This window comes from Xanthomonas vasicola (genome assembly GCF_000772705.2).
Lineage (GTDB): Bacteria > Pseudomonadota > Gammaproteobacteria > Xanthomonadales > Xanthomonadaceae > Xanthomonas > Xanthomonas vasicola.
The window spans coordinates 57260-114930 of sequence record NZ_JSBW02000002.1; the positions used below are offsets into that span (position 1 = coordinate 57260).

The following is a 57671-nucleotide window of genomic DNA, read 5'->3' on the forward strand; positions in this document are numbered from 1 at the left end:
TGGCCGGCAATATCGGCCTGGGTCTGGCGATTCCGTCCAACCTGGCGCGCAACGTGGTCGAGCAACTGGTGACCAAGGGCGTGGTCGTGCGCGGCACGCTTGGCCTGGAAACGCAGAACCTTACCCAACAGATGCTGCAGGGGCTGGGCGTGGATTCGTTGCGCGGCGCCTTGGTGACGCGCGTGTTGCCAGGTTCCGCAGCGGCCGCCGCAGGCGTGCAACCCGGTGATGTGGTGGTAGCGGCCAACGACCAGCGCGTGGACAGTGCCGAGGCGCTGCACAACTATGAAGGCCTGCAAGCCGTAGGCAGCGCGGTGACCTTGGACATCCGTCGCGACGGCAAGCCGCTCAAGCTCAAGGCCACGCTAAAAGAGCAGGACCGCGCGGTGACCGGCGACATGCTCGATCCACGTCTGACCGGCGCCACCTTCGTAGACCTGCCCGAATCGCTGCGTCAGTCCGGCATCACCGGGGTGATGGTGAGCGAGGTCAAACGTGGTGGTCGCGCCGCAGCCAATGGGTTGGTGACCGGCGATGTGATCGTGGCCAGCAGCGTGGGCGAGTTTGCCGACCTTGCCAGCTGGCGCGCCAATTTCCAGCGCAAACCGCAGCAGCTGGTGGTGCGCATCTTGCGTGGCAACGCGCAGTACGACGCGCTGATGCGTTGACACCCTGTGTACCCGCAATTGCTTCCACTAACGCCTCCTACACCCCCCCGATGCTATTGCTACTGCTCGACCGCACGTGAGTGGCGGCTGCCATCAATGACCGAAGGAGATATCGCATGAGCCCCACCAATACCGATCAGCTGAAGGAAAACCTGAGCGAAGCCGGCACCCACCTGAAGTCGGCAGCCAGCGCCGCCGGCGAAGCCGTCAAGGGCGCCACCAGCGCTGCTGGCGATGAGCTCAAGCTCGGTCGCGCCAACGTCAAGGCCGAACTGTCGGACACCGCGCTGGCCGGCATGGCCGCAGCTGAGTTCGGCGGTGCCGCTGCCAAGGAACAGATGGACGTGCTGGTCGCCAAGGGCAACGATCTGCTGGAAAGCGCCACCGACCTGATCCGCGAGCGTCCACTGGCTGCCTTCGGCGTGGCCTTCGCCGCCGGCTGGGTCATTGCCAAGCTGGCACGTAGCAACGACAACTAAGTCGTGAGCGATCAGGCCTCTACAGCTGCCGGAACCGACGCGCCCAACGCGCGTGCGGAAACGCCAGGACTGGACGAAAGCGTACGTGCGGTCGGCGCTGCCGGGCGTGCAACGCTGGGCTCGGCCAAGGACACCAGTCGCGCATTGCGCCGGCTGGTGTCGGCCGATCTGCAACTGGCACGCAGCGCGTTCGGGCGCGGTTTGGCGTGGGCCTGCGTGGCCGTGGTGTTTGGTGCCTCGTCGTGGTTGTTGCTGGCCGGTGCGATCATCGCCCTGCTGCAACGTGCCGGGCTGTCGTGGTTCCAGGCGATGTTCTTTACTGCGCTGGCAAGTTTGTTGGTGACCGGCATCGCCGCGTGGCGGGTGTTCTTCTACTTCGACCACACCGGCCTCAACGCAACGCGCCGTCAGCTCATCAAGTTGGGCATTTTCGATGACCCCAGCGAAGATGAAGATGCCGCGACGCCTGCCAGTGGAGCACGCACATGAAGTTTGGAACCTTGCGTCAGCGCGTCGAGCGCGCCGAGTTTCTGGTGGAAGGACGTGCGCAAGAGACGCGTCTGCATTGGAGTGAATTACGCCAGACCTGGCGTGCCGGCTGGTCCCCGCTGCGGATCGTGACAGTGGGCTTCGGGCTGGGGTTTGTCACCGGTCGCAACGAGCCGCAGGCCGCACTGGGCAGCATCGCCGGCAAGCTGGGCGGTATTCCGAAGATTCTGCAGATGATCAGCACGATCTCTGCATTGTTCACTGCGCACCGCGCGCAGGAAGCGTCCGACCAGGCCGAACGTGCGGCGGACAATGCCGAAGAAGTTGCATCTGATCCACCGGTTGCAGTGGTGCAGGTTCCGGTCGATCGCGCGGCCTGACTCAGGCCAGCTGATCGCGGCGGCCGACGATCTGGTGGGCTGCCGCATTGAGTGGCAGCAGGTTTGAAGTCGCATCAACCAGCCGCTGAACCAGCGCAGCCGAAAAAGCACGCAATGGAAAGATGGGCGTGTTTAATTCTTGAGATGCCCGCAGCACTCGTGCAGTTGGTTCTGTGCTAGTTGGAGAGAATCAGTGCTAGACCACACCGGCTGATGATGTTTGCGCCATCGATATCCGTCAGACGACTGCTGGCTGTGTGTTGCTAACCCCTCTGAGGCTCAAAATGGATCGAGCGCCATCACCGGCCGCTCGATTTCGCAACGCTCGTCCGCCTGACCGCCACTCGCACGCAGTAGGCATGCTGGCACAGTCGAAGCTGTGCTTGCGCTGCGATCCCAGAGTTGCTGACAACGCCACCTTGACCACCGACCCGGCCTCTGGAAACGGCATCAGTGCGCACGCGGCCGAGTTCGCCAGGCGACCACCCGCTCACTGACACCGCGCCCACAGATTCTGTGCGCACCGTTGACGCATTGGCCCGATAATGGCGCACCGCTGGCAGCACGCCAGTCTGCTGCCAGGGCGCGCATGTCTCTTTCCGTCGACTCATCGGATGCCGCCGTAGCGGCAGATTCTCTTCCGCCCGCACCGGCGCCCCGCCCACGCGCACCTGCTTCGATGGTGGTGCTGGCCACGCTTGCCGTTGGCTACACGCTGTGGGCGGCGCAGACCATCATCCTGCCGGTCATGCTGGCCGCGTTTTTTGCATTGATCGGCAACCCAATCCTGCGTGGCCTGCGCAAGCTGTATATCCCGCGGTTTCTCGGCGCCTTACTCATCCTGTGCCTCGGCCTGGCCGGCACCGTAACCCTGGCCGTGCAATTGGCCGGCCCTGCCGCCGAGTGGGCGCAGCAGGCACCGCAGCAGATGCGCCAGATTGCGCGCGATGTACGCGATCTCACCAAGCCGGTGATGCAGGCCAATCAGGCGGCGGAAAATTTTGCACGCGCAGCCGGTGGCGAAGGCCAGCGCGGCGTGCAGATCGTGCGCACGCAGATGGACGACCCCTACAAGGCACTGGTGCGCACGCCCAAGCTGGCCGCCTCGGTGCTGGCGGTGGTGCTGCTGACGTTCTTTTTCATGGTGTACGGCGAAAGCCTGCAGCGGCATGCGATCGCCTTGCTGCCGAATCGACAGCAGCAACGCTTCACCACTGAAATCATGCTGGACATCGAACGCGAGGTTTCGCGCTACGTGCTCACCATCAGCGTGATCAATACGCTGGTCGGGCTGGTGTTTGCCGGCATTTTGTATGCGCTGAAGATTCCGCTGCCCGAAGCGATCTTGTGGGGCACCGTGGTAGCGCTGCTGAATTTTGCGCCGTATGTAGGTCCGTTGATCGGCGTGATGCTGATGCTACTGATGGGGTTTGTGGAATTCCGCGGCACCTTGTCTTCGCTGTTGCCGGCAATCCTGTACCTGGCGCTGCACACCATCGAAGGCCAGGTGGTCACCCCCATCGTGCTGGGCCGGCGCATGGCGATCTCACCGCTGATGCTGATCCTGGCGCTCATGCTGTTTGGCTGGGCGTGGGGCATGGTGGGCCTGCTGCTGGCGGTGCCGCTGCTGGTCTGCATCAAGATGGTGCTGAGCCGAGTGGAAGGCATGCAGCGCTGGGCGCGGTTGCTTGAGTAACCGGGAATCGGGATTGGGGATTGGGGATTGGGGATTGGGGATTGGGGATTCGCAAAGGCTCCTACGCAGCAGCCCTGCAGCCGCGCTGCTTTACCCATTCTCCATTCCCGACTCCCTATTCCCGGCATTACAATCGAGCGATGAGCTTCCACATCCGCGCCATCACTCTCGACCTCGACGATACGTTGTGGCCCTTTGCGCCGATCGGGGCGCGGATCGATCAGGTGCTGTACGACTGGATGCGCGAGCACAGTCCGGTCACCGCCGAGCGCTTTCCGGTAGAGGCAATGCGCGAGCTGCGTGAGCGTAGCTTTGCCGACAACCCGCACCTGCATCACGACCTCAGCGCGCTGCGTCGGTTGACGCTGGAAATGGCGTTGCGCGACAGCGGTGGCGATCTGGCGTTGCTGGAGCCGGCCTATGAAGTCTTCTATGCCGCGCGCAACCAGGTGGAATGCTATCCGGACGCGCTCGATGCACTGGCGCGCATCGCCGCGCATGTGTCGGTGGCCGCACTCAGTAACGGCAATGCCGATCTGCAGCGCATCGGGCTGATGCACCACTTCGCGTTTCAGCTGGGCTCGCGCGAACACGGCAGCGCAAAACCCGACCCGAGCATCTTCCTGGCCGCCTGCGCCAAGCTTGAGGTGCCGCCTTCGGAAGTGCTGCATGTAGGCGACCATGTGCGTATGGACGTGCTAGGTGCGCTGGATGCCGGCCTGCGCGCTTGCTGGATCAACCGCGAAGGGGCGGTGTGGTCGCACCCCACCCAGCAACCGGATCTGGAATTCGACAGCATGACCGGGCTGGCCGATTGGCTGGACGCGCAGCAGCCGCACCCCGGCCCCGCGCACGCCGGCATCACCCTTCCCGCCTGAGCCCATTGCTCGGCGCACGGCGCCGCATTCGAGGATTCCTATGTCGCACCTCACCGGTTTCATCGATTCCAACGCCGCGGCCTTGCCGCTGTATGTGCTCGACCGCGAGAGCTTTACGCGCTGGTGCGCGGAGCAGCCCACCCGTGTGCTTTCGTGGGCGCAGGCGCAGCGTTTCGATGCCGCGCCGGGCAGCGCGCTGTTGTTGCCAGGCGACAACGGGCTGGCCGGGGCGATCCTCGGTATCGGCGACCGTGCAGATGCCTACGCTTACGCGCACGCGCCGATGGCATTGCCGCCGGCCAGCCGCTGGACGCTGGCCAACTCGCTGAGCGATGCCGAGCGGGCGTTGCTGCATCTGGGCTGGGGATTGGGCGCTTATCGCTTCGCGCGTTATCGCAAGGTGCCGCGTGCGCCGGCCGAACTGGCAGCCACGCCGTCGGCACAGACGCGCGCCTTGATCGAGGCCTACCTGCAGGTGCGCGACTGGGTTAATACGCCTACCGAAGACATGGGCCCGCAGCATCTGGAAGACGCCACGCGCGCAGTGGGCCAAGCGCATGGCGCGCAGGTCAATGCGATCGTCGGCGAGGCATTGCTGGCGCAGAACTTCCCTACCATCCATGCCGTGGGGCGTGCGTCGCATCGCGCGCCGCGCTTGATTGAGTTGCAGTGGGGCGACACGGCACATCCGCATCTGGTGCTGGTCGGCAAGGGCGTGTGCTTCGATACCGGCGGGCTGGATCTGAAGCCGGCCGATGGCATGCGCAACATGAAAAAGGACATGGGCGGCGCAGCGCATGCGTTGGCGCTGGCCGGGTTGGTGATGGCACAGCAGCTGCCGGTGCGGCTGACGCTGTTGATTGCGGCAGTGGAAAATGCGGTGGGCCCGGATGCGTTCCGCCCCGGCGAGGTGATCACCACCCGCGCCGGCGTGACGGTGGAAGTGGACAACACCGATGCCGAAGGCCGCTTGGTCTTATGCGATGCGCTGAGCTATGCCACCGAGCAGCGCCCGGACCTGATCCTGGATTTCGCCACGCTCACCGGTGCGGCACGCATCGCACTGGGCCCGGACTTGCCCGCGCTGTTCGCCAACGACGATGCGCTGGCCCAGGCCTGGATCAGCGCCGGCGAACAGACCCGCGACCCGGTGTGGCGCATGCCGCTATGGCGCCCATACCTGCGCTATCTCAACAGCCATGTTGCCGATATGGCCAACGCCGGCTCGCGCATGGCAGGCGCCGTCACCGCCGCGCTGTATCTGGAACGCTTCGTGGCCCCGGGCCAACACTGGGCGCATCTGGACGTCTATGCCTGGAACGACAGTGACCGCCCCGGCCGCCCAGCCGGCGGCGAAGCGCTGGCCCTGCGCTCGGCGTTCGCGATGCTGCAGCAGCGTTACGGCGGCTGAGCGCGGCAGCGGAAAGCAATCACTCCACGCCTTCCGCTGTGCTGATCATCCCTGGCTACGCAATAACGGCGCAATCATGCGCATGCGTGTTTGCGTCGCCGGGCCGACCAGTGCGAACGCGGTATCGCCTTCGGCCCAGTACTGCGCCAACAGACGGCCATCGCGACGTTCGCCACTCGGCATCGGACCGCTGCGTGGGCGCAGATACAGGCCAATGCGCGCGCCGTCGGCATCGCTGTAGACCAGCATCGCGGCTGCGCCCTCCGGTGTCGACAGTAACTGCCCGCCGCGCAGCGTATAGCCTTGCGCACGCAGATCCGGCACGACGCCTTCGTTGCCGAAATGCGTGCGCAACCACGGTTCCAACTCCGCGCGGTGCTGCACGTCCAACGCAACGCCCTGATGCGTGGCGGCGTCGGCGAACAGGCGGTACGCGGCCACTGCATCGGCCATCGGCACGCGTTGGCTGGCGACCCGGCTCGCATGCAGCTGCCAGCCCAGCCCGGTACCCAGGCCTAGTGCCAGCACGCAACTGGCGGACACAGCAAATACGGCACGCCGGCGTTGTTGCAGGCCACGGCGAATGGCCGCAGGTGTGAATGCAACCGCGCTCAGCTCCGGCGCCAGGCCTGCATGCGTGGCACGTAGCGCTTCGGCATCGCGCTTCCAGCCAGCCACGCGCGCGGCCTGCGCGGGATGCGCCTGCAACCAGGCTGCCACTGCTACGTGTTGCTCCGCCCCCAGGCGGCCGTCGACGTAGGCGTGCAGCGCGTATTCGTCGGGCGGTATGGTGGTCATTTCAGGATCCTCAATGCAGGTGCGTGGTTCACGTGACCTTCGTTCACTGCGCGCAAGCGTTCGCGCGCACGCGACAGGCGCGACATCACCGTGCCGATCGGGATACCGAGGGTGTCGGCCACCTCGCGATAACTGAAACCCTCCACGCTGACCAAGAGCAGCAAGGCGCGCTGCTCTGGTGGCAACAACGCCAGACTGGCCAGCATGGCGCGCCCGTCATGCACCTGTTCGGCAGACGCCGACTGACTGGGCTGTTGTGGCGCGAACAGGCCCACCACCCGCTGCCAGCGCGCGGCACGGCGCTGCCCATCCAGGAACTGCCGGTACAGAATGGCGAACAGCCATGGCTGCAGGGCCTCGGCGGTATGCCGGGTACGCCAACGCCGCAGCGCGCGCTCCAGCGTGGCTTGCACCAGGTCGTCGGCGCTGGCGGGCTCAGCGAGCGCGCAAAGCGGCGCAGTGCCGGCAGCACGGCGCGCAGTTGGTCATCGTCCAGAGCATCCATTGGCAGGTTTGGTAATGAGATCACACAGTAGACGCACTGGAGCGTGGACTATTCCCACCATTCGTGCGCGTGCGGCAATTTTGCTGGTGATCGAGGGAATAACTCGGCGCGCACGTCGTCTCACAGCATTGACCACTCACCGCATCGACCACCGGAGCCAGCCATGACGTTGCCACCTCCCTCGCCCCCGCGCCCGCGCAGCCCCGTGCTGCTGTTGCTGGGGATTGCTGCCATTGCCGGCGGCGTTGCGCTTGCGTTTGCCTGGACTGCCGGCTGGATCGGCAGCGACCGGCTCACTGCCGCGCGCATGACCGACACCATCGAATCCAGCGGGCCGCCGCATCCAGGCTTCCGCCGCGCACATACCAAGGGCGTGTGCGTGAGCGGGCAATTTCAGTCCAGCGGCAAGGCCACCTGGCTGTCGTCGGCGCGCATCTTCAGCCAGCCCAGCACGCCGGTGCTGGGGCGCATGTCGATCGGCGGCGGTGACCCGCATGGGCCCGACGGGCAGGCGCGCGTGCGCAGCATGGCGCTGCTGTTGCGCAGTGACGATGGGCAGGAATGGCGTACGGCGATGAACAGCTTTCCGTTCTTCGTGGTTGCCACGCCGGCCGGCTTTCAGGCGCTCAACGTGGCCTCCAAACCGGACCCGGCCACTGGCAAACCGGACCCGGAAAAACTGGCAACGTTCGGCAAGCAGTATCCGGAAGCAGCGAAATTCCAGCAGTGGGCCAAGACTGCGCCGTGGTCGGATAGCTGGGCCAATACGCAGTACAACGGTGTCAACGCGTTCCGCGCAATTGCCGCCGACGGGCGCGAGCGCTACATCCGCTGGTCGATGCGCCCGCATACGCCGTTCAAGGAATTGAGCGCCGAGCAACGCAAGCAGGCCGATGGCGATTTTCTCGCCACCGATCTGGATGCGCGGCTCGCACAGGGGCCGTTGCGTTGGGACATGGTGCTGACCGTCGCCGAGCCCGGCGATGCGGTAGACGACCCATCGCAGCCGTGGCCGGACAGCCGCAAGCAGATCGTGGCCGGCACGCTCTCGATCGAGCGCGCGCAGCCACAAGCCACCGGCCCGTGTCGCGATCTCAATTACGACCCGTTGATTTTACCCAAGGGCATTGCCGCATCGAATGATCCGATTCTGGCGGCACGCTCGTCGGTGTACTCGCAATCGTTCAATCGCCGAGAGCGCGAGATCGCCAACGGCACGGGCAGCGCCGCCACCGGCCAGGGAGCACGCCAATGAGTCGCCGTACCCATTTCAATCTGCCAGCGCGCGTGCTGCATTGGCTGATGGCCGCGATGATCCTGACCATGCTGTTTGTCGGTGTGGGCATGGTGGCGTCGGTGACGCAACGGCCGTGGTTGATCGATCTGCATCGCCCGCTGGGCATCGCGATTTTGATCCTGGCGGTGCTGCGCTTGATCAACCGCTTGCGCCATCGTCCGCCGCCGCTGCCGGCCGATCTGCCGGTGTGGCAAAAGGCCGCAGCGATCGCCTCGCACTGGCTGCTGTATGCGTTGATGCTGGGCATGCCGCTGATCGGCTGGGCGATGTTGTCGGCCGGCGGCTACCCGATCGTGTTGTGGCCGGGCGCAAACCTGCCGGCGATCGCACCACACGATCCGGCGCTGTATGCGTGGCTGCGTAGCGCGCACGGCTGGCTGGCGTATCTGTTGTTCGCCACCGTGCTGGGGCATCTCAGTGCAGCGTTGTTTCATGCCTGGGTGCGCCGCGATGGCGTGTTTTCCAGCATGGCGCGTGGGGAGCGGTCTACGCGTTGATCGGGGTTGAGGTTGATGGTGAGTTGCTAGAGCTCGGCAGATGACGCCTGCACTCGGCAGTACCGCCAAGCTCACTTCTCCCTCCGGCGCGTTCTCCCCCCTTTCATGAGGGAGAACGTTCCCCTTAGGGCGGATGAGGGTGCGCCTCAGGCATCTGAAGTGCCTGGAGTGACAAACGTGTCGCCACGCGCTTGGGAAGTGACGCGACAACTGGCTTCGCCCCGTACCACACCCCAACCCCCGCTCTGCGCCCCCGCCCACGCTTGCGGCGCGGGCGCTCCAAGACACGCGCGCCAGTGGCGCGCAAGCCGTGCCTTTTTTGCCCCGCCGGGCGAGGGGCTCTCACGTTGGGCACGTCGGCTGGCAGAGAGCTACACAGCCCTGCTTTGCGCTTTGAATCAACGCAGCCTAATTCGGCTGCGTCGCTAGACGTGTGCGCTCTGGCAGCGGCTCAGCGGGCGTGTTTACCTTTGTCGCAGATTCCAGCGCTTCGATGCCCTTGCCAGTCGCTGCCCAATAAATCCCACCGTACACGTGCTCAAGGTAGCGCGGGTCGTTGTAGGCCTCGGCCAGATGACCAAGAGCCGTGGCAAATACGCGGCCGCCTTCGAAGTGGTGATACCACGCCACCGGGTGCTGTTTACCCATGCCCTTGGCGACCTGGCCTGGCCAGATCAGGGTGGCGTCGTAACTGCTTTCGTCGACGGTGAGCAGCGTCACCAGGTCATCGCTGTACGGCGGATCGTATTCGTACCATTCGTCGCTCCATACCCAGCGCTTGGGCAGGCCTGCAGTTGCCGGGAAATTGGCGTCCACCACATCCACCATCGCGGTCTGCATGTAGGGATGCGTGCGGAACGAGCGGCCGATCAGGTGGTCGTACCATTCCCAGTCGCCGCGCTTGATCGCAAAGGCCTTGTGCACGAGGACCACGCCGCCGCCGTTACGCACATATTTTTGGAAGTTGGCCCGCTGCGCCGGGTCCAGATCGGTGGCCGGCGTATTGAGCAACACGATAGCCGCGTATTGCGATAGATCGCCGTCGAACACCTTGGCATTCCATGCCCACACCATCTCGACATAATGCTTGCGTGCCATCGCTTCGAATTGCGGCTTGGCCACGGGGATATAGTCGTGGTGATACTGATTGGGAATGGCTGCCACCAAGATCTTGAATTGTTCGGCAGATGCGTTGAAAGCACACATCAATAGCAGGCCCGACAGCCACAGAGATTTCATGCATTACTCGCCGTGTTTTCCAATGCTGCGCAGTGTACCTGCGTGCAAATCGCATGCCTTCGCACGCGTTTGGAATAGCTACGAATGGGGGATGATGATGTGTCGCAGCAACCGAGCGCCGCTCACCGGCATGCAATCCCGCACACCGAAAACTTCAACTGCCCGCGCATGCAATCACTCGACTGACTGCGCTACAACCAGCCCTTCTGCCGCGCCAGCCGATACGCTTCGATGCGATTGGCCACACCCAATTTGCCGATGCATTCGGACAAGTAATTGCGCACCGTGCCGTGCGAGAGCTGCAACTGCTGGGCAATCTCGCTGGCGGAGCGGCCTTCGCCGGCCAGCCGCAAAATGGTCCGTTCGCGTTCGCTCAAGGGGTCCGCTTCCACCCATGCGTCGATGGCCAGTTGCGGGTCGATCACCCGCCCGCCGCGTTGCACCTGACGTAAGGCATCGACCAGTTGTTCGGCCGGCGCATCCTTGAGCAGATACCCGGCCACGCCGGCATCCAGTGCACGGCGCAAAAATCCCGGGCGCGCGAACGTGGTGACGATCATGACGCGCACCGGTAGCGCCTGGCGCTGGATGCGCTGCGCCAGTTCCAGCCCGGTCAGGCCGGGCATCTCGATATCGGTGACCAGCACGTCCGGCTGCAGGCGCTGCAGTTCGCGCCATGCGCTTTCGCCATCGCCGGCGCTGCCGACCACTTCGATGTCGTCCTCCAGCCCAAGCAAGGCGACCAGTGCGCCGCGCAACAAGGCTTGGTCTTCCGCCAACAACACCCGGATCATCGGTCGCGCTCGCATGCATGCAACGGTTGCGCACCATAACAGCGCCGGTGCACCTCGTGCACAAGCAGCAACGCGTCTTAGTGCGACTGCGGCATCACTGGCGACAGTGGAGGGGCCGGAACAGCTGCCGGACGCGGCAACGGCAAGCTGGCGCGCAACCGCATGCCACGCGGCAACGCTTCGACATCCAGTGCACCGCCTAGACCCTGCAAGCGTGCGCGCATGCCATCCAGACCGTTCCCGGGCACGATCACGCCGCCGCGTCCGTCGTCGGTGATCTCCAGCACCGCCTGCTCGCCGTGCGCACGCAGCTGCACGCGCACCCGCTTTGCCTGAGCATGGTGCTGCACATTGGTGGCCGCCTCACGCACCACCAGCGCAAGCGCGGTTTCGTGTTCGGGCGGCAAGGCCAGCGTTTCCAATTGCTGTTCCAGCGCAATGCCATCCAGGTCCAGCAGCACACGTGCCGATGCCAATTCGGCTGCCAAGCCGGCCGCGCGAATGCCGGTCACTGCGCGTCGCACCTGCGCCAATGCATCGCGCGAGATCTGTGCCACCGCATCGATCTCGTTGCGTGCCGCCCGCGGGTCGCGCTCGATCAGGCGCGCGGCAAGATCGGATTTGAGCGCTACCAGCGACAAGGTGTGGCCAAGCAGGTCGTGCAGATCGCGACCGATGCGCTCGCGTTCGGCGGTGGCTGCCAGCCGACGGACTTCGTCCTGCGACAAGCGCAGCAACGTGTCCTTGCGTTCGTTGATGCTGTACACCGCACCCACGGCTGCCATGCCCAGCACCGTCACCGGCATCCACACCAGCGCCTGCAAGCTCAACCCAAGCCAGCGCGCCCAGCTCAGGTACAACGCGTTCATCAGCAACAACATCGCGAAGTGCCGCCACAACGCGTGCCGCGTGGAGGGGCGCAAGGTCAGGCAAGCGAATACGAAGTAGCTGAGCCCCGCCGAATACACCGGCAGCAAGGCAGCACTCAGCACGCCCATCGCCCAGGCGTAGCGATACAAGGTGCCGCGCGGCGCCAGCAACATGCGTGCGTACAACAGCAGAAACACCGGATAAGACGCCAGCGTGCACAACAGCCAGGTCTTATCGTAGCCACGCGTCGTAAACGCCGGCACCACGAACACCCAGGCCGACCAGAACAGGTGGACGCTATCCATCCACGGCGATTGGCCCTGCGCCATCCGCGCGGCAGCCTGCGAACTGGCAGCGGGGCGAAGCCATGCGGGAAACCGAAGGCGCATCAGCAAAGGTCCGTGTGGGTGAGCGGATTCTGCCACTGCCGGGCCCGCCTGCGCGCGGGCGCGTGCAAGACGGTGTGGGCAAGCGGCCTCATGCATCTATGCCGCCGGTAATTACCGGGCTGCGATTGCGTGCCGACGCGGCTACTCGCCCGCGCAGGCATAAGCGATACAGGTGCAGGTGCAAAGAACGCATGCCGGTATCGCCTTGCCGAGGAGCCGCCAGCATTGCCGCCCGCGCCGATGACGCACAGTCGCCAGTGTCATGGTCTGCAGGTGACAGCTGTCACTGGTGGACGTGGTGTGCTGGCCGCATGCTCCGCAGCATCTGGCCATGGCGTCCGCGCAGTAACCGTTCGTCGCCACACCGCGGTTGGTGACTTCCGGCAGCTTGCCGCGCTGCCCGCAGACCGTCACATTTCGCACAGCCTTCCGTCCCGGTCATCAATGAACACTTTCGCCGATCTGCTCAAGCAACTCCGTATCGACCGGCAGCGCCCTGCCACGCCACCGCCCGCACGCCGTGGCGGCTGGATCGCCGCCGCGGTGATCATCGTCATCGTGCTGGCTGCCGCCGCGTGGTGGTTTACGCGCCGCCCGGTGCTAAAGGTGCAGACAGCGCCGGTGGTGGCGATCAGCGCCGGCAGCAGCAGCGCATCGGTGCTGGACGCCTCCGGCTATGTGGTGGCGCGACGGATGGCCACGGTGTCGGCACAAGTCACCGGCAAGGTGCGTGAGGTGATGATCGAAGAAGGCATGCGCGTCGAACAAGGCCAGGTGATGGCCACGCTCGACCCGCTGGATGCCGATGCACAGCGCACGCTATCGGCCTCGCAGTTGTCGGCCGCGCGTAGCCAGGTCGACAACATGCAGGCGCAACTGGCCGTGGCCAATGCCGACGCTACGCGCCTGCAATCGTTGATCGGTGCGCAGCTGGTCTCACGCTCGCAGTACGAACAAGCCACTGCGCAGCGCGATGCCTTGCGCGCGCAGCTGCAGAATGCGCAGCGCAACGTGCAGGTCGCGTCGGACCAATTGGCCATCGCCGGCATCCGCTCGGACTTCAATGTGGTGCGCGCGCCGTTTGCCGGCGTGGTTACGGCCAAGGCCGCGCAGCCGGGCGAAATCGTCTCGCCACTGTCGGCCGGCGGCGGTTTCACCCGCACCGGTATCGGCACCATCGTGGACATGGAATCGCTGGAAATCGAAGTGGAAGTGGGCGAGTCCTACATCGGCCGCGTGCAACCCAATATGCCGGTGGAAGCAGTGCTCAATGCGTATCCGGAATGGAAGATTCCGTGCGAAGTGATCGCCATCATTCCGACCGCCGACCGTGGCAAGGCAACTGTAAAAGTGCGCGTGGCGCTCAAGGTGAAGGACGCGCGCATCGTGCCGGAAATGGGCGTGCGAGTGAGTTTCCTTGAGCAGGCCAAACCGCAGGAAACGGCCAAGCCGCAAGGGGTGCGTGTACCGACGGCTGCACTGGTGGAACGCGACACGCGCACAGTCGCGTTCGTGGTCGGCGAGCACAACACCGTCAGCGCGCATGCCGTCACCACCGGCATGGTGATGGGCGAGGACAAGCAGGTGCTGTCGGGCCTGACCGCGGGCGACAGCGTGGTGCTGAATCCGCCGCAAGCGTTGAAGGAAGGCGACAAGGTGACCGAAGCCGAATAACGAAGAACCACAGACAGCGCAGGCAGCCCTGCTGCTCGGGGGCACGGCAAGCGCGGCGATGGGAAAACGCTGATGCGCTGGCGCCTGCGCCGCGCTGCGGCAAACGCTTTGAAATTTCCGTAAAGCGGTACCGACTGTGTCAACCCATGCGCGGTCGCGCTGCGCTTCAACATCCTCAAGCGTTCTGGCAGTCACACATTTTTAGACATCGGCAGCGTGTGCGGTAACGCGCGTTGCTGCTGTAGCAGTCGATGAGGTGTCGCCACACGCAGGCTTCTCCACTGCACATCAGCTCGTCGTGTCACCGCAGCGCCGCATCAGACAGTCGCAGTCGCTTTGCTCTCACCTCTTCCATTGCACCGCAAGGAGTCGCCATGTCCGCTCTCGTCAGTTTGCGCAACATCACCAAGACCTACCAACGCGGCCCCGAGCAGGTGCAGGTGCTGCACGGCATCGATCTGGAGATCGCCAGCGGCGACTTCGTGGCGTTGATGGGGCCCTCCGGGTCGGGCAAGACCACCTTGCTCAACCTGATCGGCGGGCTGGACAGCCCCAGTGGTGGCGAGATCGAGATTGAAGGCGAGCGCATCGACCGCATGAGCGGCGGCCAGCTGGCGACCTGGCGCAGCCACCACGTCGGCTTCGTGTTTCAGTTCTATAACCTGATGCCGATGCTCACCGCCCAAAAGAACGTGGAGTTGCCGCTGTTGCTGACCTCGCTCAACGCCGCGCAACGCAAGCGCAATGCAGAGATCGCATTGACTCTGGTCGGCCTGCAGGAGCGTCGCAACCACAAGCCCAGCGAATTGTCCGGCGGCCAGCAACAACGCGTGGCGATTGCGCGCGCGATTGTCTCCGACCCCACCTTCCTGATCTGCGACGAGCCCACCGGCGATCTGGACCGCCACAACGCCGAAGAAATCCTGCGCCTGCTGCAGGAGCTCAATCGCGAACACGGCAAGACCATCGTGATGGTCACCCACGACCCCAAGGCCGCCGAATACGCCACCCACACCATCCATCTGGACAAGGGCGAGCTGGCCGATGCGCCGCTTGCACTGTAAGGGAGCGCTGCCATGAAGTATCTCTCGTTGGTGTGGGCCCAGCTGTTCCGCAGCAAGACCCGCACCTTGCTGACCTTGCTTTCGGTGGTGGCGGCGTTCTTATTGTTCGGCATGCTCGATTCGGTGCGCGTAGCCTTCACCTCCGGCGGCAGCGTCAGCGGCGTGGACCGGCTGGTGGTGGCCTCGCGTTTGTCGATCACACAATCGTTGCCGATCAATCTGGAAAACCAGATCCGCAGCGTGCCGGGCGTGCGCGATGTGACCTCGGCGATGTGGTTCGGCGGCATCTACCGCGACCCGAAGAACTTCTTCCCCAACTTCTCGGTGGCGCCGAATTTCTTCGACGTCTACAGCGAATACGAATTGCCCAAGGATCAGCTCAAGGCATTTCAGACCACCCGCACCGGCGCGATCGTTGGCGAAAGCCTGGCCAAGCAAAATGGCTGGAAGATCGGCGACACCATCCCGCTGCAGGCCACCATCTTTCCGCGCGGCGGCAGCAACGACTGGCCGCTGAAACTGGTCGGCATCTTCCGCATGAAGGACCGCACGGTGGCCGCGAATCAGGAACGCCAGTTGATGATGAACTGGAAATACTTCGACGAGTCCAACGACTACATCAAGAGCCGGGTCAGCTGGTACACGGTGACGCTGCGCAATGCCGACCAGGCATCGCGCGTGGCGCAGGCGATCGATGCGTTGTCGGCCAACTCCGACCATGAAACCAAATCGCAGACCGAATCGGCGTTTCAGCAGGCCTTCGTCAAGCAGTTCGCCGATATCGGCTTGATCGTTACCTCGATCATGGCCGCGGTGTTTTTTACCTTGTTGCTGCTGACCGGCAACACCATGGCGCAGGCCGTGCGCGAGCGCATTCCAGAACTGGCAACGCTGAAAACGCTGGGCTTTCAGGACCGCACCGTGCTGAGTCTGGTGATGGCGGAATCGATGTTGCTGATCGGCCTGGGTGGTTTGATCGGCATGGGACTGGCGGCGCTGGTGATCCCGGCAGTCGCCGCGCGCAGCGGCGGCCTGATGCCAACCCAGACCGTGCCGCTGCAGACCTGGCTGGTCGCATTCGGGTTGATGGCCGGTATCGGCATTGTGGTGGGTGTGCTGCCGGCGTTACGCGCGCAGCGCTTGAAGATCGTCGATGCACTCGCCGGCCGCTGACAGGAGCATGCACATGCAACGCAAATGGAAAGATCGTGGGGTCAACCTGGTGTCGACCGTGCTGCTGGCGCTCGGCTTGGCTGGCTGGATCGCACTGCCGTGGATGGTGTTGCTGCCGATCGGCGGATTGCTGGCGGTGTGGCTGCTGGTCACACGCAGCGGGCGGCTTTCGTTGGCTGCCGCGCGCATCGGCATCGCTACGTTGCCGCAACGCTGGGGCTCCAGCTCGGTGATCGTGGTCGGCATTGCCGGCGTGGTCGGCGTGCTGGTGGCGATGCTGGCGATGGGCCAGGGCTTTCAGGCCACCCTCAACAGCACTGGCGACGACACCACCGCGATTGTCTTGCGCGGCGGTTCGCAGGCGGAGACCAACTCGGTGATCACCCGCGACCTGGTGCCGCTGATCAGCAGCCTGCCCGGCATCGCCGCCGACGCCAACGGCCGCTCGCTGCTGTCGCCGGAACTCTCGCAAGTGGTGAACATCGCGTCCCGCTCAGACGGCACCGACGTCAACGCGCAACTGCGTGGCGTGGGCGAACAGGCCTGGGCCGTACATGACAAGATCAGGATTGTGCAAGGCCGCCGCTTCAACACCGGCCTGCGCGAAATGGTGGTGGGCAAAGGCGCGTTGAACCAGTTTCGCGGATTGGAGTTGGGCAAGACACTCACGCTCGGCAGCCAGCAATGGACCGTGGTGGGCGTGTTCGCCTCCGGCGATGCGCACGATTCGGAGATGTGGACCGACGCGCAGACCCTGGCCACCACGTACAACCGCAGCGCCTATCAATCGATCAGCGTGCGCACCACCGGCAAGCAGGGTTTTAGCGCGTTCAAGACCGCCATGGCCGCCGACCCGCGGCTCAAACTGGATGTGGAAACCACCCGCGCCTATTACGGCAAACAAGGCGGCGGCTTGAACAAATTGATCAGCATCTTGGGCACGGTGATCGGCACAATCATGGCGGTGGGCGCGGTGTTCGGCGCACTCAACACCATGTATGCGGCGGTGGCCACACGTGCGCGTGAGATCGCCACCATGCGTGCGATTGGTTTTCGCGGCACGCCGGTGATCATGGCGCTGATGCTCGAAACCATGTTGCTGGCCCTGTTGGGCGGGCTATTGGGCGGGGCGATCGCGTGGGCGGTGTTCAACGGCTACACCGTCTCCACACTGGGCAACAACTTCAGCCAGGTGGTGTTCCAGTTCAAGGTCTCGCCGGAGTTGTTGTGGAGCGGGCTGAAATGGGCGCTGGGTATTGGCTTGGTGGGCGGTCTGTTTCCGGCGCTGCGTGCGGCGCGTTTGCCGATCACCACCGCCTTGCGCGAGGTGTAGGCGGGCGTTCGCCCGCCCGGGATCGGGGAGTTGGGATGGGGATTGGTGACAGCCAAAGCAGCGCATCCGGCTGCCGCGGCTGAACACATTCCGGACTGTCATCGTTTTGTCACTGCAGTGCGGTAGATGCGCGCGCCGGGCAGCCCGTAGCCTGCTTGGCCGTTGCATCTATCGATCTTCTCCATGACGCGCCTGATTCTGCTGGCCTGCGCCTGCCTGTGGCTGGCCGGCTGCTCCTCTTCTTCCACCTCGCTCAGCGAGCGCCTGGTTGCGCCCGGTGGCACCTCGCCGTTGCTGGACGAAGAACGCATCGCCGCCACCATCGCCACGGTGCCCAACCGCAGCGGGCATGTGGTGACGCGCGATGGCGTGCCGATCTTCTGGCGCGCGATCGATCCCGGTCAGTACGCCATGCAGTACCGCTACAGGGGTCAGCGCAACGACCCGGCGCATGCGCTGGATGTGGATTTCAGTTTCAAGGTCCCGACCGCTGCGCCGCCGACACCGCGTGGCACCGTGGTACTGCTGCACGGCTGGATGATGGATGGCGATTCGCTGCTGCCCTGGTCGCTGGAATTGGCACAGGCTGGCTACCGCGTGGTCACCATCGACCTGCGTAACCATGGTCATTCCGGCGGTGGGCCGTCCGGCTACGGCACGCGCGAATCCGACGATGTCATCGACGTGCTCGATGCGCTGCAACCGCGCGGCGAAATCCGCGGGCCGCTGTATCTGTTCGGTATTTCCTACGGCGCGGCCACCGCGCTGTTTACTGCCGACAAACTCGGTCCACGCGTCACCGGCGTGGTGGCGATGGAATCCTTCGCCAATGCCGGGCGCGGTATTCGCGACATGGTGCCGCACCTGCTTTCCAGCCAGCCGCACGGGTGGCGCGGGCGGGCGGTGGCCGCGTATGCGCGCTGGCGCTATGCCGACCAGAATATCGACGCGGTGATTGCAGCAGCCGACACCCAGCTCAAGCTGGACCTGGACCGTGTCGACGTCGCACACGCCCTGGCCGACACGCGCAGCTGCGTGCTGCTATTGCATGGCGATGCCGATCAGCACATTCCAGTGGCGCATGGCCGCGCACTCGCCTTGGCCAGCGCGCGTGCACATTACGTCGAGCTACCGGGCGAAAACCATTTGAGTCTGCCGCTACGGCTGGATTTGCTCGGCGGGCCGATCGATCAATGGCTGGCACAGGTGCAACAAGACCCCAGCCATTGTCCCGCGCCGCAGACGCTGCCCGCTTCCACGCTGGCGGTGGCCAGACCCCTGGTGGTGCCGCAGAGTTGAGCGCGACAATCGCAGCGTGCTGACGCGCACCATTCGCGCCGATAGGCCAAACGTATTGCGTGCAGCGCTGCGCTGACTCAGCGCGTCACGACCCACTGCCGCGAACGCATCACGCTGTCGCCGACGAACAACAGCAAGCCCACCCAGATCGCGGCGAAGCCAATCGCGCGCCCCTGGTCGAACGGCTCGTGGAAGAACCACACGCCCAGCAGCAACTGCAGGCTTGGCGCGATGTATTGCAGGATGCCCACCAACGACAGCGGAATGCGCCGCACGCCGTAAGCGAAGCCGATCAACGGCAGCGCCGTCACCACGCCACCGAAGATCAGCATCGCATCGGTGCACAGGTTCCAGCCGCTCAGGAATGCGCCACCATGGCCCTGCTCGCCCCAGGCTGCCAGCAGCGACGCTGGCACGAACAGATACACGCTTTCCACGCCCAGCCCGGCCACCGGATCCACCGCCACCACTTTGCGCAGCAGCCCATAAATACCGAACGACACCGCCAGCCCCAACGCGATCCACGGCGGCGCACCGGCATCGATGGTCAGCCACAGCACACCTGCTGCCGCGCACACTACCGCCACCCACTGGGTGCGCCGCAGGCGCTCTTTCAACACCAGCACGCCCAGCAAGACGCTCAGCAGTGGATTGATGAAGTACCCCAGGCTGGCCTCGATGACATGCCCGGCGTTGATCGACCAGATGTACAAGCCCCAGTTGAACGCGATCGCCACGCTGCTGCCGGCCAGCATCCACAGTGCGCGCGGCTGCGCGGCGATGCTGCGCCACCAGCGCAGGCCCGATGTTGCCAGCAGCCATGCCACCACCAGCACCGTGCTCCACACGATGCGATGGGCAATGATCTGCAGCGACGGCACCGCCTTGAGCAGATGCCAATACACCGGCACCAGCCCCCACAGCACGAACGTGGACGCGGTGATCAACAGCCCGCGCCGCGCCTCCTGCGGCGAGACCGTACTCATCGCCGCGCCTTGGCGAAGGTGACCACCAACACGCCCGCCAGGATCACCGCCATCGCACCGATGTCCTGCGCGCTGAAGCGCTCATGGCCCAGCCAGGCGCCCAGGCTCACCGCGATCACCGGGTTGACGTAGGCGTAGCTGCCGGCCAGCGCCGGGCGCACGTGATGCAGCAACCACACGTAGGCGGTAAACGCCACGATCGAGCCGAACACGCAGAGGTACGCCACCGCCAACACTCCTTGCGCGCTCGGCCATGCCTGCGGGTGCTCACCGATCAGCAAGCCGGTGCTGACCAGCAGCACGCCGCCGCACAGCATCTGTCCGGCGGCGGTCATGAACGGCGAAGGCAGATCGCGGCCACGCGACCACACCGAGCCGAATGCCCAACCAATGGGCGCGATCAGCAGCAACATCAACCCACCCGGCGTCGCGGTCAAACTGCTACCGGCGTTGAGCCACACCACACCCAGAAAGCCGATCACGATGCCCAACCATTCGCCGCGGCTGGCATGCTGCCCGCGCAATGCACCGAACAAGGCCATCCATAACGGCACCGAAGCCACCGCAGTGGCAGCAAGACCGGAGGACACGCTGCGCTCGGCCAACACCACCATGCCGTTGCCCAACAGCACCAACGCCGCGCCCATCAGCGCCACGTTCTTCCATTGCGCGCGCGTGGGCGCAGCCACACCGCGCCAGCGCAACACGCTGTAGAGCACGCTACCGGCGACGATGAAACGCGTGCCGGACACCATCGTCAGCGGCTGCGCGCCACCTTCCAGCGCAAAGCGGATCGCCAGATAGGTCGAGCCCCACACCACGTAGACCAGCAACAAGGCGAGAACAACTAACCCGCTGCGCGCAGGCGCGGCAGCATCGTGAGAGGAAGACATCGGAACAGTGCCAGGCAGTGCAGCGGAAACTTCAATTCTAAAGCAAATGCGAAAGCCCACGCCGCACGCCGGTCGCGGTATCGTGCAATTCACACCGCATCCGAGCGTGCATATGCAGCACCGTCTTCTTTGCCTAGCTTTGGCCACATTGAGCGCAGTGGCCAACACAGCAATGGCACGCGCGCCCGAGCCGTGGGAACTCAGCGGACGCAAGCTGATCGAAGCCGGACTGGACGGATCACTCGCGCCAGAAATCACCGCGCCGGAGCGAGCCGAACTCAAGGTCATGCTGTCGGCCGACCGCGCTGGCGCTTATCTGCTTGGCGTCGCCAGCGCCAGCTATCGCACCCAGTGGTGCATGCCGGCGGGGAAAACTGCCGCACCGTATCTGCAGGCGATCATCGCCGATATCGGCGCGCTGCCCGACGCACGCCAGGACGAAGCCGCACCCGGCTTGATCGTCCAGGCGCTGGCAAAGCGCTATCCGTGCAGCGGGGGCGACAAGGGCAAGCGTGCCGGCCTCGGCAAGTAACGCAACATCGGCACGTCGTAGAGCACTCCTATACCTAGGCGTTCAATGCGATAGCGTTGACGACAACGCCAGCATTCGCACCGGAAGCGACGACCAAAGCGTCGCGAGCGGCCGTCCGATGCGCGTGGACAGAACGCAGGATCCGCAGCGTACGAGTGGCACGTGCCGCATCGAACAGCTGCGCCCATCTGACGATCAGCGCAGCGGTTTCGTTAGCTGCTCTTAGCCCCTTGATCGAGGGCACGATGCCCTCTCACTCTTGCGCGCTCACTTGCGCGCTGCGTCGCTCTTGGCGCGGATTGCCTTGAACTCCGAGCCGTCCTGCCAGCTCGGCCACTGCCGGCCATTGGCCAGCGCTACGCCCACGTCATAAACCAGCGTTGTATCGTCGGCATGGCCGCTGGCATCCCATTGCGGGGTCCAACGGTCACACGGCTGGTGGTAGCAATCGGCGAAATATTTATCGCGCAATGCCTTGCCGGCAGGGACGCCGCCGTTGAGCATGTCCAAGCCGGGGCCTGCAGTGATTGCCGGCACGCCCATGCGCGCGAACGCAAAATGATCGGCGCGGTAGAAGAAGCCCGCTTCCAGATTCGGGTCCGTCAAATAGCTGCGGCCACGCGCCTTGCCAGCGGTTTCCAGATCGCCTTCCAGCGACACGCGGCCACGTCCCCATGAAGCAATGTCGCGGGTCGGGCCATCGGGGCTGAACATTTCCATGTTGAGCACGGCCACGGTCTTGTCCAACGGCGCCAGCGGATGCGCCGCGTAGTAATTGGCGCCAAGCAGACCCTTTTCTTCGGCCGTCAACGCGATGAAGTACAGCGTGCGCTGCGGCTTGGGACCAGCCGCAAACACGCGCGCCAGCTCCAGCACGCTGGCCACGCCGGTGGCGTTGTCCACTGCACCTCGCCGAATCGTGTCGCCGCTGGCATCGGCCTTGCCGATACCGAACGCATCCCAGTGCGCGGAAAAGATCACCGTCTCATCCGGATGCTGGCTGCCGGTAACTTTAGCCACCACGTTGTGCGTGACCACACGCTCGCGCTTGAGCTTGAAATCCACTGACAACGTCGCATCACCCAGTGCCACCGGCGCGAAATCGCGCTGCTGCGCACGTACTTTGGCTTGTTCGAAATCCAGGCCCGCCTGCTGGAACAACGACACCGCCAGCGCACGCTGCATCCAGCCACGCACCGGCACATGCTGCGCCCTGGCATCGGCATCGCTGCGTTCGATGTCGAACAGTGGCGACATGCCCGAGCTCTGCACCGTGACCCAGCCATACGCCGCTGGCGCAGTCTCGTGCACGATCAACACACCGGCCGCGCCGCGCCGCGCCGCCTCTTCGTACTTGTAGGTCCAACGCCCGTAATAGGTCACGGCCTTGCCGTCGAATGCGCCCGGCTGCGGCGATTCGAAATCGGCATCGTTGATCAGCACCACGGCGATCTTGCCGCGCAGGTCCACGCCCTTGTAATCGTCCCACTGCCGCTCGGGCGCGCTGATGCCGTACCCGACGAACACCAGCGGCGCATTCTTCAGCGCGACCGCCTTCTGCGGGCGTAGGCTCTGCAAGGTCACATCGCTGCCATTGACCAGCGTCTGCGTCTTACCACCGACATGCAGGCTCGCGCACACCGGCCCATCCACCTGCGCGCGCACCAGCGGCACTGTCTGCGTCCAGCCGCCCTGCTCGCCACCTGGCTCCAGGCCGGCCGCCTTGAACTGTTCCACCAGGTAATCGACCGTGCGCTGCTCACCAGCACTGGCCGGCGCGCGCCCCTCGAATTCGTCCGAGGCCAGCAGACGCACATGCCGCGACAACGCCTCGCCATCGATGCCGCCGCCCGGCAGATCGTTGGCGGCCTGCGCCACACCTCCCACAAACAGGCAGGCGGACAACAGCAGGATGCGCATCGGATTCACGGTGAGGCCTTGCAACAAGTAGATGACACATAGTTTACAAGCGCGTAGCCAACGCAGGAGCGCTATGACGCGAGAATGCAGTCGATCGCAGGGAGGGCGTGCATGGTTGAGGGGCCACAGGGGGGCGGAGAGCGACCTTCGAAACGCACGACGTGCATGTTTGCAATCGTGTCACCACGGACATTGTTGTTGCAGCTGCGTGCCCCATGCGCCTTCCAATTCAAGCCAGGCAACCGCACAGCTTTGAAGAAGATCATCGACGCACTGCCTGGTGCGGTGTCCTCGCCGCTTGCGGGACCGTTGGCCTACAAGGACGTACTTGCGGCGTGTCCCGCGAGCGGCGATGGCACCGCGCACTCGGCTGACCGGCTTTGAACAACGTGACAATTCGCTACAGCGTTCAAGAAGAGCTATCAGCCGATCCACGAGCGCTAACGCGTACGCACCGCACGATCCAACCAACAGCCCAGCCCTTGCGCATTGAGCTCGATATCCGTTGCCAGCAACCGCTCCACAGCGGCATCGTCCAACCGGCATCCATGTTGGCGTGCGCGTTCCAAATACAATTCGGTCAACGCCGCCACCATGCAGCGATGCCGGTCCGGACGTTGCGCGCAGCCCAGCGCAATCTCGGTCATCGCATGAATCTGTTCGCCCAGCGCCTGCGCCAACGGTACCGGCGATGCGACACGGCCGTAATGGGTGAGATACATCGCCTCCGGTGCGGCGTCCATCAGGCGCGTAATCGACTGCAGCATCGCCTCGGGCTCGAATTGCACCGGCGAAGAGGTCGGCAGGATGAAGGCACCTCGCGCACTGTCCAGTTGCCGATACGACAGACCGAAAGTATCTCCGGTAAACCAGCTGCGGCTGCGCGCATCCCACACGCACAGATGATGGCGTGCATGCCCTGGGGTATCAATGGTGCGCAGCGCGCGCTCACCCAACATCACGGTGTGACCATCGGCCGCCTCGACCACACGCTCGGCCGGCACCGGCTCGATGACGCCGTAACTGCGCGCCATTTCCGCCTCGCCATACACTGCGGCGGCACCGGCAATCAGCCGCGTGGGGTCAATCAGATGCGGCGCACCGCGCGGATGCGCGAGCACCTGCGCATTGGGCAGGTGCTGCAACAAGGCTCCTGCACCGCCGGCATGATCCAGATGCACATGGGTCAGGATCAACCACTCTATCTGTGCAGGCACCAGCCCCGCCGCCTGCACTGCGGCCAACATCTGCGGCACCGACAGCGAAGTGCCGCAGTCGATCAAGGCACCCCGTCGCGCTTCGACAATCAAATACGCTGCATCGAATTGCACGCCACCAAAGCCGGTGTCGATGGTGTGGATGTTAAACTCGGCTGTCGCTGTCATTGGCACCCCGCGGCGGCTGTATAGACTGCAGTGTAGGCCCAAGCTTGGCGCCGCTGTCGTGCACCTCGCCACAGGCACAACAGAACGCAGCTGGCCATGGCAACGGCTACGCCTGCAGCGTCGTGTTGATCATGCGTCGCGCAATGCGTGCATCGCGGCAAGAATCACGTCCGCATCCACGTGCGCATGCACGCCCGGCAGTTGCACATCGCTCGCCTGCGCGGCCTGTTTCAACCGCGCGATCAATTGCCCAGCATCGCGTGGCGAGGCGAAGCCATCGCTCTGCAACAGCAGTGCACCCGCGCCATCGTTCAACTTGAAGTAGAACTGGCCATCGCTTTCACGATATTGCTTGAACACCGGCAGCGCGATCTTTTCGCCGACCTCGCTCACTGCTGCACCGGCCTGACTGGACAGATCGCGCAGGCCCACTGCATCGCGCAGCTCGGCCAGCAGCGGGGTGGCATAGCGCGCGCGCAGACGTGCACCGCCGGCGCGCAGAATCGCTTCGATCTTGGCCGGCTCTGCCATCAACGCTTGGTAACGTGTGCGCAGCGGTGCAATGTCCTGATCGATCCGTTCGAACAACTGCTGCTTGGCATCGCCCCAGCTAATACCGTCGGCAAATGCCTGCGCAAATGCCGCAGACTCCTGCGGCGAGGCGAACGCCTGATACAGCTGAAACAACGCCGATCCCTGCGTGTCTTTCGCCTCGCCCGGCGCACGTGAATCGGTGAGGATGGAAAACACCAGCTTGCGCAACTCCTCGCGCGGTGCAAACAGCGGAATCGTATTGCTGTAGCTCTTGCTCATCTTGCGGCCGTCCAGGCCCGGCAAGGTGGAGACCTGCTCATCGATCACGCCTTCGGGCAAGGTAAAAAACTCGCGCCCGTACACATGATTGAAGCGCTGCGCAAAATCGCGGGCCATTTCGATGTGCTGAATTTGGTCGCGTCCCACCGGCACCTTCTGCGCATTGAAGATCAAGATGTCGGCCGCCATCAGCACCGGGTACATGAACAAGCCTGCGGTCACACCGGCATCCTCGTCCTCACCGTCGGCGCGGTTCTTGTCCACCGCGGCCTTGTAGGCGTGTGCGCGATTGAGGATGCCCTTGCCGGCCACGCAGGTCAGCAGCCACATCAACTCGGTCGTCTCGGGCACGTCGGATTGCCGGTAAAACCACACCTTGTCCGGGTCCAGGCCGCAGGCCAGCCAGGTGGCGGCGATTTCCAGCGTCGAACGCTGCGTGCGCGCCGGGTCCTGTGCCTTGATCAGACTGTGCAGATCGGCCAGGAAATAGAAGCTCTCGGTATCGGCGTCCGCGCTGGCCTGGATAGCCGGGCGGATCGCACCGACGTAATTGCCCAGATGCGGGGTGCCGGAGGTGGTGATGCCGGTAAGGACACGAGTGGTCATCTGCGTAATGCCAGGGAATCAGCCCTCAAGTTTAGCGGTTCCGCACGCCCGCCATCGCCGCCGCCCCCGGGTCGAAGGCCAGCTTGCGACGCATAAACGCAGAACGGGCCGCACTGGGCGGCCCGTCGTCTGCAATCTGCTCGCCTCTCTCGGCAGCAGGATGGCGCATTATCGGGTCTCGTCGCGCAACGACTTTTCGAACGCGCGCACTTCGGTCTGGGCGCGATCGCGATCCCAGCCATACCGCTCCTGCAGCTTGCCTTGCAGATATTCGGCATTGCCTTCGGCAACCTTGAAATCGTCGTCGGTGAGGTCGCCCCACTTTGCCTGGGCCTTGCCCTTCAACTGGGTCCACTTGCCGGAAATGATGTCAGTGTTCATGCGATGACTCCGCTGATGCGGCCTCAATTGACCGTGGCGCCAGATTGACAACGGCGATGTTTGCGACTGATCAACAGGCGTCAAACGATCGATCACGGTACTGAATCGTTGCCGCCTAACATCGGTCTGCATTGCGTCACGCGCGGTATTCGGAGGCCACTTTTAATGTGCGATCGCGCACAAAAAAACGGGCCCTGCGGCCCGTTTTTTGTTTACATGCGGCGTCAGATTACTTACGCGCTGCGTCTTCCACCTTCTCGCCGGCGCCCTTCACGTCCTTGCCGGCACCTGCGACGGTGTTGCAGCCCGACAGCATACCGACCGACAACATCGAAAGCACCAGCAGCACAATTGCACGCTTCATAACAAACTCCTCATAGATAAAGCGGCGCGTCGCCGCAGATCGAACAATTCAACAGGCCACGCAGTGGTGACAGATCAGCACTTACCGTCGCTGCATTTTTCGGCCGTTTTCTCGACCTTCCCACCTGCACCCTGCATGTCCTTACCAGCGCCAGCCACGGTGTTGCAGCCCGTCATCACGCCGGCCGAAAACAGGCCCAGCACCATCAGTGTCAGCAGTCGCTTCATCGCTCGTCCTCGTTGTGTATTGGTGCCAGCGCACCTCGCTTGGCGTCAAATCTGACTGCGCGGCCGTGGATTTGATGTGAACGCGGCGCGCCGCGTTCAGCACTGGATCAATCCCGCATCAGCGTCGACTTGCCGAACAGGCTTTCGACCAGATCCACCGCCAATTCGGCGGTCGCGTTGCGGTTGTCCAGCACCGGGTTGAGTTCGACGATATCCAGTGACCCCATGCGCCCGGTGTCGGCGATCATCTCCATCACCAGCTGCGCCTCGCGGTAGTTGGGGCCACCGGGCACGGTGGTGCCCACGCCCGGCGCGATGCTGGGGTCGAGGAAGTCCACATCGAAGCTCACGTGCAGGTGCGTGTCGGCGCTCATGTCCTGCAGCGCGGCCTCCATGGTGCGCTTCATGCCGGCTTCGTCAATGTAGCGCATGTCGTACACATCGATGCGGTGCTGCTTGATCAGCCGCTTCTCCTCCGGATCCACCGAGCGGATGCCGATCTGCCGCACCTGCTCGGGCAACAACGCCGGCGCACTGCCGCCCAGATGGGTCAGCGCCTCCGGGCCCAGCCCGCACAGGCAGGCCACCGGCATGCCATGCACATTGCCTGACGGCGTCACCTCGCTAGTGTTGAAATCCGAGTGCGCATCCAGCCATAGCACCCGCAACGGCCGACCCTGCTCGCGGCAGTACTTGGCCACCGCCGTGATCGAGCCGATGCCCAGGCAATGGTCGCCACCGAGCATGATCGGCATGCGTCCGGCACGCAGTTCGGCGTAGCTGGCATCCATCAGCGCCTGGTTCCAGGCCACCACTTCGTCCAGATGCCGGTAGCCGGCTCGCGGTGCCTGCCAGGGATTGCGCGGGCCATCCAGATTGCCCAGGTCGCGCACCTCCACGCCGCGGCCGACCAGCGCCTCCTGCAGGCCGGCGATGCGTAGCGCCTCCGGTCCCATACGCGCGCCACGGTGGCCCGCTCCGATGTCGGTGGGAACGCCGATCAAGGAAACCGGCACGTACTGCGTTGCCATGCATTGCTCCAGCGTCGATAAAGCCGCTCAGTCTAGTGGCCCGTCAGCACCGTGACGCGCGGCAGCGCAGCACGGTATGGGCCATGTCCTGAACAGTGCGACCAAGCGCGAGGTTTAGATCTGTCTCTTCGCGCCGCTACCGTGACGTGCCACGACAGTTTGTGGCGCGCCGGACTTTGCCGATCCTGCCTGTGTGACCGCCCAGCTAAGCAACACGGGCGGGCAGCACAGCCTGCTCGGATCCGGGTGGTATGGTGCGCGCCGGCTAGCACAGCACGCCACGCATGCACGCGTTCAGGCCATCAAGCAATAGGGGGATTTCATGCCGAATAACGCTGTTAACCAGGTCGTCAAGGCTGCCGTGGGCGATGTCCCGCGGGCGTTGCGTTTTTACGATCTGCAGCGTATCGGGCACGAGTTCGCGCAGACCATCGAGCGTGAGCCGGGCATCCGTCTGTTGATGCTTTCCACCGCCGACGGGCGCGCCATTACCGAGCAATCCAGCCTGGATGTGGACGGTCGCCGGCTTGCCGCGATGGCCAATTCGTTCCTGACCCTGGGCGAGACCCTGGCGCGCGAATCCAGTCTGAAAGAGGCCGATTACGCCACCATCAGCACGCGTGCCGGGCAGCTGGTGTTGATCCGCATCCGCGCCGACAAACCGCTCACCCTCACCGCCGTGGGCGGTAGCGACATCAATGCCGCTGCGCTGCTATTCAACGCGCGCGATTGCGCCGGCCGCCTCGCCACCGTGTTGACGCCGCCGCAAGGCTGAGCGCTTGGCATCGTTTGTGCATGCCGCAAGGTACTCATTACTCACCGTTTGTAAGGACAACTCGTGTCAAAACTCAATCTGGAACACCTGCATTCGCTGGCCGGCTTCGTCGGTGCGGCGCTGGTCGATAGCGACAGCGGTATGGCATTGGGCATGACCGGCGGTGCCGAGCTCAACCTGGAATTGGCAGCGGCCGGCAATACCGAAGTGCTGCGTGCAAAGCGCCGCATCGCCGAACAACTCGGGTTGAACGACACCATCGAAGACATCCTGATCACGCTGGCGCGCCAGTACCACCTGCTGCGCCCGCTGGAAAGCAACGGCGCGCTGTTCCTGTACGTGGTGCTGGACCGTGCCAAGGCCAATCTGGCCATGGCCCGTCACGAGCTCAAGGCATTCGAAAAGACCCTCGATTTCGGTTGATGCCAACAATGCGGTGCACGTGCATCGCCTGCTCCAGCCTGCCGGTGCATACCGGCAGGCGTCTTGCTCTTCCAATGCGCCGCCAAGGCGCCGGATCATGACCACACCCATCAATGCCATGCGGGTCGCTACGGCCGGCCTGGACCTGCTGCACACCACACGCCTGAAACTGGCGTGCTCGCTGCTGCTCGCCGAACGCATCGACGTGCAGTTGGGCGAATGGCCGCAGTACGCAGCCGATGTCGTGGTGCTGGGCCTGGACAGCGCCGGTGGCTTGGCCGCCTGGCAGGCACTGCAGGGGCAACCGGTGCGTGTGCTGGTGGTGTCGCGCATGCCGGTTGCAGGTGCGTGGATCAAGCACGGCGCCACCGTGCGCGAACTCAACGAACAGGTGCGCATGCTGTTGTCCTCGCCACACGCCACCCCGGTGGCGGAGCCGGCGTTGTTGCTGCGGCATTGCCGCGGCGAATTCGGCTCCGGCGTGGTGACCCTGCAGCATGCGCAGTTGCAGGTGCGAGTGGACCCGATCCATGGCTGCGTGCAGTTACCGGCTGGCGTGGCGCTGGCCGAGGTGATCGCTGCGCTCGACCGCTCGGGCTGGCACGCCGTGCCCGACCTTGCTGGCACCGCGTTACCGCAACGTCTTTCATTCGAAGCGCTGTTTTTCGCCCTGCCCGAGCATCTGCGCACGGCGCTGCCGGCCGTGGAACCCAGCCGTGCGCTGCAACTGCGCCAGTGGCCGGAGTTGAGCGCAGAGACCAGTTCGCCAGCTCAATTGCTCGCCATCGCCCACCTGCATGCGCGCCCATGGCGCCCGCAGGCGCTGGCCAATGCTTGCAAGCTGCCGCTGCAAACGGTGGAATGCCTGTTCGCCGCTGCACTCGCCAGCGGCCTTGCCCAGACTGCGGAGATTCCCGTGCCTGCAACGCAGCGTCGTCCAGACAGCGGCAACACGCGGTTCTTTTCCTGGGTCGCACGTCGGTTCGGCCTTTCCCTCTTCCAGGCGCAGTCATGAGTCTTCCAGCCAACAAGCTGGTGTTCGTCGGCGGCATGGGCGCGGGCAAGACCACCGCAGTGCGCGCCATCTCCGATGTGGAGCCGGTCAGCACTGAAATGCCGCTCAGCCAGGACGCCTACGGCGACAAGACCTACACCACCGTCGCGCTGGACTACAGCTCGATCGAGCTGGAAGACGGCGAGCTGCTGCACGTCTACGGCGTGCCCGGGCAGAAATACCTGGATTTCATGTGGCCGCTGGTGTGCGACGGCGCGCTCGGCGTGATCGTACTGACCAACGCACGCGACCCGCAGAGGCTCAATGCCACGCTGGAGTTGTTGCGCGAGTTTACGCAGATCGCACCCCACGCCAGCCTGGCGGTGGGCATCACCATGACCGATGAAGTCGAAGATTTCCTGGTGCCGCCATTTCGCGATGCCCTGGTGGCCGAAGGCTTCCGCATCCCGGTCATGCGCGTGGATGCGCGCTCGGCCACCCAGATCACCTTCCTGGTGAAGTCGCTGCTGTCCTATCGCTACACCTCGGCAACCAGCTGATCGCCAGCGCGCCTGGCGCGTGCATGTGCGGTCGACTTGGTGAGTGAAGACAAGGAATCTGGTCACGACGGTGCCTGAAAGGGCGTCACGCGGGGGATGCCGCCTCTAGGGTGGCGGCGACGCGTCCGTTTTCCTTGAAGCCAAAAACACGACTCAATCGCGATACGAATGTGCGGTGCGTCTGACTTATTCAGTATGGCGTGCGGTCAGAAGCCAAGACATCGGGACATTCCCGACATCGCGCAGGACATACCGGCGATAAGTCATCGGCATATGCCGCATGGCGTGCCGGCCCTTGCGTGCCTGTGTTCGCCGCATGCTGGTGATCAGCTTACGGCAGCGTTGGTGGCGCGTGCCTGCGTCTGTCACTGACTCTGTCGCTGCGTCTTCGTCATCGCGCGCATCCGCTGCGGCTGCACGCTCGCCAACGCAATGCTGCCGGCTAGGGGCCATCGCCACGATCAGATAAAGTAGCGCGATGACAATTGAACTGAAGCCCGGCGGCTTACTGATCGCCATCGAAGGCATCGACGGCGCCGGCAAGACCACCCTCGCCCGCTGCCTGGCCACCACGCTGGAAACCGCTGGCGCGCGCGTCGTGCTGAGCAAGGAGCCGACCAACGGCCCCTGGGGCACCCAACTGCGCCAGTCTGCCGCCACCGGCCGCCTGAGTGCGGACGAAGAAGCCGAGCTGCTGATCCGCGACCGCCACGAACACGTGGACACCTTGATCGCGCCCGCGCTGGCACGCGGCGACATCGTGATCCTGGACCGCTACTTCCCCTCGATGGTCGCCTACCAAGGCGCCGCCGGCCTGCCGCTGGACGAGCTACTGGAGCGCAACGCCTTCGCGCCGCGCCCGGACGTGCTGCTGCTGCTCGACCTGCCCCCACCCACCGGCCTGGCGCGCATCCGCGCCCGCGGCGATGCGCCCAACCACTTCGAAACCCAGGACAACCTGGAACGCTGCCGCACCATCTTTGCTGGGTTGGAATTGCCAGGCAAACACGTGGTGGACGCCAGCGCCGATGCCGACAGCGTGCTGCGCCAGGCCCACGCCATCATCGTAGCCGCATTAGCCGACCGCCTGAGCGGCGATGCAGCGCACGCAGACTCCGGCAAGGCCGCGCTGGAACTGTTATCGGCCGGCCGCCCGGCCTGATCTGCTACACCTGCTGTCGCGCGAAAACATCGCGCGATGAGTGGTGAAGCGTTGCAAGCAACTTAGCGGAACACGCTTAGGGCACGTTGCTCAACGCTTCTCGCGTTGGAGAAAGAGCCATGGCTTGCACGCCCTGAAACGCGTGCGCTGAGATGCCCGCGTCACAAACACAGGCCGCGCAACAGAACAGGTTTGAGGTGAGGGGGGGGGTAAGGCAGGCCACCGTCCCGACGCACGCGCCCGCTTTTCAAACGCTGCGCACGATAAGGTCCGTTGGAGGAGATGGCGGCAGGCAACACGCTCACCGTGCTTGGCGCCGCTGACCGAACAATCCGGCACACTGCAACGCGTGCTCGAACCGCAGCACACTCAACCGTGATTGCCACGTGCGCGTGGATTGAAGATGGTGCCGGCACCCGGATTCGAACTGGGGACCTACCGCTTACAAGGCGGTTGCTCTACCAACTGAGCTATGCCGGCGAAGGCAGGCGCATTGCGCGCCGATGCGCATTCTAGCGCAGCGCGGCGCAATCTAGCGAACGCTGACGCGCGGCCCCGGCAGCACCTTGCAAGGCGCTGGTGGCCGCGCTGCTGCGCACATCGATCCACCACCGCGATTGCCCACTGCCGCTGGGCACCAATTGCGCTGGAAACCCTGCGCCAACCAGGCTGGCCTGGCGCCGCTCGGCGCGCTCGCGGCTCTGGTACTGGCCAAGCGCCACAGTGTTGTCCTCGCCCTGTGCGATCACGTAGTAATCGCCCATACCAGCGGCGGCAATGCGCTTGACCAGGGCCTGCGCAGCCGCGCGGTCACCCACGTTGGGCAACATCACCCGAAACGTGCTGACGCCAGCGTCCTTGTCCTCGCGCACAGTGGCGCGACTGGCCTGCCCACGCACGCGCGCCAGCGCCGCATCGGCATCGGCGCGTGCCGCGAATGGTCCCAGGCTGGCGCAGCGCTCCGGTGCAGGCACAGGCGGTGGTGACGTGGTTGGCGATGGTTTTGCAGCCGCAGCAGCGACGCTTTCGGCGGGCTTTGCAGCAGCTTTTGTCGTCGGCGACGTCTCGGCTGCGGCACGCGGCGCCTCCACCGCGATGGCGGAGGCAGCAGTCGTCGATGCAGAGGTGGCAGTGGATGTATTAGCGACTGGCGACGCGTTTGGCGTTGCTACCGATGCGGACATAGGTGTCGATGCTGATGCTGTCGAAGCCGCGGCGGCCGACGCAGTCGTTCCGCCCTCTGATGGTGATGGTGATGGTGATGGTGATGCCAATCCCGCACTCGCCGCAGCGGGCACCGCAGCACCGGTCACCGTCGGCAGCAACTCCAGCCGCGCGACACCGGTCGGTTGCGGCGGCGCCGGCGGTGGTGCTGGCGGCGGCTGCAAGGCCCACCACAACGCCACCCCGGCATTGAGGACGATCAAGACGACGATGAGCGCGCGGACATACATGCGCCGATTCTACGTGGACGCCGCAGCGGTCGCCCACGTCGCCAGACCGTCCAGCACCAACGCAGCGCGGAACGTGGCAGCGGGCAACAGCGGTAGCAGCGGCGGCGCGCCACCCCCATGGACGAGCAGCCGCACCGGCATGCCCAGGCTGCGTTGCGCGTGCTGCAGGCTGCGCTCGATCAGCGCGACCGCCGCGCCGTCGCAGCCGGAGGTCAACGCATCGTCGGTGTCGGTGGCCAGCTCGACGTAATCGCCGCCGCTGACCGGCAGCTGCACCGCGCGCGCATGCAGCGCTTCGCGCATGGTGGTCGGCGAGGCGGCGATGCGGCCGCCGTGATGCAGGCCATCGGCGCCAAGCACGTCGATGGTCAATGCGGTGCCCACGCCGGCCACCAGCACCGGCGCATTGCCCCGCGCACCCAGCAGCGCCAGAAAACGGTCCACGCCGAAACGGCTCGGATCAGCGTAGGCGATGCGGATGCCGGCGCATTCGGCGGCGGTCCGCACGATGCGCACCTGCGCAAAGCGCTCCTGCAGGCAGGCGATCATGCGTTGCGTCAGTGCCGGTGCGGCCACGCTAGCAACGTGCGCGATACGCCCGGACGGCAGCGCTGCCAGCGCGGCCGCATCCATGGCTTCGGCGCCATGCGCCCATGCCTGCACCTCGCCGGCACGGTTGCCGTGCAGCGGCGCGTACTTGAACCGCGAATTTCCCAGGTCGAACAACCACTCGCTCATGCAGGTCTCACGCTCACTTCTCCGGAGTGGAACAGGCGCACCGTGTCGCCCAGTTGCACACGCAAGGCGCCGTCAGCCGCCAGGCCAAGCGCGACGCCACCATGCCGGGTGCCGGCCTCTTCAACCTGCACCGCACGCCCACTCAGGACATCCAGGTCTGCATAGCGCCCCAGGAACGGCGCCAGCCCCTGCGCCTCGAACAGGTCCAGTGCCGGCAGCAAGCCGGACAACACCGCCGCCGTGACGCGGTCGCGCGACACCGGGCTGTCAGCCAAGGTATCCAGATCGATCCACGGCTGGTCGATGCTGGCCGCTGCTGCCGCCGGCATGTGCACGTTCAAGCCCAGCCCGATCACCGCACGCGCGTTGCCGGCCATTTCGCCGCCACCCTCGATCAACAGGCCGCCCAGCTTGCGCTCGCGTGCCAGCAAATCGTTGGGCCATTTCAGCCCGACATCGGCGAACCCGCAACCACGCAAGGCTTCAGCCACTGCCACCCCGATAGCCAGGCTAAGGCCGGCCAGCTGGCCCAGCCCGCCACTGAAACGGCGCGACGCAGACAAGTAGATGTGCGCGCCCAGCGGCGAGGTCCACTGACGGCCGCGTCGGCCACGGCCGCCGGTCTGGCGCTCGGCCAGCAGCACCGCCACGCCGTGTTCGGGCGCCGGCTGCGCCAGCAAGGTGGTATTGGTGGATTCCAGCGTCCAGGCCACGTCCAGCGCAGCGAGGCCGGCTGCCGCATCCGGTGCCATGCCGGCGCGAATGCGCGCCGCGTCCAGCAGATCCAACGGCGTGGCCAGCCGATAACCATCCCCGGCCCGTCCTTCGATGTCGACACCCGCCGCGCGCAGATTCTGGATGCGCTTCCACACCGCCGCGCGGGTCAAGCCGGCATCGCGTGCAAGCGCATCGCCGGACCGCCGGCCACCGGCGAGTTTGGCCAGCAGGGCACGATCATCCACGGCTGGGACACGCAATAAGGGGTGAGATGGCAGGAGCTGCGGCATGCGTAGAAGAACGCCCTACATGCTTGACGGGCCGTCCGGGGGACGCGCGTAACGCAGCATCGGCGTGCCAGACGAAGCGTGCTGTCGGGTTGATGGCCGGCAGCAAACAGGGGGCATGCTGCGGCTGGCCATCACGCGCGTCGGACCAGTAGTGCCCCGCGGCACCTGCGCCGCAACGCTGGCCGCCGGCGCCTCTCATTTCAAAGTGCATCACACGCCCGAAGTCCCCGAATCCATCCGCCAAAGTATGCGCCAAGCCCTCCCGGGCGCCCAGCGCGGCTTGCGTGAGGGAGTGAAAAGCGCGTTATGATCGGCGACTCACGCCGCTTGCCCTGGATGTGGACGATGCGCCGAATCACGGTTTGCCTGCTCATGCTGTTGGCTCCGCTTGCCGCACTGGCATCGGACAAGTTCGTCGACGGCGATAATGAGAGCTGCGTCAGCACCAACTCGGCCGCACGCGGCAGAACACCGGCCCCCGAGGCGGCACCGGCACGCACCACCCCGCACAAAGCCGCGCCCTCCACCAATGGCGGTGGCGGTGGCAGCGATGGCGATTCGTTATTCCCACGCATGCGCACCATGCCGCGTTGGCACAGTTTCCTGCCGGGCATGTTCCGCTGATCCAGTGGTTAACGCGCTGGCTGCGCCGGACGCCTCCCGACATTGCTGATGCACTCTGGCAACCGCTGTGCAGCAATTGCGCGTGGGTCGCAGCGCTCGATCCGCCTCGCCAACAATGCCTGCGCGCATTGACCGCGCAATTCCTGCATCGAAAAAACCATTTCGCCCGTCGACGGGCAGCTGCAACCGCACGATCAGCTCGTGCTGGCTGCGACCTGCTGCCTGCCACTGCTGGAAATAGGCGCCTCTGGTTGGCGTGGCTGGTAGCAATTGATCGTGTATCCGGATGCGTTCCGCGTGCAGCGCTCGCACATGGATGCTGCCGGAGTGATGCACGCGTGGGACGACGCCCTGATCGGCGAAGCGTGGGAGCAAGGTCCGTTGATCGTCAGCTGGGCTGATGTGCAAGCCGATCTGGATGACCCGCAGGCGGGCTTCAACGCGATCGTGCACGAAATGGCGCACAAGCTCGATGCACTGGATGGCGCGCTCGACGGCACACCGCCATTACCACGCGATGCGCAGCGGGCCTGGGCCTGGGCCCGGGATTTCCAGCGTGCCTACGATTTTTTTGCCAGCGCGTCGATGCCGGCGAAGACACCGAGATCGACCCGTATGCCGCCGAAGCGCCGGAAGAATTCTTCGCGGTGGTCAGCGAATATCACTTCTCCGCACCGCATCTGCTTGCACACGCGATGCCGCAGGTCGCTGCGCACTTGGAACGTTTTTACGGGCCCTCACCGTTTGCAGCTTCAGCGCAGCGTTGAGTGTGCTGCTGCACTAGCCGGCGTCGCTGTCGCTTTGGCAAACGACACGTACAGCCGTCGCTTGAAACACTGCCGCCGCATTGAAACAAAACCACCGTCATGTTCTGCACATGTTCTTTCGTGCGCTTGGTCGCTCTGCGAATTCACACCAATCCAAGATCGCGTGGTTTAGCGCCGGGGAACACCCGCTCCAATTGCGCTGGCGACAGGCCCCACACGCGAGTCAGCAGCCCGCCAAACAGACTGCGGTAATTGTTGAGCACCGGGTAATCGCGGTTCTGCAGCAGCTGCGCCTGTTCGACCGCCACTTGTTCGCCAGCGATGCGGCCGCCGTGCACGCCTCCGCCCAACACCCAGTACGTGGTGCCATGGCCGTGATCAGTGCCCTTGCTGCCGTTTTCGCGGAAGGTGCGTCCGAACTCGGAGATCACCACCACCACGGTGTCGTTCCATGCCGGCCCCAGCGCATCGGCATAGGCGGCCAGCCCTTCGCCGAGATTGCGCAGGTTGTTGGCCAAACCACCTTCCACACTGCCTTGGTTGGCATGCGTGTCCCAACCACCGACATCGACAAAGCCCAGGCGATAACGCTCGCGCATCAAGGTCGCCATGCGCCGGGTTTCGTCGGCAAAGGTGCGTGCGCTAGCGGCGCCGCGGCCGGCCTGCTCCATCTCTTCGCGCAGCTGCGCGGTGACCTGCTGACGCAATGCAAGACCATCGCGCGCAGCGGCGGCCAACGGCGTGCTGTCGTACATCTGCGACAGGATCTGCGCCTGCCGCGCATCCAGCCCACCTTTGCCGATGCTCCGCAACGACACGTTGGGTAAATCGCCGCCGCCTTGAAACGTCAGCGGCAACGAATCGGTAAACGCGATCGCCGACACTCCACTCAGCACACCCGACAGGCGCGCCATGAACCCGGAGCGGTAATCGCGATGCTTGCCCGCCTGGCCGGATTCGATATCGTCCTGGGTTTCGAAGTGACTGCGCGACAGATCGTCGGTGCCGGCGAACGGCACGAAGGCCACTTGCTTGCGTTCCCACAGCGGCAGCAGCGTATCGCGCACCACCGGGTTGAGACCCCACTGCGCGTTCAGTGCCACAGCGCTGTTTGGATTGGCGGCATCTGGCCGCGCAATCGCCAGACTCGGCCGCGACTGGTAATAAAAATCGCTGCTATGCGGTACCAGCAGGTTATTGCTGTCGTAGCCACCACGCAGAAACACCACCAGCATGCGCGCGCTATCGCGTGGCGCAGCGAACAGACGACCGGCCCACGGCATGCTTGCAGCGGCTGCAGAGGCAAGCAGAAATTGACGTCGTTGCATGGTGTACTCCCGCGGCGATGACCGCTTGGCATTCGTTAGATCGTTGGATTGGTGGTTTGAATCTGCGCGCATTGAACCGTTGGCGCTGCATCAGCGCAGCTGAATCGATGTCGTGATGTCGTTGCGTCAGCGATAGTTGAAGTCAGGCGACGACAGCAAAAATCCATTCCATTCGGCGGGCGAGCGCGCTTGCGTCAGTGCCTGCTGGGTGGCGGCAGACAGCGAGGGCGCCAGCCACCGATACGAAGGGCGCGTGTCGATTTGCGTCACTGCCGGAATCGGCGTGTCGTTGTCGCCGTCCAGACGAAACAATTGCTTCGGTCCGCCACCGATCGAACGCGCCACTTCAAAGCGCCGCGCCAATTGCCCGGAACTGGTCCACGCCTGCGACTGCAGCGACCAGCCGTCAGGCGTGATGCGTCCGAACAACGGCTCGCCGAGCTGCTGCACCCAACTGGCCATCGGCGCAGCATTGATCACCGCTTGATCCTCATACGCCACCCGCATCGCCGACACCACAAACCGGTTCGGGTCTTTGAACTTGCGCGGTTGCGCCTGCGCAAACTCAGGCGACGCCAGCATGGTTTGCATTACCTTGGTGATATCGCCATCGCTGCGCTGGAACGTGTTGGCCATGCGCGTCACCAGCGCAGCGGGCGGCGTGTCGCTGACGAAATACTCGGCCAGGCGTTGCGAAATGAAATGTGCGCAGGCCGGTTGCCGCACCAACAGCTGCACGGCGCGCTCGATCTCATCCAGATTACCTCCGGCGATGTGCTGACCAAGCAGCATCTTGTCGCCGGGTTGATGGCGCGCCGGATTGAATTCGAACAAACCCTTGCGCACGACCTGCGCCTGTCCTGGCGATGCGGGTGGCAACGGCGGTGCGCCGTTGGCCTTGATCGCCACCAGGCCTGCGCCGGTAAGGATCAGCGCCAGCTGCTGCACATCCTGCTGGCTGTAGCCGCCATGCACACCTAGCGTGTGCAGTTCCATCAACTCGCGTGCGTAGTTTTCGTTGACCTTGCCCTTGGCATTCTTGGCGTTGTCCAGGTATTCCAGCATCGCCGGGCTTTCCAGCGTCGCCATCACCAAGTCGGCAAACTTGCCGGTGGCATTCGGGCGAATCGCGTTTTCCATGTAGTCGGCGGCCATCCATTTCACACGCGCCTTGTCGGCATACACGCTGAAATGATTAAGCCAGAACCACACCAGTTGCTCACGCAGCTGATCCGTCGCGTACACCGCGCGCAGCAATTGCGCCTGGCGCGCCTGCACCAACATCTGCCCGCCGCGCGCCTGCCAGTCCTTCTTCAGGGCAACCTTTTCATCGCCATCGGGCATGGCCTGCAGGCGGAGCTTGTCGGCCTCGTATTGGGTCAGCAAATCCACCAGCGGGGTGTGCAACCCATCGAAGCGCTGCAGCTGTGCCCGCACCGGCGCGGGCAACGCCCCGTCATCGCTGGGCTGCAGTAACAGCGCACCGAAGCGTTTGGGGCCAAGCCGCGTCAGTTGCGTCGCGCTGTTGCCATCCACGCCGTAGGTGGCGCGTTGCAGCCAGCGTGTCTGTGCTGGTGTAAGCGGTGATTCGGCAGCCGTGCAATTGAGCGCGCAGACGCTGCCAATCAATAGCGGCAGCGCGCGCCATCCACGCCAGTGCCGCGCGTGCGCCGCACGCGTTTCCATGCGCCCTGCCTGGCTAACTTGCTCGAACATGCGGCCCTCCATCGCAACGGCTTACCGACCCAGTATGGGTAAGCCAACGCATGAGCGGTTAAACGGTTGTCGGAAGGTCTGCGGGCATTGACCAGGTGTTCATCGGGCCACTCCCGATGGTCACAGTCCCGGCGGCAGGGTCACGTCGAAGCGGGCGCCGCCCAATTCCTGCGAGCGCACCACCTGCAGTTCGCCACGGTAGGCCTTGATCAGATCCTGCACGATCGACATGCCGATGCCATGCCCTTGCACGCGCTCATCGCCACGCACACCGCGCTGCAGGATTTTGGCCACGTCTTCGGGCGCGATGCCGGGACCATCGTCTTCCACCGACAGGATCAACCCGGCACGACGGCTACCGGTGGTGGGGCCTGGTTGTGCGGTCAGCAGCACGCGGCTACGCGCCCACTTGAAGCCGTTTTCCAGCAGATTGCCGAGTAGTTCCTGCAAATCGCCCGGCTCGCCGTGAAAGCGTGCTTCGGGCGAAATATCGAATTCGCACAACACGCCCTTGACCGAGTACACCTTCTCCAGACCACGCACGATTTCTTCGGCGGTCGGCTCGATCGGAAGCGGTGCGGCGAACAACTTGTGTCCGCTGGAAGCCGCGCGTGCTAGCTGATAAGACACCAGATCGTTCATGCGGCGCAGCTGCACATCCATTTCTTCGTGCAGATCGCGCTCGGATGCACCGCTGTCCAATTGCGTGCGCAACACGGCGATGGGTGTCTTGAGGCTGTGCGCCAGATCGGCCAGCGTATTGCGCTGACGCTCCAGGTTGTCGCGTTCGCTCTCGATGAAGGCATTGATGCTGTCGGTCAGCGGCTCCAACTCGCGCGGATGCTGCTCGCTCATGCGCTGGATCTCGCCGCGCTGCACCTTGGTCAGTTCATTGATGACACGCCGCAGCGGGCGCAGGCTCCATTGCAGGATGAAAGCCTGCAACACCAGCAACACCACACCGGCGCTACCGAGATAGAACCACACTGCACCACGGAACACGCGCAGCTGCGCGCCCATCGAGCGCGCATCTTCCATCACATAAATGGTGTAGGGAATCTCGCCGCCGTGTTCGCGTTCGACGTAGCTCACGCCCAGGCCGTAGCGATAGAGCTGGCCCAGGCTGCCGTCGATCTGGGTCATTTCCAACGGGCCGATGAACTCTTCCTGGCGCGGCTCTAGCATGCGGCCGTGCGGAATATTCGGGCCTTCGGCAGACATCGAGGTCCAGCTTTCGTCCGGGCGCACCACTTCGACGTACAGCCCGCCGCCGGGAACGTCAAAGCGCGGGTCGGGCGGTTGTCCTCCGATGTACAGCGAGCCATCGCGTACGAAATCGATATTGGCCGCATACGCGGAGGCGTAATTCTTCAGCCGCTCGCGCAGATTCTTTTCAGCGGTGTCGGCAAACGCCACATCCAGCGCGTACCCCGCAAGCGCAAGGAAGGCCACCAGACTGAGGCTGGCGGCCAACAGCTGGCGGGCCTGCAACGAGCGCGGCCGCCAGCGTCTATACCACTTGGAGCGGCCCGACACCCTGTCTTCCTGTTTGCCGACGCGCGGACTCAGCCTTCGGTACGCGGAATGGCGAAGCGGTAGCCGCGACCACGGACGGTTTCGATCGGCTTGAGCTCACCATCGGGATCGAGCTTCTTGCGCAGGCGACCGATAAACACTTCCAGCACGTTCGAATCGCGGTCGAAGTCCTGCTGATAGATGTGCTCGGTGAGGTCGGCCTTGGAGACCAATTCGCCGGCATGCATCATCAAGTACTCGAGCACCTTGTACTCGTAGCTGGTCAGGTCGACGTTGGCGCCGTTGACGCTCACCGTCTGTGCTGCCAGATCCAGCGCGACCGGGCCGCATTCAAGCGTAGGCTTGCTCCAGCCAGCCGCACGCCGCAGCAGCGCGTTGACGCGCGCCAACAACTCTTCGACGTGGAACGGCTTGACCAGATAATCGTCGGCGCCCTGCTTCAGGCCTTCGACCTTGTCCTGCCAGCTCGAACGCGCGGTCAGGATCAGCACCGGAAACTTCTTGCCTTCATCGCGCAGGGCTTTGATCAGCTCCATGCCCGACATTTTAGGCAAGCCAAGATCAATGATGCCAACATCGAACGGCACTTCACGGCCCATGTAGAGACCTTCTTCGCCGTCCTGTGCAGCGTCGACCGCAAAGCCTTCGCGCTTCAGACGCGCCGCAAGGGTTTCGCGCAGCGGAGCTTCGTCTTCGACCAAAAGGATACGCATGCACTCTCCCTAGTTACGTTGTCGGCCAGCGGCCGGGGAATTTATAAGACTTAACGCAGAACTATCTACGTTCAGTGGTTATCGTCGCGTGGTGGCGCGTCCGGTGGTGGCAAGTTACGCGGCGGCGCGGCCTGCGTTTGCTCCGGCTCGTACACGGTGTGCACGCGTCCGTCTTTCATGTACTTGACCCGATTGAGGTTGCCGCCATCGAACGGCACGCGCTCGGCGCCCAGGATCTGTCCACCGGTAGACCGTTGTACGTGTCGAATGGTGTCCGACAACGTGCGGCTATTGCCGCGTGCCGAAGGCGGCAACGCTTCGCGCCCGCTCTGCACCATCGGGTAGCCCTGGCCCCAGGCCGACGGCGCGGCCACGGCAACCCAGAGGGTAACCAGAGCAACTTGGCGAGCGCGGCAGAGCAATTGGGTCACAAACGAATCCTAGCGAGTTGTTCAGGAACATTCAAAATTCGTGAAATCGACCAGGTGTTAGTGATGGTCGAGCGTCGGAATCGAGCCAAATTCTTGATTTTGTGGGGTGAATCCGATCTGAACTTTTTAGCTCCGAGTTAACGGCGTTCAGTGAAATGAATATTGCCGGGCCTTGAAGCCACGATGGGCGGGGGTTTGTGGCAAATGCACCCGCTCCAAGGAACCCCGAAACCATCGATAACCCGGCAGCCCGTTCAGGAATGCAAACAGTGGGCCAACGTTAGGCGACCACCCGCCAGGGACGCGTATCGGTACGCTGCAGCGCCTGCTCGACCAACTGCCAACCGGCCCCCGGACGATGTGCGCCTTCGCTCAACACCTGCCGGAACGCCCGACCGCCGGGCTGGCCATGGAACAGGCCCAGCACGTGCCGCGTCATGTGCTTCAAGGCCAGACCTTGCGCTAGCTGCGATTCCACATACGGCCGAAATGCGCGTAGCAAGGACTCGCGCGGTTGCTCGGGCTGCTGGTTCAAGGCAGCGTCCAGACAATGCAGAACGTACGGGTCGTGGTAGGCCGCGCGGCCGAGCATGACGCCGTCGGTGTGCTGCAGATGCGCCAGTGCGGTGTCCACGGCCGTAATGCCGCCGTTGAGCACCACCGGCAGGCCGGGCCGCTCCTGCTTGAGCCGGTAGGCCCAGTCGTACCTCAGCGGCGGCACTTCGCGGTTTTCCTTTGGCGACAGGCCCTTGAGCCAGGCGTTGCGGGCGTGCACCACCACCATCGCCGCGCCGGCCGCGACCACCTGGTCGACAAAGCCGGCGAACACCGCGTGGTCGTCATCGTCGTCGACGCCGAGGCGGCATTTGACCGTGATAGGCAGGCGGGTGGCGGCGCACATGGCAGCGACGCACTCAGCCACCAGCGCCGGCTCGCGCATCAGGCAGGCGCCAAACCGCCCGGCCTGCACGCGGTCGGACGGGCACCCGCAATTGAGATTGATCTCATCAAAGCCCCACTCCTGCGCGATCGCCGCCGCCTGCGCAAGCAAGGCCGGATCGCTGCCGCCCAGTTGCAGCGCCAGCGGATGTTCGACCACATCGAAGCCGATCAAGCGCGCGCGATCGCCGTGGATCACCGCGTTGGCGTGCACCATCTCGGTATATAGGCGCGCCGATGGCGCCAACAGGCGGTGGAAGACGCGGCAATGGCGGTCGGTCCAATCCATCATGGGTGCCACGGAAAGGCGGATTTCGTTTTTTTTCAACACTTTACGTGATCCTTGGTGCTACTGCGGTGCAATGTAGCTCCCGCTAAGTCCCTGTTTTTCCCTCTCATTCCCAGTGTAATGTACCCGCACTGCACCAAGCAGAGGGGGTTGCACCAGGTGGCACTGATTGAGAAACGGGGCAAGAAATGGCGCGCACTCGTGCGCATCAAAGGGCATCCTACCGCCTCGAAGACGTTCAACGGGAGGAAGGCAGCGGACGACTGGGCGCGCCTCACGGAAGACGCCATCAGGGGCGGTACGCTACCGCCGCAGGAGAGCATGACGCTCTCGGCGCTGATCGACCGATACGTGAAAGAGATGGGGAAGTTCCGGCCGATATCAGCGACGAAGCGCGGCAACCTCAAGCGCTGGGAGGAATCGCTCGGCGACCGCGAGGTGAGCACTCTCACCGGCCAGGACATCCTCACCCACATTGGCCAGCGCAAGGCGGGGCCGGCCACCATGACCATGGAGCTCGGATTCTTGGGCGAGGTGCTGGCAGCGGGCCGATCGCTTTGGAACATGACGATTCCCGACGTGGTCGCAGCCGCGCGCCCTGTGCTGCGCCGCGCCGGTGCCATCGCGAAGCCTGTGGAGCGCAATCGGCGGCCGACGGCAAAGGAGCTGGACGAGCTGGCTGCGTTCTTCCGTTTCAACCTGGGGTCCATCCCGATGCGGGATCTGATCCCCTTCGCAATCGATTCGGCGATGCGCATGGGCGAGATTGTCGCCCTACGCTGGGAGGACTACCGGCCAGGCGACAAACCCACAATCCTGATCCGCGACCGCAAGGACCCGCTGGAGAAGCGCGGCAATAACCAGCGGGTGCCGCTGCTGGGGCGCACCGTCGAAATCATCGAACGCCAAGAGAGGGCAGGCCCGCTGATCTTCCCCTACAAGCCAGACAGCATTGGTGCCGCCTTCCGGCGCGCCTGCGTGCGCCTGCAAGTCAAAGACTTGCACTTTCACGACCTGCGGCACGAAGGCGCGTCACGGCTGTTCGAGAGCGGCTACAGCATCCCCGAGGTGGCCATTGTCACAGGGCACCGCGACTGGAAGTCGCTCAAGCGATACACGAACCTGCTGCCAGAGTCGCTTCACCGGCCAAAGCCGCCAGGTAAAACCGAGGAAAGTGAACAAGCGGAGCGTAGCGATGCGTCCGAGCGCAAATTGTGAGAGATGGACTACTTCGACCAGTTGCGTGCGAACTGCGCTACCACCTCGAAGGCTTGAGCGATCGGATATGTCCCAGCTCAGGTACAGACGCGCTGCCTGGGATGGGGAGGTACACGTTGGCCTCGCCAGATTGGTTTCACCGAACCCGTGCGAGTACGTCCGCACGTCCTGGACCGTTAGCCAAGACATACCATTCGCCCCTATCAATGGTCTCGCCGAAGCCGGGTTTTGCCAGTTCATACCGGAAGGCACATCCGGCAGCTTCAGGCCTTCTGGAGCAATGACGCTGGGCTCTTTGGAGCGCTGCAGCGCAGCACGGTGGGCGGATCGGGAGGCATGTCGCACATCCTACCGCCAGCTGTCGCAGGAACTGCGACTGGGCGTCGGCCTGGCGCTGCTCAGACGCCTTCGGTTGAGTCATCAACGGCTTTCGTCGGGCAGAGTTTGATCGACAGCGTCAATATGACTGAAGTGAGCCGTCAGCGGCAGGCAAGCGCCTGGAACGATGACCGTTGCGCATATCCAGTCCGCATCGAATGGAGTAGGAAAGTGCACTTCGTCACACCGCGAACGCGCTCATTTGACGCGCCCGCACCTGAGCGCACACACTGAATGCAGGAACAATGATGTTCCGTGGAAACGCAAGGAAGTTCACAATGATTAAGTATGTAGTGGGTCCGGCACTAGTAGTGGGGCTCGCTTTCTCGTCCTCAGCTTACGCTGGAGTCGCAATTTGCAATGATTGCAACCTTGGACAGAAGCAAACGAAGTCTCGCGAGTTAGGGGTTGGAGATCACCATCTCTGGGATTTCAATCGTCGAACCGCATATCACATGATCGTCTCTGTCAACGGCGGGGGCAGCCCACCAAGTCCGATGTCTATGCCTGCGGCAGACTATGTTCGGCTCACATCAGACTCCCGAATGACGACACTTACCGGAGGGCAGCTGATCGTGAAGGAAGTAGCCCTGACTGCTGCCGAACAGCAGGGCGTCGCCGCGGGCCTTGCTGTTTACGACGCAAATGGTGGATCGCCATACGTCGTAAGCACCTTGCCAGCGAGTATAAATATCGCTGCGGCTGCGGCAGCAAAGAAGGTAACAGCTAAGATTAGTCCACAAGCCGAAGCAACACGCCCCATGACCGCGATGGATGCCGTCACAACTCCGGTTTATCGGGAGACCGCGACGCGGGCAGCTTTGGGCATGGATAACCTTGGACCTTTTTGGTACTTGAACGAACAGCTCCGAGTCGCAGTTTCCAACTTGACAAGCGTTATTAATATCGGCGCCATACGAAGCCCGTTTGTGGTTACTAACATAATACAGTTCCCTGACGGCTCTTACTTTAAGGTCGAATGGAATTGGAGCCTTAAGGATTATTCATATGTGAAGGGCAGCGCTAAGGATGCTGCAGGTAACTTCATCCCTGAAACGAAGGCCGACGTTACCGGGACCGACGCCGAACGCATTTATGTCTATCCCAACTATCAAACATCTTTCGATGCCGGCGAGCGCATGATCGAGCACATCAGCAACCTGGGCGTTAGGTGGCAGGGAAACACAACGAGGCCAGTAGACCGCAGTTTCCATTTAGCATGCACGAGCACCCCGACTGGGGCAGTGTGTCAGATCGTTGCGATGTAAATATATGAACACTCAGATACAAACTAGTAACGCCTTTGCGATCCGCTCCTTTCTAACCCTCACTGGCGGCGTGGTTCTCTTACAAGTAGGCAACCTAATAGGTAAAGGTTCCTCGTATCAGTTAAATTGGTACTACCTTGCACTATGCGTTCTTTATGCATTGGTTCCGATAGCCATCCTTCGAGCTATCCAGCGCCACCCCAGTTTTTCTAGGCGGGGCTACTCGATAATTCTTAGCACTTTAGCGCTCTTAGCAGTTGCTGGTGGGATAGCCCTTTCACTGGTCCCCCTGCCTGGCCCCTAGTGCTTGGCTAGCACGGAAGGACCCTTTGCGGCTGTACCGACTCAGGCTCATGCCTGGGTCGGTTCTATCCAGGCAGCCAGCTCAGCGGCAATGTTGCCAGCCCCACCCTCCCCGCTGGCGCGAAAGGCATCGTCCATCGCCTCCAGGATCTTGGGCCGCTTCACGTCGTTCTCGCGCAACCACAGCTTCGCGAATTCCTCCAGCGACATGGTGGCGCCGTAGTGGCGTACGAGCTTGCGGTAATCGCCTAAATCTCGGCGGAATAGCACACGGAGGCCCTCCAGCAGTCGCGGCCGGCGTCTTCAAGGCCATGCCAAGCCAAGATCTCATCGAGCCGCCGGGAGACGAATTGGGCATCCTCGCCAGTGACGGCGCCGTCCTCAATGATGTCGGCCATGCCGGCGAAGGCCTGCCAGAAGTGACAACGGTCGGGGCTGCTCTTCAGCAGCGGCTGCACCGCGGCATCGAGGTGTTCCAGATGGGTTCGAAGTTCGGCTCTATCCATGCGGCCAGTATCGGCCGGGCCGTCTCACTGCTTGAGACGCATCGCCGCGAATTACACATTTGCACATTGCACCAAGCTATTTGCGGCTGCCCCTAAAACAAAGTCGCACCAGAATCGTTCCAGGACTTGATGATCAGCTCGCCAAAATGCTTGTCTCGACCGGACGCACCTCCGATCGAATAGCTCAACTGAAGGGGAACAGTTTCGAACTCTGCAAATATGCTCCGCATAGCCGGGTGATCATTTAACGAGACGATGAATTTGCCGCTACTATCGCGCATGAGCGCGGCCATCCGTTCGTACTCCGAAAATGGGAACTCAACACCGTAGCCTTCGGTCTGCCAATACGGGGGATCAAGGTAAAACAGCGTCTCAGGGCGATCGTAGCGCGCGATGCATTCGTACCAGGGCAGTCGTTCGATGACGACATTGGCGAGGCGCAGATGCACAGCGCTCAGCTCTTCCTCTATACGCAGTAGGTTCAGTCGCGGCCCTGCACCGCTCGCCACGACACCAAATGTCTGACCCTCTACCTTCCCGCCGAAGGCTAGCTTCTGCAAGTAGTAAAACCGGGCAGCCCGCTGGATGTCCGTCAGGGTCTCAGGGCGCTCCATCTGCGCCCACTCAAACATCTCACGCGACACAAGCGACCACCGAAACATGCGAACGAACTCGTCAAGATGGTGCCGCACACAGCGGTACAGACAGACGAGGTCGCTGTTGATGTCATTGAGGACCTCTAGCGGCGCAGGCCGTGGTCGCATTAGCAGTGCGGCTGCACCGCCGGCGAAGGCCTCCACATAGGTCTGGTGCGCGGGGAAATGAGGATAGAGGTGCTTGATCAAGCGGCGCTTGCCGCCCGGCCAGGGAATCATGGGTCGGGTCATTGGGTTCTCAGCTTTTGCGATGTCGGTAGCCGACACTGCGGCCGCTCTCGCGAGGGCGCAGGGTCTAGGCCAATGCCAGGTGGAGAGAACACCTGTGTTGCGGCGCTGGGCGTGCAGTAACAGCTGCACGTCCGGCGCCCTGTTTTAGGCCTCTGCCAATCGCTTGGCGGGAGCCAGACTTGCGGAAATGGCGGCGTTCGTCGCAGCCTTGATCAGTGCGTGTAGCTTCCAGCCTTGCAGCTTTTGTGACGCAGATGCGCCGGGATATCGGATCACGTAAACCAGCGCGAGTGAATCAGCATCGACGCAGCCAACACACCCAGGGTAGCGCCTCGATCCTCAGTCTGGAAGGTCACGTAGCCGGTATCGTTGATCGGATTTTTGTGCTGTGCTGGGCAAACGCCTGGAAATTTCTTCTGCGCAGGCGCAGTGCCATCGGGCGCTGTTGCAGAGCTCCTCTCGCATCGTCGGCAAAGCCATACGAATTGCCGGGCTCCTTGCCTCAGAGGATTGAGCCCTTCTGAAGGATGCGATTGTGGTACAGCGTGCTGCCGCCCGCGAGTTTGCCGTTGAGCGAGTGCCCGAACACTGACATAGGCGCATCCGCATAGTAGAGCGCACCTCCGAGCGTGGCAGCCATCGCTGCAGCTGGCCTCGCATCCAAATTGTAAAGACAGATCGACTTGAGCATGCCCCGCTGCTGCAAGGCTCGCATGTACCGCAGCGTTTCGCGCAGCGCATAGAACTGCTCGAACGGGGCGTAATTGAAGTTGCTTCCATAGGACGCATACACCTCCGCTGGCTTCCAACCCTTCGCAATGAATGATTGGTAGATCGCTCGCGTGGTGCTGTCGAGGATCGCCGGTAACGGCATCGCCGAGCTGCCCAGGTCCGCGTAGACGAACTGGCTGGGCTCGATGCAGGTGCCGCCGATCGACGCATACCCAAGTTCGGTGGCGGAGATCTTCTTCATCTTGGGCACCCACGCCGTCCGCACGCCAGCGTAGGTATCGTCGAAATGAAACGTCCCGCCCCAACGCACACCATCGCGCACGAACGTTAGCTGCAACCGGTGCGCCCTGAGGGGCATCAGGTTGCTGTTGGTGTTGTATCCGCCGATGACGAAATCCGCATTGGAGGGGATCGCGGGCCGCTGCGCGGCAGGAATCGAGTACTGGGCCGACACACCGTCATAGACGATGGTCAGCAGGCCGGTGCCGATGTTGAGCGACGCTACCAGCGTGTGCGCACTGGTGTTGAGCGCACCCAGGTCGGCGAAGTACTGGTTGCCATCTGGGCCGACGCCGAGCTTCAGAGTCGAGCCATCGGCCATGATCTCCACTGCACCACCGAGCCGTAGCACGCGCGCATAGTTGCCCGCGGGCGTGGCCGTGACCTGGAAATCGACCTCAAGCCGCCACTCGGTCTGCGTGCCACCGCTGAAGGTCGGTGTCTTGAACTGCCCATAGCCCGCAGTTGCCGTGCCGTCGCATAGCAGATAGGTCGAGCTTCCTGTCGGCGGATAGTGGGCGCCAGAAGTACCGGGATAGGTCACACCAGGCGCCACGGCCACCACCGCATTACCGGTCATGCCGGGCAGCCCGTAGGGATCGTACCCGCGGCCGTAACCTGGCTGCGGGCTTGCCTGAGCGATGAATCCGGCCTGCTTCGGCACGTAGTGCGCTCCCTGCCAAAAGCCCACCGTGTTCTTGATGCCGGCGCTTGCGTCGATCGGCGTGCGGGTCTCGTGGGCCTTGCCCTGCCCGCTGGATCCACTCAGCTTGCGCTGGTTGCCGTCCGAGGTGCTGTAGGTGTAATCCATATCCTCACCTGCTGCGAGTCCCGCGACGACGCTTTCGGCGCTTCCGGTGACGCCGGACGTCAACCGGAAGTACCACTCGATTCCAACCTCGTCGATATTCGGCTGCGTCCAGATGGCATCGACGCGGAAGTCCGTGCCCACACCGTACTCGGTGTAGTTCGCAGCGTAGGCAATGCGGCACTCAGGGAAAGCGGCGCGCACATCTGCTGCAATCTGAGCGCAGGCCGCTACCCACATTGCCCATTGCGCGTCCGGCGCTGACTTCTCGATTGCACTGAACTCCGAAGCCAGGTACCACCAAGCCGGCGTGATGCCGTTTGCGAGAAACAGCGCGATGTAGTGCGCATGCATGGCCTTGTAGCTATCTAGCCACGCCGAGAACAGCGAGGTGCTCGCCCAGTGGAAAAAGCCGCGCCAAACGAGGGACTGGGATTCGGCCAGACCGCTGCCGCTGACCCGCCCGAGCACGATCGGGACAAAGCCCACTTCGTAGCCGCGATCCAGCAGATGTTTCATGCCCCTCACCTGCGCACCGTCGTCCTGCGTGCCGCCGGCAGATCCTTGCAGCTGCAGTGCGCCGGCGGCGGCCACTCCACTAACGCTCCATTGCGTCGGATTGGATAGCTTGCTGGCAATATCAGCGTTAATCGCAGGCTGTACGATGCCGGGGTTTGCGCCATCAAGGCTGCTGCAAACTGAGAACCACTGCGTCCAGACGCAGACGGTGCGCACGCCGGTCAGTCGAGCCAAGTTGTCGCGCACGGTGAAATGAAAATTGGCCTTGGCGTTGGCCAACGTCACGTTATTGATGATCTCGTCCATCACGGTGTTGAAGCCGCGCCCAGCTGTATCCACTTGGGGCACCGTATCCAGATCGAACTCGTTGAATGGCGTCAGCATGACCGCATCGGCATGCCCAACCGCCGAGCCGATTTCTGCATGCACAGCCGTCCCGTCGATGGCATCGCGGCTCGGGTAGCGCCCGACCTCTTCCCCAATCAGGCCAGACTTTCGGTACAGCCCCAGATAGCTGCCAGAGTCCACGGTAACGAAGAACAGCTGCCCGTCGCCGACCGCAGCGATGCCCTCGGCGACCGATTCGAAGATCGCAATGCCACCGCTTCCGCTTCCGGCCAAAATGGCACTGAGCGATGGCACCGTGATCGTGCTTCCATCTGCAACGATGATCGATACGGTGGGCTGATCGGTCGTGAAGAACTCGACCTGCTCGCCGGTGAAGATATTGTATTTCTGCACTAGCGCAACGAGCTTGTTTGCGAGCTCCGCATTGCTGAGATAGCCAGGGTCAGCCATATTTTTTCCTTAGCGAGCGCCGCGAATACGGCCGTTGATGTTGGTTAGGCTGATCGTCTGCCCGTTGATCTGTCGAATGACAAAACGAAAATTGTTGGTGACCGCGGTCCAGTCGTCCAAATACATAAAAGCCATCGACGCGTTGGTGAACTTGAAGATCGCGTAATCGCGGCTGGTGATATTCCACCACTCCGCAGGGTTGTTCGGATTCTGGCGCTGCAGCGTAACCGTGCAGCTGGTAGCGTCCTGCCCGTCGCCGGTCTTCAACTGCAGGGCCAGCACTAACTCAGGCCGATGCGACTGCGTGGCGTTAAGCGGCGGGTCCAGCGTGAACACCGGGCTGATACCGCCGTTGCTGATCGAACCGGTCCAGCTCACAGCGGTCGAGGTTTCAAAGGAACCGGTGATGCTGCGCGCAGACACATCACCACGCACTTCTACGTCACCGCCGAACTGCGCGGTGCCGTCTTTGCCAATACGCCAACCACGATATATGCCATTGGCACCATCCCACTGGTAGTTGAGAGACTTGATTTCCTCGCCGATTTTCGCGTTTGTGATCGTGCCGTCGCGAATCATTGCGGCGTTGAAGTAAGCCACCCCGCCGACGATCTCGAACGGGTAGAAGTACTGCCCGTTTACCGTCTGATTCAGCAGCACCAGGCGATCGGCCAGCATCACGATCTCGCTCTGCGCCACCCCGCCACTGCCATCCACGCCCACGCCGATGCCGGCCAAATATGGCCTGCCATCGATCGTTGTCTGCACCTTGACGTTGTAATAGGCCGAGAGCGTGCCGTTGATGTTCGTGACCGCCTCGGAGGTCTGCTGCACGGTGGCGCGTAGGTCACCCGTGGCCGCTGCCACCTGCTCCCGGACCAGCGCGGCCGCGCCCTCCTCGGTCACTGAGGTTTCCTGCAGCGCAGAGATGTACGCCCGGTTTTGCACCTCCCGGCCGTTGATATGGGCGATGTTGATTTCCTGCTGGATGATCGACTCGGCTTGCTCATCCACTTGCTCGATCGTCTCGACCAGGCGCTGCTCATTGATGGTCAGCTTCTGCACAACCTGCACCAACTCCTGGCCAAGGTTGTTCGTCAGCGCCTTCTGCACCGTGAGCATGGTGTTGGACAGATTGCCGCTGGTGTTCATTGCACGAATAGCAAACGTCCAGCTGCCTGCCTCCGGCAGGGTCGATTCAAACGCCGATGCGTGGTAACCATCGTTGTCACCCAGCGGCGTCATCGCGGACCAATTCGGGTTGGCTACGCTGCCGGCGATGTAGCGGATTTGCACACCCGTGTAATCAGGCGAGCGGATCGTGTTTGCATTGAAGGCCCACGAATATCGGCGAATGCCTCCGGATAGCTCGTCGATGGTGAGTGTATCCACGTTGATCGGCGCAGAGCCGGCACCGGTGGTTGTGTACGTGCCGCTAACGGAAACTCCCGGGAAGCCGTCAGGATTCATCGGCCTAACCAGGATTGGATACGTCCCAGCACCAGGGATGCGCCACCGCGCTGTGCGTGTGATCGTGTCTGCAACCAGCTCGAGCTCTGAGTTTCCGTCAAGGTCGGACATGACGATTGTGCGACCGACTGGCCCCGTGATGTCGAAGGTTGCAACCAGTTCGGTGTACACCGTGTCGCCCTGCACCACCTGCGACTCGCTGATTTTGAGGTTGCTCGCGATCGGTCGAGTAGTTAGGAGCGATTGATTCGGGGGTGGAATGTACTGCCCTGTCTTGACGTAGACCCAGAACTCCGGCGGCTCGGCTACCACCGATACGCTAGCCCCCCGAAGGTCGCTCTCCGGCTGGATCCCGACAACCCGAACGCGGTAGCCAGGCGTCTGTTTGAAGTCGTAGATCCAGATGGTGTCATGCGCTGGATTGAACGCATCATCGCCCGGCAACGCAGCGTCGTTAGGCCAAACTTCCTTCAACGTGAGAGTGTTGGACAGACCACCGAAAAGCCTCACTCCAAATACGCGGTAGACTTGCTCGCCAGGAATCCGCAGACCGATGAATGCATTGTCAGCGGGGGGCGCAGGCACTGCCTCGTCCAGTGTTAGCGTCACGATGCCACCCAAGTTCACCGCAGCCTGCACGCGACCACCGTACCCCCACTGGGTCATGTCGTGCTGCAGAGCGAGCGGTGTGAGCCGACGGTAACTAAGGTGCTCCAAGTCGGTGCTGTAGCTAATGTCCTTGTACTGATACAGCGACTGCGCTAGGTGATAGCGCGCCATCTCAGCCGCATGCGCCTCGCTGGTAATGCCCTCGCCAGTCAATTTTGCCGGGTTGAGCATTGTGACCACGCCCGGCGCGGCGACCCGAAGCGTCTTGGTTTCCCAGGTTGTGCTGTCGTAATAGCTGTACTCAACGCCGTCTGCAGCCTCAGCCAAGGTGTAGTCCACCTGGAACTGGCCTTTCTTGATCGTGGACATATTGACAACGCCACCCAGGGGCTGCTCATCGGCTGCCCACACGACGGACAACTTTCCACCCGCCCACGTAACTTGACCCATCCCAGCCAGGGCCAGCGCATTTAGCATCTCGTCGTGGCTGCGAGGGTCCTTGATGCAATAGTTGTAGGTGTAGCCGTTGGCCGCGCAGTGAAGGGTAAACGCCTGAAGCGCTGGCACATCGATCATGTCGTCGCTTAGACCAATACCGGCGATGCGCTTGCCACTCGGATCGGTCAAGCCTCTGGCAAGGCGCAGGATCTGTGCGCCTGGGTTTGAGGTTTCCTGCTGCACCCAGGCGGATCCGGTCCACACATCGGTCGCCTTGGTATGGACGACGCAACGAATTTCGTCCGGCGCGCCGTTGAGCTGACCTGTAGCCTTCATTCGAATGCCGATGCGCGGAATACCTGGGTACAGCGTATCGTCGGCCTGGACGCTGCTTAGCGTGGTCCACTGAAAATCGTTGCGCTGGGTGTTTGAGCCCGAGTAGTTACCCTGTCCCAAGATCCGGGCGCGCACATCGTACTGCCCACGTGCAACATCCTGCGCCAGCGTAGCGCGCCTTGTCGTAGCAAGATCTTTGCTCTGGAAGGTCCGCGTCATCAGCGAGGTCCACCGCGATGTGCCCGCCGGGCAGTACTGGACTTCGACAGTTTCACCCACTTGATACGGCTTGCCAGAGGTGCCGACGCCACCCAGGATGTACTCAAGGTTGACCTGGATGCGCACGGTGTCGGCGCTGGTGGTGCGCGTCACCCATGCGGTGGTGTTCGACAGCACGCCACCGTCCACTGTGTCTACGTTGCTGTAGAGCGGGATGGTCTGCTCCGGCATGCCGGAGAAGCCGCTGAACCATGTGGCAACCCCCTCGTAAGACGAAAGCAGCGCATCACCCAGATAAAGCGCCTCGACACTGGACGCGTTGATGCCAGGCGTGAGCACGAGCCCCACGTACTGGTCGTTACCTTCGTACCAGGTATAAGCGTTGGTGAGCACATCCGGCGTAACACGCACCGTGCCGAAGTTGAGCGACAGCGGTTGGTACTGGCGAGGCTGGTTTCGGGCAGAGCCGATGCTGTATACCGAATCGGCTTCCTGCTTTGAGCTGGATTCGGCCTTTGGCGCCAGAACCTTGTTGATCAACATGGACCCGGCCACAAACACAGCAGAAGCGAAGATCGCACCCGCGATGCCGCCTCCGAATGCACCAGCCGCTGCGCCAGCGCCCCAGCCTGCGGCCGTACCGATGCCGAATGTGAAGTAGGTTAGCGCGACCATGGCCACGATATACAGCGCCTGCTTACGCACTACGCCGCGCACCTCGATCAGGGTGCCATCCTTTGGCCGCACACGCTCCATGACCGCTACAGGCACCAGCACGCCATTGATGCGCACTTCCCAAGCATCGCGCGTCCAGTCAGGGACGTTCCGCCGCAGGAAGCTGCCAAGCGTCTCGCCATCCTCAATCTTCGCCGCTAGGTTGGTCTGCCCATCGAGAACGACTGGATGCGGGGTGCACACCAGCCGACTGTGCCCCGGCAGTATCTCCATCACGCCCATGCGTAGATTCCCTCCACCGGTGCGCCAAACTCGGCCAACTGACGAACCTTATGGATCACAGAACACCCATTCTTCTCATTGCTGTGGAGGCAGTGGCCCTCATGAGCCAGCCAGAAATACACTCCGACATGCGCCGGCCGGCCGCCTTCGTACATCACCACCAAATCGCCATCGCGGGGCGTGACTGTGCGAATGCCGTAGGCCTTGGACAGCTCACCCAACGCCACCTGCCCGCGCACGCCACGGGGCCGACCATTGGGAAGCAGCACCTCGCGTCCGAACAGCTCGCGCTGCACAAGCACGACGAGATCGGCGCAGTCACAGCTCTGTGCGTCATAGGGAATGCCAACGAATCGCTCAACATCAGCCAGACGCATCAGAAGATTCCCGGCGTCAGGTGCGGCGTGTAGCGCAGCAGAACCGACTGCTGACGCATGAGAAAGTCCACGCCACACTGCGCGGTCGCCGAGGCAGAATTTACGCTGACGCTGGTCATCGGCAGGTTGAGTGTCTGCACAATCACACTAGGCGCAGCCTTGTCGGCGATCATCAACTTGGCGCTGACCATTTCGTTGGGTTGCAGCGCTTCCAGGTCTTCGGTAATGCTGCGACCAACGTTGTCAATGATCAGCACGGCACGCGGCACCTGCCCAGCAGTGTCGTCAGGCAGCTTGAAACCGAAGCGCACGCCGATATATTCGACACCGTTGCTCGTCCAGTTCTGCGTATCGTTAACCAAGCGCAACACATCCGTGAAACTGTTGGCGCGCACCTCCAGAAACAACAGCACGCCACTCGGCTCGGTTACCCGCTGACGGTTTTCGGCGAAGCTCATCGCAGATACTCCAGCACCACATCTTGTTGCCACGGCCTATCCGCGCCCTCGGCTGGCCGCAACTCTCCGAGCGCACCGCCCTCAAAGCGCGCCTGCACTAGCGCCCCGGTCAATGGATGGGAAAAATCAAACCAATCAATTCGATGAATTTCATCGAAGTACCAATTCTCAAACCTGACCGCATCAGCCGGGTTAGCAAAGTCGAGCGTCATCGCGAGCTTTATCAGTACCTGGCTATTCAGGACTCGCTGCTTTGGGACCCCTCGTTCCATTTCAGTACGCTCAACGGACGGGTCGAACGAGGTGCGCACGCTGTCATACAGCACACCCGCATAGGCAGGAAAACTCGCCATCACACCTGCTCACGCAAGCCGAATCGGCTTTTCATTGCTCCGGCCATTTCGCCGCCCTGCGCAATATTGCGCGCGCCGATTTTCACAATCACTCTCTCCAACTCATCACCATTGGGCATCCGCTGGGTCTGTCGCTCCTGACTTACCTGCTGCCCAGTAAAGTTCTGGATCTCGACGCTGACACCGCTCGCTCTCCGGCCTGAGGGTGCGACTGCATTGCCTACGAGTCCTCCATCGGCATAGCCACGACCACTGCGAATGGTGTTGAGTAACGCAAGAAATGCACCCGGCCCACCGATCGACGCGATATCGCGCTGACTCAGCACGCCCTCGCCTTTGTGCACGACACCGGCCGGTTGAAACTTGCCGCCCGGCCCGGTATAGCCACCGGTGTCCCAGCCCTGCAGCGGAATCGGCTCCCGCTGCACGGCTCCGACTTGGCCGCCGCCGAACACGCCGCCCAGCAGGCTGGTGATTCCCTTGCGCACCGTGATCCGCGCAAAGTCGGCGATGATCGAGTTGGCCATGTCTCGAAAGCTGACCTTGCCGTTACCGGTCGCTTTGACCACCATGTCCTCGAATGAGGTCAGCGCCGAGGTCGTCGCGCTTTCCACTGCACCCGCCGCATTGCTGGCTCCGTCGCGATAGTTCGCCCACGCGGCCGACACGCCCCTGCCCCAATCTGCCTGCGCATCAGACATGCGCACGTAACCGTCGCGAATCACTTGCACGCGGCGCTCGGTTGCCGCGCGCACGGCCTGTTCTTCAGCGGCTGCGGTCTGCTCATCGATCGTGCCCACGCGCTTGAGCAGGGCCAGCTCAGTCAGCCGCTGCGCCTGCTCGCGATACACCTCATTGAGCCGCTGCTGGATCTCGAACTCGCGATCGCCGGAGCCCACACGGGCGACCATGGCGTCCATTTCCTCGCGCAGCGCGCCAGTGCTCGCATCAAGTGCAGCCTTGTAGGACGACAGTGCGTCCTCACGCTGTTTCAGCAACTTGCGCTCGTCGGCTGCCAGCACGTCCAGCTTGGCGGCGCCCTCGGTACGCACCTTCTTCAGCTGCGCCTCCATCTCGCCGACCTGCTTGCCGATGTCGATCGCATCCTTGCCCGTGACATTGCGGCCCTTGAGATAGTCGATCTGCTTCTGCAGGGACTGCGCCTCTGTGTTGGTGCCGCGCTCGGTCAGCTCGCGCAGGCGTTGGTAGTAGGTCTCGGCCGACAGCTCGC

The 57671-nt window shown here is 63.4% G+C and carries 54 protein-coding genes, 1 tRNA gene, 1 other RNA gene and 2 pseudogenes (2 of these 58 running past the window's edge); 24 read left to right on the top strand and 34 right to left on the bottom strand.

Annotated elements, in window-relative coordinates; genetic code table 11:
- From NX05_RS00320 to NX05_RS00350, 7 genes are all read left to right on the top strand, one after another.
- Positions 1-668, top strand: the end of a protein-coding gene (locus NX05_RS00320; protein WP_039431594.1) for a Do family serine endopeptidase. 769 nt of this gene lie to the left of the window's left edge; only the last 668 of its 1437 coding nucleotides appear in the window; its start codon lies beyond the left edge, outside the window; the stop codon is at positions 666-668.
- A gap of 116 nt (positions 669-784) precedes the next feature.
- On the top strand, positions 785-1147 hold the full coding sequence (locus NX05_RS00325; RefSeq protein ID WP_010374821.1) for a hypothetical protein: 363 nt from the start codon (positions 785-787) through the stop codon (positions 1145-1147).
- Between the two features lie 3 nt (positions 1148-1150).
- A complete protein-coding gene (locus NX05_RS00330; RefSeq protein ID WP_017115391.1) occupies positions 1151-1636 on the top strand; it encodes a hypothetical protein in 486 nt (161 codons plus the stop codon).
- The gene (locus NX05_RS00335) at positions 1633-2016 is read left to right on the top strand and encodes a hypothetical protein (RefSeq protein ID WP_017117167.1); all 384 of its coding nucleotides are present in this window, start codon (positions 1633-1635) and stop codon (positions 2014-2016) included. The genes NX05_RS00330 and NX05_RS00335 overlap by 4 nt, the downstream gene beginning before the upstream one ends.
- 589 nt (positions 2017-2605) lie before the next feature.
- A complete protein-coding gene (locus NX05_RS00340) occupies positions 2606-3712 on the top strand; it encodes an AI-2E family transporter (RefSeq protein WP_010379270.1) in 1107 nt (368 codons plus the stop codon).
- A 140-nt stretch (positions 3713-3852) separates the two neighbouring features.
- Positions 3853-4590, top strand: a complete 738-nt coding sequence (locus NX05_RS00345) for an HAD family hydrolase (RefSeq protein ID WP_039431600.1) — start codon at positions 3853-3855, stop codon at positions 4588-4590.
- Positions 4591-4630: 40 nt separating this feature from the next.
- On the top strand, positions 4631-6001 hold the full coding sequence (locus NX05_RS00350) for a leucyl aminopeptidase family protein (protein ID WP_039431603.1): 1371 nt from the start codon (positions 4631-4633) through the stop codon (positions 5999-6001).
- Positions 6002-6046: 45 nt separating this feature from the next.
- Here NX05_RS00350 and NX05_RS00355 read toward each other — a convergent pair whose 3' ends face one another.
- Positions 6047-6799 carry an anti-sigma factor family protein gene (locus NX05_RS00355; protein WP_039431606.1) on the bottom strand — a complete coding sequence of 251 codons (753 nt, stop codon included), beginning with the start codon at positions 6797-6799 and terminating at the stop codon, positions 6047-6049.
- Positions 6796-7304, bottom strand: a pseudogene (locus NX05_RS00360) (RNA polymerase sigma factor). Before NX05_RS00360 ends, NX05_RS00355 begins: the two are co-directional and overlap by 4 nt.
- A gap of 163 nt (positions 7305-7467) precedes the next feature.
- Here NX05_RS00360 and NX05_RS00365 point away from each other — a divergent pair.
- Both NX05_RS00365 and NX05_RS00370 read left to right on the top strand, forming a co-directional pair.
- Positions 7468-8559 (top strand): catalase family peroxidase, encoded by a 1092-nt coding sequence (locus NX05_RS00365; protein ID WP_039431611.1) that lies wholly within the window; start codon positions 7468-7470, stop codon positions 8557-8559.
- On the top strand, positions 8556-9098 hold the full coding sequence (locus tag NX05_RS00370) for a cytochrome b (protein ID WP_010374840.1): 543 nt from the start codon (positions 8556-8558) through the stop codon (positions 9096-9098). The genes NX05_RS00365 and NX05_RS00370 overlap by 4 nt, the downstream gene beginning before the upstream one ends.
- Positions 9099-9506: 408 nt before the next feature.
- Here the strand turns inward: NX05_RS00370 and NX05_RS00375 are convergent, their stop codons facing one another.
- From NX05_RS00375 to NX05_RS00385, 3 genes are all read right to left on the bottom strand, one after another.
- Positions 9507-10337, bottom strand: coding sequence for a ThuA domain-containing protein (locus NX05_RS00375; RefSeq protein ID WP_010379263.1), 831 nt, complete (start codon positions 10335-10337; stop codon positions 9507-9509).
- A gap of 191 nt (positions 10338-10528) precedes the next feature.
- The gene (locus tag NX05_RS00380; protein ID WP_010374843.1) at positions 10529-11131 is read right to left on the bottom strand and encodes a response regulator transcription factor; all 603 of its coding nucleotides are present in this window, start codon (positions 11129-11131) and stop codon (positions 10529-10531) included.
- A gap of 77 nt (positions 11132-11208) precedes the next feature.
- Positions 11209-12390: a sensor histidine kinase gene (locus NX05_RS00385; protein ID WP_039431616.1), complete on the bottom strand. Its 1182-nt coding sequence runs from the start codon at positions 12388-12390 to the stop codon at positions 11209-11211.
- A 444-nt stretch (positions 12391-12834) separates the two neighbouring features.
- On the opposite strand from NX05_RS00385, the gene NX05_RS00390 reads away from it, so the two are divergent.
- The 5 genes from NX05_RS00390 to NX05_RS00410 all read left to right on the top strand — a co-directional run bounded on the left by NX05_RS00390 (position 12835) and on the right by NX05_RS00410 (position 18933).
- Entirely contained in the window at positions 12835-14064 is a 1230-nt protein-coding gene (locus NX05_RS00390) for an efflux RND transporter periplasmic adaptor subunit (protein ID WP_039431619.1), read from the top strand.
- Between the two features lie 374 nt (positions 14065-14438).
- Positions 14439-15128, top strand: coding sequence for an ABC transporter ATP-binding protein (locus NX05_RS00395; protein ID WP_010374850.1), 690 nt, complete (start codon positions 14439-14441; stop codon positions 15126-15128).
- Positions 15129-15140: 12 nt separating this feature from the next.
- Positions 15141-16301, top strand: a complete 1161-nt coding sequence (locus tag NX05_RS00400; protein ID WP_039431623.1) for an ABC transporter permease — start codon at positions 15141-15143, stop codon at positions 16299-16301.
- A 13-nt stretch (positions 16302-16314) separates the two neighbouring features.
- Complete coding sequence (locus tag NX05_RS00405; RefSeq protein WP_039431625.1) at positions 16315-17634, top strand: ABC transporter permease; 1320 nt, start codon at positions 16315-16317, stop codon at positions 17632-17634.
- 183 nt (positions 17635-17817) lie between these two features.
- Positions 17818-18933 (top strand): alpha/beta hydrolase family protein, encoded by a 1116-nt coding sequence (locus tag NX05_RS00410; protein WP_039431628.1) that lies wholly within the window; start codon positions 17818-17820, stop codon positions 18931-18933.
- A 77-nt stretch (positions 18934-19010) separates the two neighbouring features.
- On the opposite strand, the gene rarD is transcribed toward NX05_RS00410, so the two are convergent.
- Together rarD and yedA are read right to left on the bottom strand one after the other, a co-directional pair.
- Positions 19011-19919, bottom strand: a complete 909-nt coding sequence (rarD, locus tag NX05_RS00415) for an EamA family transporter RarD (protein ID WP_010374858.1) — start codon at positions 19917-19919, stop codon at positions 19011-19013.
- Positions 19916-20812: a drug/metabolite exporter YedA gene (gene yedA / locus NX05_RS00420; protein WP_039431631.1), complete on the bottom strand. Its 897-nt coding sequence runs from the start codon at positions 20810-20812 to the stop codon at positions 19916-19918. Before yedA ends, rarD begins: the two co-directional genes overlap by 4 nt.
- 79 nt (positions 20813-20891) lie before the next feature.
- Here yedA and NX05_RS00425 point away from each other — a divergent pair, with 79 nt between their 5' ends.
- Positions 20892-21344 carry a Rap1a/Tai family immunity protein gene (locus NX05_RS00425; RefSeq protein WP_039431684.1) on the top strand — a complete coding sequence of 151 codons (453 nt, stop codon included), beginning with the start codon at positions 20892-20894 and terminating at the stop codon, positions 21342-21344.
- An 88-nt stretch (positions 21345-21432) separates the two neighbouring features.
- Here the strand turns inward: NX05_RS00425 and NX05_RS21310 are convergent.
- The 8 genes from NX05_RS21310 to rocF form a co-directional block, all read right to left on the bottom strand.
- A non-coding RNA gene (locus NX05_RS21310) (sX9 sRNA) lies at positions 21433-21508 on the bottom strand.
- A gap of 103 nt (positions 21509-21611) precedes the next feature.
- A complete protein-coding gene (locus NX05_RS00430; RefSeq protein ID WP_052239602.1) occupies positions 21612-23264 on the bottom strand; it encodes a M28 family metallopeptidase in 1653 nt (550 codons plus the stop codon).
- Positions 23265-23704: 440 nt separating this feature from the next.
- Positions 23705-24649 carry an MBL fold metallo-hydrolase gene (locus NX05_RS00440; RefSeq protein ID WP_039431641.1) on the bottom strand — a complete coding sequence of 315 codons (945 nt, stop codon included), beginning with the start codon at positions 24647-24649 and terminating at the stop codon, positions 23705-23707.
- Positions 24650-24778: 129 nt separating this feature from the next.
- Positions 24779-26068, bottom strand: a complete 1290-nt coding sequence (locus NX05_RS00445; RefSeq protein ID WP_010379241.1) for a tryptophan--tRNA ligase — start codon at positions 26066-26068, stop codon at positions 24779-24781.
- Positions 26069-26236: 168 nt separating this feature from the next.
- Positions 26237-26449, bottom strand: a complete 213-nt coding sequence (locus tag NX05_RS00450; RefSeq protein ID WP_039431647.1) for a CsbD family protein — start codon at positions 26447-26449, stop codon at positions 26237-26239.
- 229 nt (positions 26450-26678) lie between these two features.
- Positions 26679-26813 carry an entericidin A/B family lipoprotein gene (locus NX05_RS00455; protein WP_010374872.1) on the bottom strand — a complete coding sequence of 45 codons (135 nt, stop codon included), beginning with the start codon at positions 26811-26813 and terminating at the stop codon, positions 26679-26681.
- Between the two features lie 74 nt (positions 26814-26887).
- Positions 26888-27040, bottom strand: coding sequence for an entericidin A/B family lipoprotein (locus NX05_RS00460; protein ID WP_010374875.1), 153 nt, complete (start codon positions 27038-27040; stop codon positions 26888-26890).
- Positions 27041-27147: 107 nt separating this feature from the next.
- Positions 27148-28071: an arginase gene (gene rocF / locus NX05_RS00465; RefSeq protein ID WP_039431650.1), complete on the bottom strand. Its 924-nt coding sequence runs from the start codon at positions 28069-28071 to the stop codon at positions 27148-27150.
- Positions 28072-28393: 322 nt separating this feature from the next.
- On the opposite strand from rocF, the gene NX05_RS00470 reads away from it, so the two are divergent.
- The 5 genes from NX05_RS00470 (at position 28394) to tmk (ending at position 31985) form a co-directional block, all read left to right on the top strand.
- Positions 28394-28846 carry a roadblock/LC7 domain-containing protein gene (locus NX05_RS00470; RefSeq protein ID WP_010374879.1) on the top strand — a complete coding sequence of 151 codons (453 nt, stop codon included), beginning with the start codon at positions 28394-28396 and terminating at the stop codon, positions 28844-28846.
- 63 nt (positions 28847-28909) lie between these two features.
- A complete protein-coding gene (locus NX05_RS00475) occupies positions 28910-29269 on the top strand; it encodes a roadblock/LC7 domain-containing protein (RefSeq protein ID WP_010374881.1) in 360 nt (119 codons plus the stop codon).
- 97 nt (positions 29270-29366) lie between these two features.
- Positions 29367-30284, top strand: a complete 918-nt coding sequence (locus NX05_RS00480; protein WP_039431653.1) for a hypothetical protein — start codon at positions 29367-29369, stop codon at positions 30282-30284.
- Entirely contained in the window at positions 30281-30823 is a 543-nt protein-coding gene (locus NX05_RS00485; protein WP_039431655.1) for a GTP-binding protein, read from the top strand. Before NX05_RS00480 ends, NX05_RS00485 begins: the two co-directional genes overlap by 4 nt.
- 478 nt (positions 30824-31301) lie before the next feature.
- Positions 31302-31985: a dTMP kinase gene (tmk, locus tag NX05_RS00490; RefSeq protein ID WP_010374890.1), complete on the top strand. Its 684-nt coding sequence runs from the start codon at positions 31302-31304 to the stop codon at positions 31983-31985.
- A 404-nt stretch (positions 31986-32389) separates the two neighbouring features.
- Here the strand turns inward: tmk and NX05_RS00495 are convergent.
- The 4 genes from NX05_RS00495 to birA form a co-directional block, all read right to left on the bottom strand.
- Positions 32390-32465 (bottom strand) — tRNA-Thr (locus NX05_RS00495).
- A 32-nt stretch (positions 32466-32497) separates the two neighbouring features.
- On the bottom strand, positions 32498-33439 hold the full coding sequence (locus NX05_RS00500; RefSeq protein ID WP_039431658.1) for an SPOR domain-containing protein: 942 nt from the start codon (positions 33437-33439) through the stop codon (positions 32498-32500).
- Positions 33440-33448: 9 nt separating this feature from the next.
- Positions 33449-34177, bottom strand: a complete 729-nt coding sequence (locus NX05_RS00505; protein WP_010374897.1) for a type III pantothenate kinase — start codon at positions 34175-34177, stop codon at positions 33449-33451.
- A complete protein-coding gene (birA, locus tag NX05_RS00510) occupies positions 34174-35184 on the bottom strand; it encodes a bifunctional biotin--[acetyl-CoA-carboxylase] ligase/biotin operon repressor BirA (protein WP_172645770.1) in 1011 nt (336 codons plus the stop codon). Before birA ends, NX05_RS00505 begins: the two co-directional genes overlap by 4 nt.
- Positions 35185-35490: 306 nt before the next feature.
- On the opposite strand from birA, the gene NX05_RS00515 reads away from it, so the two are divergent.
- Both NX05_RS00515 and NX05_RS21325 read left to right on the top strand, forming a co-directional pair.
- On the top strand, positions 35491-35808 hold the full coding sequence (locus NX05_RS00515; RefSeq protein WP_010374903.1) for a hypothetical protein: 318 nt from the start codon (positions 35491-35493) through the stop codon (positions 35806-35808).
- Positions 35775-36575, top strand: a pseudogene (locus NX05_RS21325) (M90 family metallopeptidase). Before NX05_RS00515 ends, NX05_RS21325 begins: the two are co-directional and overlap by 34 nt.
- Before the next feature lie 143 nt (positions 36576-36718).
- Here the strand turns inward: NX05_RS21325 and NX05_RS00520 are convergent.
- The 6 genes from NX05_RS00520 to dusA all read right to left on the bottom strand — a co-directional run bounded on the left by NX05_RS00520 (position 36719) and on the right by dusA (position 43569).
- On the bottom strand, positions 36719-37903 hold the full coding sequence (locus tag NX05_RS00520) for a DUF1501 domain-containing protein (RefSeq protein WP_039431664.1): 1185 nt from the start codon (positions 37901-37903) through the stop codon (positions 36719-36721).
- Positions 37904-38029: 126 nt separating this feature from the next.
- Entirely contained in the window at positions 38030-39619 is a 1590-nt protein-coding gene (locus NX05_RS00525; RefSeq protein WP_039431686.1) for a DUF1800 domain-containing protein, read from the bottom strand.
- A 120-nt stretch (positions 39620-39739) separates the two neighbouring features.
- Positions 39740-41110 (bottom strand): ATP-binding protein, encoded by a 1371-nt coding sequence (locus NX05_RS00530; protein ID WP_017115381.1) that lies wholly within the window; start codon positions 41108-41110, stop codon positions 39740-39742.
- Positions 41111-41184: 74 nt separating this feature from the next.
- The gene (locus tag NX05_RS00535; protein ID WP_002808458.1) at positions 41185-41868 is read right to left on the bottom strand and encodes a response regulator transcription factor; all 684 of its coding nucleotides are present in this window, start codon (positions 41866-41868) and stop codon (positions 41185-41187) included.
- Positions 41869-41939: 71 nt separating this feature from the next.
- On the bottom strand, positions 41940-42242 hold the full coding sequence (locus tag NX05_RS00540; RefSeq protein WP_010379215.1) for a hypothetical protein: 303 nt from the start codon (positions 42240-42242) through the stop codon (positions 41940-41942).
- 337 nt (positions 42243-42579) lie between these two features.
- Positions 42580-43569: a tRNA dihydrouridine(20/20a) synthase DusA gene (gene dusA, locus NX05_RS00545; protein ID WP_039431667.1), complete on the bottom strand. Its 990-nt coding sequence runs from the start codon at positions 43567-43569 to the stop codon at positions 42580-42582.
- A 117-nt stretch (positions 43570-43686) separates the two neighbouring features.
- On the opposite strand from dusA, the gene NX05_RS00550 reads away from it, so the two are divergent.
- Together NX05_RS00550 and NX05_RS00555 are read left to right on the top strand one after the other, a co-directional pair.
- Positions 43687-44745, top strand: a complete 1059-nt coding sequence (locus tag NX05_RS00550) for a site-specific integrase (RefSeq protein WP_160113827.1) — start codon at positions 43687-43689, stop codon at positions 44743-44745.
- A 923-nt stretch (positions 44746-45668) separates the two neighbouring features.
- Positions 45669-46391: a hypothetical protein gene (locus NX05_RS00555; protein ID WP_017116144.1), complete on the top strand. Its 723-nt coding sequence runs from the start codon at positions 45669-45671 to the stop codon at positions 46389-46391.
- Between the two features lie 351 nt (positions 46392-46742).
- Here the strand turns inward: NX05_RS00555 and NX05_RS21335 are convergent, their stop codons facing one another.
- The 9 genes from NX05_RS21335 to NX05_RS00595 form a co-directional block, all read right to left on the bottom strand.
- On the bottom strand, positions 46743-46904 hold the full coding sequence (locus NX05_RS21335; protein ID WP_230595240.1) for a hypothetical protein: 162 nt from the start codon (positions 46902-46904) through the stop codon (positions 46743-46745).
- A 38-nt stretch (positions 46905-46942) separates the two neighbouring features.
- A complete protein-coding gene (locus tag NX05_RS00560; protein WP_052239605.1) occupies positions 46943-47200 on the bottom strand; it encodes a hypothetical protein in 258 nt (85 codons plus the stop codon).
- A gap of 92 nt (positions 47201-47292) precedes the next feature.
- On the bottom strand, positions 47293-48087 hold the full coding sequence (locus NX05_RS00565) for a DNA adenine methylase (protein ID WP_053012819.1): 795 nt from the start codon (positions 48085-48087) through the stop codon (positions 47293-47295).
- A 502-nt stretch (positions 48088-48589) separates the two neighbouring features.
- A complete protein-coding gene (locus NX05_RS00570) occupies positions 48590-51223 on the bottom strand; it encodes a baseplate megatron protein TIM-barrel domain-containing protein (RefSeq protein WP_039437097.1) in 2634 nt (877 codons plus the stop codon).
- A gap of 9 nt (positions 51224-51232) precedes the next feature.
- Positions 51233-55252: a host specificity factor TipJ family phage tail protein gene (locus NX05_RS00575; RefSeq protein ID WP_199285784.1), complete on the bottom strand. Its 4020-nt coding sequence runs from the start codon at positions 55250-55252 to the stop codon at positions 51233-51235.
- The gene (locus NX05_RS00580) at positions 55243-55629 is read right to left on the bottom strand and encodes an NlpC/P60 family protein (protein ID WP_039437100.1); all 387 of its coding nucleotides are present in this window, start codon (positions 55627-55629) and stop codon (positions 55243-55245) included. The genes NX05_RS00575 and NX05_RS00580 overlap by 10 nt, the downstream gene beginning before the upstream one ends.
- Positions 55629-56087: a DUF1833 family protein gene (locus NX05_RS00585; RefSeq protein ID WP_039437103.1), complete on the bottom strand. Its 459-nt coding sequence runs from the start codon at positions 56085-56087 to the stop codon at positions 55629-55631. Before NX05_RS00585 ends, NX05_RS00580 begins: the two co-directional genes overlap by 1 nt.
- Complete coding sequence (locus NX05_RS00590) at positions 56084-56440, bottom strand: hypothetical protein (protein WP_039437106.1); 357 nt, start codon at positions 56438-56440, stop codon at positions 56084-56086. Before NX05_RS00590 ends, NX05_RS00585 begins: the two co-directional genes overlap by 4 nt.
- On the bottom strand, positions 56440-57671 hold the 3' portion of the coding sequence (locus tag NX05_RS00595; RefSeq protein WP_039437109.1) for a phage tail length tape measure family protein. It continues 1447 nt past the right edge of the window; the window shows 1232 of its 2679 coding nt (coding positions 1448-2679); its start codon lies off the right edge, out of view; the stop codon is at positions 56440-56442. The genes NX05_RS00590 and NX05_RS00595 overlap by 1 nt, the downstream gene beginning before the upstream one ends.

Bases quoted from the DNA above. Each gene is read 5' to 3' on its own strand.
- NX05_RS00325 (WP_010374821.1), top strand. From the start codon at position 785: ATGAGCCCCACCAATACCGATCAGCTGAAGGAAAACCTGAGCGAAGCC.
- NX05_RS00335 (WP_017117167.1), top strand. From the start codon at position 1,633: ATGAAGTTTGGAACCTTGCGTCAGCGCGTCGAGCGCGCCGAGTTTCTG.
- NX05_RS00340 (WP_010379270.1), top strand. From the start codon at position 2,606: ATGTCTCTTTCCGTCGACTCATCGGATGCCGCCGTAGCGGCAGATTCT.
- NX05_RS00345 (WP_039431600.1), top strand. From the start codon at position 3,853: ATGAGCTTCCACATCCGCGCCATCACTCTCGACCTCGACGATACGTTG.
- NX05_RS00350 (WP_039431603.1), top strand. From the start codon at position 4,631: ATGTCGCACCTCACCGGTTTCATCGATTCCAACGCCGCGGCCTTGCCG.
- NX05_RS00355 (WP_039431606.1), bottom strand. From the start codon at position 6,799: ATGACCACCATACCGCCCGACGAATACGCGCTGCACGCCTACGTCGAC.
- NX05_RS00365 (WP_039431611.1), top strand. From the start codon at position 7,468: ATGACGTTGCCACCTCCCTCGCCCCCGCGCCCGCGCAGCCCCGTGCTG.
- NX05_RS00370 (WP_010374840.1), top strand. From the start codon at position 8,556: ATGAGTCGCCGTACCCATTTCAATCTGCCAGCGCGCGTGCTGCATTGG.
- NX05_RS00375 (WP_010379263.1), bottom strand. From the start codon at position 10,337: ATGAAATCTCTGTGGCTGTCGGGCCTGCTATTGATGTGTGCTTTCAAC.
- NX05_RS00380 (WP_010374843.1), bottom strand. From the start codon at position 11,131: ATGATCCGGGTGTTGTTGGCGGAAGACCAAGCCTTGTTGCGCGGCGCA.
- NX05_RS00385 (WP_039431616.1), bottom strand. From the start codon at position 12,390: ATGCGCCTTCGGTTTCCCGCATGGCTTCGCCCCGCTGCCAGTTCGCAG.
- NX05_RS00390 (WP_039431619.1), top strand. From the start codon at position 12,835: ATGAACACTTTCGCCGATCTGCTCAAGCAACTCCGTATCGACCGGCAG.
- NX05_RS00395 (WP_010374850.1), top strand. From the start codon at position 14,439: ATGTCCGCTCTCGTCAGTTTGCGCAACATCACCAAGACCTACCAACGC.
- NX05_RS00400 (WP_039431623.1), top strand. From the start codon at position 15,141: ATGAAGTATCTCTCGTTGGTGTGGGCCCAGCTGTTCCGCAGCAAGACC.
- NX05_RS00405 (WP_039431625.1), top strand. From the start codon at position 16,315: ATGCAACGCAAATGGAAAGATCGTGGGGTCAACCTGGTGTCGACCGTG.
- NX05_RS00410 (WP_039431628.1), top strand. From the start codon at position 17,818: ATGACGCGCCTGATTCTGCTGGCCTGCGCCTGCCTGTGGCTGGCCGGC.
- rarD (WP_010374858.1), bottom strand. From the start codon at position 19,919: ATGAGTACGGTCTCGCCGCAGGAGGCGCGGCGCGGGCTGTTGATCACC.
- yedA (WP_039431631.1), bottom strand. From the start codon at position 20,812: ATGTCTTCCTCTCACGATGCTGCCGCGCCTGCGCGCAGCGGGTTAGTT.
- NX05_RS00430 (WP_052239602.1), bottom strand. From the start codon at position 23,264: ATGCGCATCCTGCTGTTGTCCGCCTGCCTGTTTGTGGGAGGTGTGGCG.
- NX05_RS00440 (WP_039431641.1), bottom strand. From the start codon at position 24,649: ATGACAGCGACAGCCGAGTTTAACATCCACACCATCGACACCGGCTTT.
- NX05_RS00445 (WP_010379241.1), bottom strand. From the start codon at position 26,068: ATGACCACTCGTGTCCTTACCGGCATCACCACCTCCGGCACCCCGCAT.
- NX05_RS00450 (WP_039431647.1), bottom strand. From the start codon at position 26,449: ATGAACACTGACATCATTTCCGGCAAGTGGACCCAGTTGAAGGGCAAG.
- NX05_RS00455 (WP_010374872.1), bottom strand. From the start codon at position 26,813: ATGAAGCGTGCAATTGTGCTGCTGGTGCTTTCGATGTTGTCGGTCGGT.
- NX05_RS00460 (WP_010374875.1), bottom strand. From the start codon at position 27,040: ATGAAGCGACTGCTGACACTGATGGTGCTGGGCCTGTTTTCGGCCGGC.
- rocF (WP_039431650.1), bottom strand. From the start codon at position 28,071: ATGGCAACGCAGTACGTGCCGGTTTCCTTGATCGGCGTTCCCACCGAC.
- NX05_RS00470 (WP_010374879.1), top strand. From the start codon at position 28,394: ATGCCGAATAACGCTGTTAACCAGGTCGTCAAGGCTGCCGTGGGCGAT.
- NX05_RS00480 (WP_039431653.1), top strand. From the start codon at position 29,367: ATGACCACACCCATCAATGCCATGCGGGTCGCTACGGCCGGCCTGGAC.
- NX05_RS00485 (WP_039431655.1), top strand. From the start codon at position 30,281: ATGAGTCTTCCAGCCAACAAGCTGGTGTTCGTCGGCGGCATGGGCGCG.
- tmk (WP_010374890.1), top strand. From the start codon at position 31,302: ATGACAATTGAACTGAAGCCCGGCGGCTTACTGATCGCCATCGAAGGC.
- NX05_RS00500 (WP_039431658.1), bottom strand. From the start codon at position 33,439: ATGTATGTCCGCGCGCTCATCGTCGTCTTGATCGTCCTCAATGCCGGG.
- NX05_RS00505 (WP_010374897.1), bottom strand. From the start codon at position 34,177: ATGAGCGAGTGGTTGTTCGACCTGGGAAATTCGCGGTTCAAGTACGCG.
- birA (WP_172645770.1), bottom strand. From the start codon at position 35,184: ATGCCGCAGCTCCTGCCATCTCACCCCTTATTGCGTGTCCCAGCCGTG.
- NX05_RS00515 (WP_010374903.1), top strand. From the start codon at position 35,491: ATGATCGGCGACTCACGCCGCTTGCCCTGGATGTGGACGATGCGCCGA.
- NX05_RS00520 (WP_039431664.1), bottom strand. From the start codon at position 37,903: ATGCAACGACGTCAATTTCTGCTTGCCTCTGCAGCCGCTGCAAGCATG.
- NX05_RS00525 (WP_039431686.1), bottom strand. From the start codon at position 39,619: ATGTTCGAGCAAGTTAGCCAGGCAGGGCGCATGGAAACGCGTGCGGCG.
- NX05_RS00535 (WP_002808458.1), bottom strand. From the start codon at position 41,868: ATGCGTATCCTTTTGGTCGAAGACGAAGCTCCGCTGCGCGAAACCCTT.
- NX05_RS00555 (WP_017116144.1), top strand. From the start codon at position 45,669: ATGACGACACTTACCGGAGGGCAGCTGATCGTGAAGGAAGTAGCCCTG.
- NX05_RS21335 (WP_230595240.1), bottom strand. From the start codon at position 46,904: ATGTCGCTGGAGGAATTCGCGAAGCTGTGGTTGCGCGAGAACGACGTG.
- NX05_RS00560 (WP_052239605.1), bottom strand. From the start codon at position 47,200: ATGGATAGAGCCGAACTTCGAACCCATCTGGAACACCTCGATGCCGCG.
- NX05_RS00565 (WP_053012819.1), bottom strand. From the start codon at position 48,087: ATGACCCGACCCATGATTCCCTGGCCGGGCGGCAAGCGCCGCTTGATC.
- NX05_RS00570 (WP_039437097.1), bottom strand. From the start codon at position 51,223: ATGGCTGACCCTGGCTATCTCAGCAATGCGGAGCTCGCAAACAAGCTC.
- NX05_RS00575 (WP_199285784.1), bottom strand. From the start codon at position 55,252: ATGGGCGTGATGGAGATACTGCCGGGGCACAGTCGGCTGGTGTGCACC.
- NX05_RS00580 (WP_039437100.1), bottom strand. From the start codon at position 55,629: ATGCGTCTGGCTGATGTTGAGCGATTCGTTGGCATTCCCTATGACGCA.
- NX05_RS00585 (WP_039437103.1), bottom strand. From the start codon at position 56,087: ATGAGCTTCGCCGAAAACCGTCAGCGGGTAACCGAGCCGAGTGGCGTG.
- NX05_RS00590 (WP_039437106.1), bottom strand. From the start codon at position 56,440: ATGGCGAGTTTTCCTGCCTATGCGGGTGTGCTGTATGACAGCGTGCGC.